This window comes from Xenorhabdus sp. NBAII XenSa04, from assembly GCF_963866145.1.
GTDB classification, from domain to species: domain Bacteria; phylum Pseudomonadota; class Gammaproteobacteria; order Enterobacterales; family Enterobacteriaceae; genus Xenorhabdus; species Xenorhabdus indica.
On sequence record NZ_CAWMEB010000312.1, the window covers coordinates 1 to 42,650 of the forward strand.

62 protein-coding genes and 2 pseudogenes are annotated in these 42,650 nt (G+C 43.1%); 54 read left to right on the plus strand and 10 right to left on the minus strand.

Annotated features, from left to right (window positions below; translation table 11 throughout):
- The first annotated feature begins 39 nt into the window (after nucleotides 1-39).
- The 28 genes from AAC147_RS20125 to AAC147_RS11065 all read left to right on the plus strand — a co-directional run bounded on the left by AAC147_RS20125 (nucleotide 40) and on the right by AAC147_RS11065 (nucleotide 19,715).
- Nucleotides 40-126: a hypothetical protein gene (locus AAC147_RS20125; protein WP_081988997.1), complete on the plus strand. Its 87-nt coding sequence runs from the start codon at nucleotides 40-42 to the stop codon at nucleotides 124-126.
- 42 nt (nucleotides 127-168) lie between these two features.
- Nucleotides 169-435 (plus strand): DUF4752 family protein, encoded by a 267-nt coding sequence (locus tag AAC147_RS10935; protein WP_047681018.1) that lies wholly within the window; start codon nucleotides 169-171, stop codon nucleotides 433-435.
- 342 nt (nucleotides 436-777) lie between these two features.
- On the plus strand, nucleotides 778-1,380 hold the full coding sequence (locus tag AAC147_RS10940; RefSeq protein WP_047680896.1) for a Rha family transcriptional regulator: 603 nt from the start codon (nucleotides 778-780) through the stop codon (nucleotides 1,378-1,380).
- Nucleotides 1,377-1,598 carry a hypothetical protein gene (locus tag AAC147_RS10945; protein ID WP_047680898.1) on the plus strand — a complete coding sequence of 74 codons (222 nt, stop codon included), beginning with the start codon at nucleotides 1,377-1,379 and terminating at the stop codon, nucleotides 1,596-1,598. Before AAC147_RS10940 ends, AAC147_RS10945 begins: the two co-directional genes overlap by 4 nt.
- A gap of 88 nt (nucleotides 1,599-1,686) precedes the next feature.
- Nucleotides 1,687-1,947, plus strand: a complete 261-nt coding sequence (locus AAC147_RS10950; protein ID WP_156115347.1) for a hypothetical protein — start codon at nucleotides 1,687-1,689, stop codon at nucleotides 1,945-1,947.
- Between the two features lie 174 nt (nucleotides 1,948-2,121).
- Nucleotides 2,122-2,262: a hypothetical protein gene (locus tag AAC147_RS10955; protein WP_156115348.1), complete on the plus strand. Its 141-nt coding sequence runs from the start codon at nucleotides 2,122-2,124 to the stop codon at nucleotides 2,260-2,262.
- A gap of 90 nt (nucleotides 2,263-2,352) precedes the next feature.
- Nucleotides 2,353-2,532: a hypothetical protein gene (locus AAC147_RS10960; RefSeq protein WP_047680908.1), complete on the plus strand. Its 180-nt coding sequence runs from the start codon at nucleotides 2,353-2,355 to the stop codon at nucleotides 2,530-2,532.
- Nucleotides 2,533-2,541: 9 nt separating this feature from the next.
- Complete coding sequence (locus AAC147_RS10965) at nucleotides 2,542-3,174, plus strand: terminase small subunit (RefSeq protein ID WP_072032504.1); 633 nt, start codon at nucleotides 2,542-2,544, stop codon at nucleotides 3,172-3,174.
- 198 nt (nucleotides 3,175-3,372) lie between these two features.
- On the plus strand, nucleotides 3,373-4,812 hold the full coding sequence (terL, locus tag AAC147_RS10970; RefSeq protein ID WP_052189480.1) for a phage terminase large subunit: 1,440 nt from the start codon (nucleotides 3,373-3,375) through the stop codon (nucleotides 4,810-4,812).
- Nucleotides 4,813-4,820: 8 nt separating this feature from the next.
- Nucleotides 4,821-6,386, plus strand: a complete 1,566-nt coding sequence (locus AAC147_RS10975; protein WP_052189481.1) for a phage portal protein — start codon at nucleotides 4,821-4,823, stop codon at nucleotides 6,384-6,386.
- Entirely contained in the window at nucleotides 6,370-7,074 is a 705-nt protein-coding gene (locus AAC147_RS10980) for a phage head morphogenesis protein (protein ID WP_047680912.1), read from the plus strand. The genes AAC147_RS10975 and AAC147_RS10980 overlap by 17 nt, the downstream gene beginning before the upstream one ends.
- A gap of 3 nt (nucleotides 7,075-7,077) precedes the next feature.
- Nucleotides 7,078-8,340, plus strand: a complete 1,263-nt coding sequence (locus AAC147_RS10985; RefSeq protein ID WP_047680915.1) for a DUF2213 domain-containing protein — start codon at nucleotides 7,078-7,080, stop codon at nucleotides 8,338-8,340.
- Between the two features lie 9 nt (nucleotides 8,341-8,349).
- The gene (locus tag AAC147_RS10990; protein ID WP_047680918.1) at nucleotides 8,350-8,838 is read left to right on the plus strand and encodes a structural cement protein Gp24; all 489 of its coding nucleotides are present in this window, start codon (nucleotides 8,350-8,352) and stop codon (nucleotides 8,836-8,838) included.
- A gap of 77 nt (nucleotides 8,839-8,915) precedes the next feature.
- Nucleotides 8,916-9,929, plus strand: coding sequence for a major capsid family protein (locus AAC147_RS10995; RefSeq protein WP_047680923.1), 1,014 nt, complete (start codon nucleotides 8,916-8,918; stop codon nucleotides 9,927-9,929).
- 48 nt (nucleotides 9,930-9,977) lie between these two features.
- A complete protein-coding gene (locus AAC147_RS11000; RefSeq protein ID WP_156115349.1) occupies nucleotides 9,978-10,349 on the plus strand; it encodes a hypothetical protein in 372 nt (123 codons plus the stop codon).
- Nucleotides 10,349-10,762: a DUF4054 domain-containing protein gene (locus AAC147_RS11005; RefSeq protein ID WP_047680929.1), complete on the plus strand. Its 414-nt coding sequence runs from the start codon at nucleotides 10,349-10,351 to the stop codon at nucleotides 10,760-10,762. Before AAC147_RS11000 ends, AAC147_RS11005 begins: the two co-directional genes overlap by 1 nt.
- 3 nt (nucleotides 10,763-10,765) lie before the next feature.
- Nucleotides 10,766-11,236 carry a hypothetical protein gene (locus AAC147_RS11010; protein WP_052189483.1) on the plus strand — a complete coding sequence of 157 codons (471 nt, stop codon included), beginning with the start codon at nucleotides 10,766-10,768 and terminating at the stop codon, nucleotides 11,234-11,236.
- Nucleotides 11,233-11,613, plus strand: coding sequence for a hypothetical protein (locus AAC147_RS11015; protein ID WP_197056371.1), 381 nt, complete (start codon nucleotides 11,233-11,235; stop codon nucleotides 11,611-11,613). Before AAC147_RS11010 ends, AAC147_RS11015 begins: the two co-directional genes overlap by 4 nt.
- Nucleotides 11,601-12,086, plus strand: a complete 486-nt coding sequence (locus tag AAC147_RS11020; RefSeq protein WP_047680931.1) for a phage neck terminator protein — start codon at nucleotides 11,601-11,603, stop codon at nucleotides 12,084-12,086. The genes AAC147_RS11015 and AAC147_RS11020 overlap by 13 nt, the downstream gene beginning before the upstream one ends.
- Nucleotides 12,087-12,095: 9 nt before the next feature.
- Nucleotides 12,096-13,553 carry a DUF3383 domain-containing protein gene (locus AAC147_RS11025; RefSeq protein WP_047680933.1) on the plus strand — a complete coding sequence of 486 codons (1,458 nt, stop codon included), beginning with the start codon at nucleotides 12,096-12,098 and terminating at the stop codon, nucleotides 13,551-13,553.
- Nucleotides 13,554-13,565: 12 nt separating this feature from the next.
- Nucleotides 13,566-14,015, plus strand: coding sequence for a phage tail fiber protein (locus AAC147_RS11030; protein ID WP_052189486.1), 450 nt, complete (start codon nucleotides 13,566-13,568; stop codon nucleotides 14,013-14,015).
- Nucleotides 14,015-14,428, plus strand: a complete 414-nt coding sequence (locus AAC147_RS11035) for a hypothetical protein (RefSeq protein ID WP_047680937.1) — start codon at nucleotides 14,015-14,017, stop codon at nucleotides 14,426-14,428. The genes AAC147_RS11030 and AAC147_RS11035 overlap by 1 nt, the downstream gene beginning before the upstream one ends.
- Before the next feature lie 29 nt (nucleotides 14,429-14,457).
- The gene (locus tag AAC147_RS11040) at nucleotides 14,458-14,634 is read left to right on the plus strand and encodes a hypothetical protein (protein ID WP_197056372.1); all 177 of its coding nucleotides are present in this window, start codon (nucleotides 14,458-14,460) and stop codon (nucleotides 14,632-14,634) included.
- Between the two features lie 58 nt (nucleotides 14,635-14,692).
- Nucleotides 14,693-15,169 (plus strand): hypothetical protein, encoded by a 477-nt coding sequence (locus AAC147_RS11045; RefSeq protein WP_047680940.1) that lies wholly within the window; start codon nucleotides 14,693-14,695, stop codon nucleotides 15,167-15,169.
- A gap of 484 nt (nucleotides 15,170-15,653) precedes the next feature.
- Nucleotides 15,654-18,182 carry a lytic transglycosylase domain-containing protein gene (locus AAC147_RS11050; protein WP_052189488.1) on the plus strand — a complete coding sequence of 843 codons (2,529 nt, stop codon included), beginning with the start codon at nucleotides 15,654-15,656 and terminating at the stop codon, nucleotides 18,180-18,182.
- Between the two features lie 219 nt (nucleotides 18,183-18,401).
- A complete protein-coding gene (locus AAC147_RS11055; RefSeq protein WP_047680946.1) occupies nucleotides 18,402-18,689 on the plus strand; it encodes a type II toxin-antitoxin system HigB family toxin in 288 nt (95 codons plus the stop codon).
- The gene (locus AAC147_RS11060; protein ID WP_072032505.1) at nucleotides 18,686-19,261 is read left to right on the plus strand and encodes a helix-turn-helix domain-containing protein; all 576 of its coding nucleotides are present in this window, start codon (nucleotides 18,686-18,688) and stop codon (nucleotides 19,259-19,261) included. The genes AAC147_RS11055 and AAC147_RS11060 overlap by 4 nt, the downstream gene beginning before the upstream one ends.
- Nucleotides 19,245-19,715: a protein-export chaperone SecB gene (locus AAC147_RS11065; RefSeq protein ID WP_047680948.1), complete on the plus strand. Its 471-nt coding sequence runs from the start codon at nucleotides 19,245-19,247 to the stop codon at nucleotides 19,713-19,715. Before AAC147_RS11060 ends, AAC147_RS11065 begins: the two co-directional genes overlap by 17 nt.
- Before the next feature lie 106 nt (nucleotides 19,716-19,821).
- Here the strand turns inward: AAC147_RS11065 and AAC147_RS11070 are convergent, their stop codons facing one another.
- The gene (locus AAC147_RS11070) at nucleotides 19,822-20,277 is read right to left on the minus strand and encodes a hypothetical protein (protein WP_047680951.1); all 456 of its coding nucleotides are present in this window, start codon (nucleotides 20,275-20,277) and stop codon (nucleotides 19,822-19,824) included.
- A gap of 123 nt (nucleotides 20,278-20,400) precedes the next feature.
- On the opposite strand from AAC147_RS11070, the gene AAC147_RS11075 reads away from it, so the two are divergent.
- The 18 genes and pseudogenes from AAC147_RS11075 to AAC147_RS11155 form a co-directional block, all read left to right on the plus strand.
- Nucleotides 20,401-21,078, plus strand: a complete 678-nt coding sequence (locus tag AAC147_RS11075) for a lysozyme inhibitor LprI family protein (RefSeq protein ID WP_231571393.1) — start codon at nucleotides 20,401-20,403, stop codon at nucleotides 21,076-21,078.
- A 44-nt stretch (nucleotides 21,079-21,122) separates the two neighbouring features.
- Nucleotides 21,123-21,320 (plus strand): hypothetical protein, encoded by a 198-nt coding sequence (locus AAC147_RS11080; RefSeq protein WP_047680954.1) that lies wholly within the window; start codon nucleotides 21,123-21,125, stop codon nucleotides 21,318-21,320.
- 4 nt (nucleotides 21,321-21,324) lie between these two features.
- Nucleotides 21,325-21,507 carry a hypothetical protein gene (locus tag AAC147_RS11085; protein ID WP_047680957.1) on the plus strand — a complete coding sequence of 61 codons (183 nt, stop codon included), beginning with the start codon at nucleotides 21,325-21,327 and terminating at the stop codon, nucleotides 21,505-21,507.
- A 138-nt stretch (nucleotides 21,508-21,645) separates the two neighbouring features.
- Nucleotides 21,646-21,957 (plus strand): toxin HigB-2, encoded by a 312-nt coding sequence (locus AAC147_RS11090; RefSeq protein WP_047680959.1) that lies wholly within the window; start codon nucleotides 21,646-21,648, stop codon nucleotides 21,955-21,957.
- 2 nt (nucleotides 21,958-21,959) lie between these two features.
- Nucleotides 21,960-22,250 carry a helix-turn-helix domain-containing protein gene (locus AAC147_RS11095; RefSeq protein WP_047680962.1) on the plus strand — a complete coding sequence of 97 codons (291 nt, stop codon included), beginning with the start codon at nucleotides 21,960-21,962 and terminating at the stop codon, nucleotides 22,248-22,250.
- A gap of 123 nt (nucleotides 22,251-22,373) precedes the next feature.
- Entirely contained in the window at nucleotides 22,374-22,622 is a 249-nt protein-coding gene (locus tag AAC147_RS11100) for a type II toxin-antitoxin system RelB/DinJ family antitoxin (RefSeq protein ID WP_047680964.1), read from the plus strand.
- 436 nt (nucleotides 22,623-23,058) lie between these two features.
- Nucleotides 23,059-23,409 (plus strand): hypothetical protein, encoded by a 351-nt coding sequence (locus AAC147_RS11105; protein ID WP_047680967.1) that lies wholly within the window; start codon nucleotides 23,059-23,061, stop codon nucleotides 23,407-23,409.
- An 18-nt stretch (nucleotides 23,410-23,427) separates the two neighbouring features.
- Nucleotides 23,428-24,147 carry a hypothetical protein gene (locus AAC147_RS11110; protein WP_047680969.1) on the plus strand — a complete coding sequence of 240 codons (720 nt, stop codon included), beginning with the start codon at nucleotides 23,428-23,430 and terminating at the stop codon, nucleotides 24,145-24,147.
- Between the two features lie 120 nt (nucleotides 24,148-24,267).
- Nucleotides 24,268-25,020 carry a phage baseplate protein gene (locus tag AAC147_RS11115; RefSeq protein ID WP_072032506.1) on the plus strand — a complete coding sequence of 251 codons (753 nt, stop codon included), beginning with the start codon at nucleotides 24,268-24,270 and terminating at the stop codon, nucleotides 25,018-25,020.
- Complete coding sequence (locus tag AAC147_RS11120) at nucleotides 25,020-25,292, plus strand: phage baseplate plug family protein (RefSeq protein ID WP_047680971.1); 273 nt, start codon at nucleotides 25,020-25,022, stop codon at nucleotides 25,290-25,292. Before AAC147_RS11115 ends, AAC147_RS11120 begins: the two co-directional genes overlap by 1 nt.
- Nucleotides 25,282-26,172 carry a baseplate hub protein gene (locus AAC147_RS11125; RefSeq protein WP_047680974.1) on the plus strand — a complete coding sequence of 297 codons (891 nt, stop codon included), beginning with the start codon at nucleotides 25,282-25,284 and terminating at the stop codon, nucleotides 26,170-26,172. The genes AAC147_RS11120 and AAC147_RS11125 overlap by 11 nt, the downstream gene beginning before the upstream one ends.
- A complete protein-coding gene (locus AAC147_RS11130; protein ID WP_047680977.1) occupies nucleotides 26,153-26,842 on the plus strand; it encodes a hypothetical protein in 690 nt (229 codons plus the stop codon). The genes AAC147_RS11125 and AAC147_RS11130 overlap by 20 nt, the downstream gene beginning before the upstream one ends.
- 3 nt (nucleotides 26,843-26,845) lie before the next feature.
- Entirely contained in the window at nucleotides 26,846-27,199 is a 354-nt protein-coding gene (locus AAC147_RS11135) for a hypothetical protein (protein WP_047680980.1), read from the plus strand.
- Nucleotides 27,196-28,389: a baseplate J/gp47 family protein gene (locus tag AAC147_RS11140; RefSeq protein ID WP_047680982.1), complete on the plus strand. Its 1,194-nt coding sequence runs from the start codon at nucleotides 27,196-27,198 to the stop codon at nucleotides 28,387-28,389. Before AAC147_RS11135 ends, AAC147_RS11140 begins: the two co-directional genes overlap by 4 nt.
- Nucleotides 28,386-29,018: a DUF2612 domain-containing protein gene (locus AAC147_RS11145; protein WP_047680985.1), complete on the plus strand. Its 633-nt coding sequence runs from the start codon at nucleotides 28,386-28,388 to the stop codon at nucleotides 29,016-29,018. Before AAC147_RS11140 ends, AAC147_RS11145 begins: the two co-directional genes overlap by 4 nt.
- A gap of 7 nt (nucleotides 29,019-29,025) precedes the next feature.
- On the plus strand, nucleotides 29,026-30,162 hold the full coding sequence (locus AAC147_RS11150) for a hypothetical protein (RefSeq protein WP_052189490.1): 1,137 nt from the start codon (nucleotides 29,026-29,028) through the stop codon (nucleotides 30,160-30,162).
- The gene (locus tag AAC147_RS20130; protein ID WP_445286331.1) at nucleotides 30,140-30,301 is read left to right on the plus strand and encodes a hypothetical protein; all 162 of its coding nucleotides are present in this window, start codon (nucleotides 30,140-30,142) and stop codon (nucleotides 30,299-30,301) included. The genes AAC147_RS11150 and AAC147_RS20130 overlap by 23 nt, the downstream gene beginning before the upstream one ends.
- A gap of 38 nt (nucleotides 30,302-30,339) precedes the next feature.
- Nucleotides 30,340-30,726, plus strand: a pseudogene (locus AAC147_RS11155) (tail fiber assembly protein); the annotation flags it as partial.
- 54 nt (nucleotides 30,727-30,780) lie between these two features.
- Here the strand turns inward: AAC147_RS11155 and AAC147_RS11160 are convergent.
- Both AAC147_RS11160 and AAC147_RS11165 read right to left on the minus strand, forming a co-directional pair.
- Complete coding sequence (locus tag AAC147_RS11160) at nucleotides 30,781-30,909, minus strand: hypothetical protein (protein WP_255347643.1); 129 nt, start codon at nucleotides 30,907-30,909, stop codon at nucleotides 30,781-30,783.
- Nucleotides 30,910-30,949: 40 nt separating this feature from the next.
- The gene (locus tag AAC147_RS11165; RefSeq protein ID WP_052189494.1) at nucleotides 30,950-31,189 is read right to left on the minus strand and encodes a hypothetical protein; all 240 of its coding nucleotides are present in this window, start codon (nucleotides 31,187-31,189) and stop codon (nucleotides 30,950-30,952) included.
- A 618-nt stretch (nucleotides 31,190-31,807) separates the two neighbouring features.
- Here AAC147_RS11165 and AAC147_RS11170 point away from each other — a divergent pair.
- Nucleotides 31,808-32,308 carry a hypothetical protein gene (locus AAC147_RS11170; RefSeq protein WP_047680988.1) on the plus strand — a complete coding sequence of 167 codons (501 nt, stop codon included), beginning with the start codon at nucleotides 31,808-31,810 and terminating at the stop codon, nucleotides 32,306-32,308.
- A 246-nt stretch (nucleotides 32,309-32,554) separates the two neighbouring features.
- Here AAC147_RS11170 and AAC147_RS11175 read toward each other — a convergent pair whose 3' ends face one another.
- From AAC147_RS11175 to AAC147_RS11195, 5 genes are all read right to left on the minus strand, one after another.
- Nucleotides 32,555-33,052, minus strand: a complete 498-nt coding sequence (locus AAC147_RS11175; protein ID WP_231571396.1) for a Panacea domain-containing protein — start codon at nucleotides 33,050-33,052, stop codon at nucleotides 32,555-32,557.
- Between the two features lie 629 nt (nucleotides 33,053-33,681).
- On the minus strand, nucleotides 33,682-33,879 hold the full coding sequence (locus AAC147_RS11180) for a type II toxin-antitoxin system HicA family toxin (RefSeq protein ID WP_047680994.1): 198 nt from the start codon (nucleotides 33,877-33,879) through the stop codon (nucleotides 33,682-33,684).
- Complete coding sequence (locus tag AAC147_RS11185; protein ID WP_047680996.1) at nucleotides 33,879-34,121, minus strand: DUF1902 domain-containing protein; 243 nt, start codon at nucleotides 34,119-34,121, stop codon at nucleotides 33,879-33,881. Before AAC147_RS11185 ends, AAC147_RS11180 begins: the two co-directional genes overlap by 1 nt.
- Nucleotides 34,122-34,168: 47 nt before the next feature.
- Nucleotides 34,169-34,474 (minus strand): ORF6N domain-containing protein, encoded by a 306-nt coding sequence (locus AAC147_RS11190; RefSeq protein ID WP_052189497.1) that lies wholly within the window; start codon nucleotides 34,472-34,474, stop codon nucleotides 34,169-34,171.
- A gap of 364 nt (nucleotides 34,475-34,838) precedes the next feature.
- Entirely contained in the window at nucleotides 34,839-35,126 is a 288-nt protein-coding gene (locus AAC147_RS11195; protein ID WP_156115350.1) for a Rha family transcriptional regulator, read from the minus strand.
- A gap of 460 nt (nucleotides 35,127-35,586) precedes the next feature.
- On the opposite strand from AAC147_RS11195, the gene AAC147_RS11200 reads away from it, so the two are divergent.
- Nucleotides 35,587-35,769 carry a hypothetical protein gene (locus AAC147_RS11200; RefSeq protein ID WP_231571398.1) on the plus strand — a complete coding sequence of 61 codons (183 nt, stop codon included), beginning with the start codon at nucleotides 35,587-35,589 and terminating at the stop codon, nucleotides 35,767-35,769.
- A 351-nt stretch (nucleotides 35,770-36,120) separates the two neighbouring features.
- Nucleotides 36,121-36,340: pseudogene (locus tag AAC147_RS11205) on the plus strand (phage integrase central domain-containing protein); the annotation flags it as partial.
- On the opposite strand, the gene AAC147_RS11210 reads toward AAC147_RS11205, so the two are convergent.
- The gene (locus AAC147_RS11210; RefSeq protein WP_047680998.1) at nucleotides 36,337-36,873 is read right to left on the minus strand and encodes a hypothetical protein; all 537 of its coding nucleotides are present in this window, start codon (nucleotides 36,871-36,873) and stop codon (nucleotides 36,337-36,339) included. The pseudogene AAC147_RS11205 and the gene AAC147_RS11210 sit on opposite strands and share 4 nt — an antisense overlap.
- A gap of 202 nt (nucleotides 36,874-37,075) precedes the next feature.
- The gene (locus AAC147_RS11215) at nucleotides 37,076-37,552 is read right to left on the minus strand and encodes a hypothetical protein (RefSeq protein WP_047681000.1); all 477 of its coding nucleotides are present in this window, start codon (nucleotides 37,550-37,552) and stop codon (nucleotides 37,076-37,078) included.
- 192 nt (nucleotides 37,553-37,744) lie between these two features.
- Here AAC147_RS11215 and AAC147_RS11220 point away from each other — a divergent pair, with 192 nt between their 5' ends.
- From AAC147_RS11220 to AAC147_RS11240, 5 genes are all read left to right on the plus strand, one after another.
- Nucleotides 37,745-38,722 (plus strand): glycosyltransferase family 9 protein, encoded by a 978-nt coding sequence (locus AAC147_RS11220; protein WP_047681003.1) that lies wholly within the window; start codon nucleotides 37,745-37,747, stop codon nucleotides 38,720-38,722.
- A 197-nt stretch (nucleotides 38,723-38,919) separates the two neighbouring features.
- Nucleotides 38,920-39,285, plus strand: a complete 366-nt coding sequence (locus tag AAC147_RS11225; protein WP_047681006.1) for a YkgJ family cysteine cluster protein — start codon at nucleotides 38,920-38,922, stop codon at nucleotides 39,283-39,285.
- A gap of 158 nt (nucleotides 39,286-39,443) precedes the next feature.
- Nucleotides 39,444-40,703: an S-methyl-5-thioribose kinase gene (mtnK, locus tag AAC147_RS11230; RefSeq protein WP_047681009.1), complete on the plus strand. Its 1,260-nt coding sequence runs from the start codon at nucleotides 39,444-39,446 to the stop codon at nucleotides 40,701-40,703.
- A 15-nt stretch (nucleotides 40,704-40,718) separates the two neighbouring features.
- Nucleotides 40,719-41,822 (plus strand): S-methyl-5-thioribose-1-phosphate isomerase, encoded by a 1,104-nt coding sequence (mtnA, locus tag AAC147_RS11235; RefSeq protein ID WP_047681012.1) that lies wholly within the window; start codon nucleotides 40,719-40,721, stop codon nucleotides 41,820-41,822.
- A 12-nt stretch (nucleotides 41,823-41,834) separates the two neighbouring features.
- On the plus strand, nucleotides 41,835-42,506 hold the full coding sequence (locus AAC147_RS11240) for an L-fuculose-phosphate aldolase (RefSeq protein WP_047681015.1): 672 nt from the start codon (nucleotides 41,835-41,837) through the stop codon (nucleotides 42,504-42,506).
- Nucleotides 42,507-42,650: the final 144 nt, after the last annotated feature.

Sequence of the window (42,650 nt, forward strand, 5' to 3'; positions counted from 1 at the left end):
GTCCCGTGTCTGAAACCACTCCCTCCGGCGGCGTGGTCAATGACACCACCGTCGAACTCACTGGAGAAACTGGATCAGATGTTCTCGATATCCGAGAAGGCATCATCAACGACCGGGCAAAACTGAGATATTTGCAGGATTATGTTAGGGCTGAGTGTAGAGGGAATAATGAGTGAGGCAATCATTAACTGCATGACCGGTGGCCTAATGATTATTGGCTACCTATACATTTTGATTAGAGCTTGGAAATGGGTTTTTGAATCACTCTTCACGGCGCGTGTCAAACTCCGCAAAGAAGAGAAAAAACAGAAGGCTGTTAACGAGCTGTACGATGCATTTGAACTTGACCGGATACAGGATGGTCGCACCATGAAAATAGCTACGAAAGGTGGTTTAGTGATTATGATGTATCGGCAACAATCAGATGGAAAATAATGCGGGATTACACCCCAGAGCAAATAATTCTGGGGGTGCAGGATTATATAAAGACTGAATGCCAATGAGCCTCTGAATAAGCAGGGGCTTTTTTATTCCTCTGTCCATTCCCTGAGTGGCTACAGGAATAACCCATGCTGCCACCCGTTCCCATCGCGTACCCAGCGCACACGGGCTGGTGGCATTTTTTATATCTGAATTTCGCCGCTTCTCGCTCGAAGCACAAACACCAAAGAACCTTTCAGGATAAGCCTTGAGGAATACCGGTAGTGGTCTGGTTAACCCTCTTTGGGCTGGTCATTCCTGGAGCGCAAGGTTTATCACTAAAAGGAACTAAACCCTATGCAATTAATAACAACAAAGAAAACAAACTTGCCTGTAACAGAAGCACCCACCATGACCAGTCTGGAAATGGTGGATTACATCAACGCTGACCGTAAGGCTAAAGCTGAGGCGGAAGGATTAACATTCCCCTGCAAGAAATACCGGAAGTTGCAACACAAGGATTTTCTTAAGAAAGTTCCCAAGGTGTTGGGTGAAGAGCAATCAGCGAAATTTTTCGCCGATTACACGGATGATAAAGGCAGAACCCAGCCATGCTACCGATTCCCCAAACGTGAAGCTTGTCTGATGGCAATGAGTTACAGTTATGAACTACAAGCTCAAGTATTCGATCACATGACGGAACTGGAAGGCAGTAAGGATATTAACTTGCTCGATTTCTCAGGATTGACAGACCTCACCATCCAACAAATGCAAGATAGGGTGGCCCATGCTGAGAAGTTCTCTTTTGCTGAGCATGGGCAGAAAGGCAGTAGCCTGATGACGCTGCGCAAGAGAGAAAAGAAGGCAATCAAGAAAGCCGAGCAACTGGTGAAAGACCTTATCCAGTTCAAGTTGTGTGATTTAGGGGATTTCCCTGATGAAGAGGGAGAACCCGCATGACCCCTGAACAATTCATCGAGAAGAACGTACAGGCCGAGTTAATCAAGCTCGGCTTTTCTTCATCTATCGCAGGGATGGCGAGTGACCGGGCGAAAGAGCATTACCGCCGTTCAGCCTCAGTCAGCCGGAAAGGTAAGTTGTTTGATGATTGTCTGAGTATCGCCAAGGCATGGGCGAGTAAGTATTCGGCAGAGAAACCCAAAGGTAAGAGAACCTAGTGATGAAATATATATATATGCAATCATTCTGGATGCAATTATCGCGTCCTTTTTGTTTATTGGCGTCACACAGAATACCGAGGGTTTTGTGAATGTTGGTTATTTCGCTGGTTGGCTCTTTGGTGTGCTTAAGTTCTTAGGGTATTTATTTGGCAGGGATTCACTGGTTAAAGATTACAAACACATTCCTACCCCTTTTCGGTGTTACGACATGCTGACTGATACTGCATTTGTCATTTTTGTTGTGTATCAGGGATGGTTCGTCCTGGGTGCTATCTATGCAATAGGGGCTATGGCAAAAGCCGAGTTCCAGAGTGAACAAGAAAAACGATTGAAAGAGCAAAAGTAACCTAAAACGGGTGCTTGATAGAGTTTTGTGTAAGTTTTTGACGGGTGTGGTTAATCAAATCACCGGCGTTTAACCATAAATTCAATTCACGTCTAGTCGTTTATTCTGAATGAGGTAAATATGAAAAAAGTCCTTATCGAAACTCAAAAGGCAGGTGACTACTCAGTAATCACAATGGCTATTGGAAGCGTAGTTGCCATTTATAAGCGCGCAGGCAATACATCATGTTTGAAAGTAAGTGGTCGCGGTAATGTCCGTCAGGTTAAGGCATTGCTTCGTGAATTTGTGCGCAGTGCCGATCCTGCGCTGATTTAATCGAGACACGGCAGACTATCAGCGGAAGTGTTTATCAAAATACAAACCGAGCCAGTTGTTTGTTCTGAATTCAACTACAGAGAGGTAAATATGCCTGAGCACCAGATACCACTGGGACTGCGTCCGATCAGACCTGTGCCTGATATTGCTCCTAAAGAAGAAGCTAAGGCTAAGATGTTGCTGGATATCGTCAAACTCAAGCGATACTACGGACTCAATCACGAAGAATTAGAGCAGGTCATGAAGATGGCTTGCGAGTTATCGAAGTAAGGGAAGGAAATGGCACAAAAGAAAAACCAGCTCACAAAAGAGCAGAAGGTTCTCTTTGATGTCTTAACGAAACTTCAGCAGAAATTCGTGTTAGGTATCTTGAAGGGACTGAATCAAACAGATGCCTACAAACAGGCAGGAGGAAAGGCCAAAACAAATGAATCAGCCAGAGCAACTTCTTCTGAAATCTTAACAAATCCTAACGTTAAGACTTTTCTCGATGCTATGAACCAACAAGCCGTTTCTGAGGCTGTTATGAGCCGCCAGGAAGCCTTAGAGCGTCTTTCTGCAATGGGTCGTGTTTCCCTCCATGATATCGCTGAGTTCCGTAACAGTCAGATAGGTGAAGACGACGAGGGCAGGCCAGTATTCCAAGCCACATGGCAATTTAAAGATTCAGCGTTGCAGAATCCGGCAGCACTTAGCGCCATTTCCGAACTGACCACTGGTAAGGACGGCATTAAATTAAAACTCCATGACCCGAAAGCGGCTATTAAACAACTGTCTGAATTAATGGGATGGGAATCGGCTAAAAAAGTTGATTTAAGTTCTACTGACGGAACCATGACACCGAACAATATCGACCTCAGTCATCTGAGTTTTGAGCAATTGATGGAACTGAGAAAAAATCGTGAAAAGTAGCCCTATTTAACATAATGGTACTTATGCGAATCGCCGATTTTCAACTCAAGCAAAATGTCACCTCAAGCGGGTAAAATCCTTACTCTTCTGCCTGATTTTAGGGTGATTATTTGTGACTGATTTGTTAACAAAATCCCGAAAATCATTTCGAGGTGATTTTGGTGTGAAACGCTTATTTTCCTCACTTTCGGTGCTGACATGGATATTGATAATGCAATGTTGGATGAGGCTATCGAGAGAGAGATAGCGCGACGTAGTTTGCATGAGTTCATCCAATACATAAATCCTGAGTATATTACCAGTGATTTCTCTCGACAGGTTTGTGCGGCATTGGACGAATTTCTACTCGATATGGTGGCAGGTGAGCGCCCGATCCTTATATTGGGCGCACCACCTCAGCACGGGAAGTCAGACATTGTTTCACGTTATCTGCCTGCCTACTTTTTCGGGAAGTACCCAGATAAACGTGTGGCTGGGTTGTCATACGGTAAAGAATTAGCTTCGGACATGAACAGTGATGTTCAACGTATTATGATGACCGAGGAATATCACGATCTATTCCCACATGCATTACTAGGTAATAGGCCCAAGAGCGGGATAGATGCAAAGCGCAATCTGAACGGCTTTGATATTCCAGATCACAAGGGAAGTTACATCGGCCAGGGTGTAGGCGGTCCATTAACGGGCAAGAAAGTAGATTTAGGCATTATTGACGACCCTATCAAGAACTCAAAAGAAGCCCTGAGTGCAACCACCAAGAATGCGATCTGGAACTGGTACGTTTCTACATTCAAGACCCGACTGTCAAAAAACAGCGGTGAGATTATCATGGCGACACGTTGGGCGACGGATGATTTGTCCGGCAAGGTAATTAAGATCAGTCAGAAAGCGAAGGTGTTGGCTTTTCCTGCTATCAATGAGCAAGGGGAGGCACTAGTACCAGAGCTGCATCCCATCGAAAAACTGTTAGATACTAAAGCCATTCTGGGCGATTACTTCTGGTCAGCGATGTACCAGCAATCACCAAAGCCCTCTGGTGGCACGATCTTTAAAGAAGACTGGGTGAACTATTACCTACCGAAAGACTTACCAGATAAATTCGACAAGGTGATCCATAGCTGGGATATGACTTTTAAGGATGGCGAGGGCACTGACTATGTGGTCGGTCAAGTGTGGGGTAAAAAAGGGGCAAACTCTTATTTATTGCATCAAACACGTGCACGTATGACATTTACTGAAACCCTGAAAGCAGTTAAGAAAATGGCTAAAGATTTTCCTGATGGTCGCCGTAAGCTGGTGGAAGACAAAGCCAATGGCCCTGCGGTTATTAACACCCTGCAAAATACGATATCAGGGCTGATCCCCGTCGAGCCGGACGGTAGTAAAGTCGCCCGCGCTCATGCGGTCACTGCTGAGTGGGAAGCGGGCAATATTTACCTGCCTCATCCAGATACGGCACCCTGGGTAGTGGATGCGGTGAATGAAATCACTACATTCCCAGTGGGGGCGCATGATGATGTGGTGGATTGTATGACGCAGGCGTTACGCGACCTGTATCAAAAGAGACGCGGGATCAGCATGAATCAGAATATTATTAATCAGGCGATACGCAATTCACGTCACGCTACTCGTTGGTAAAAATTACTATGGCAAGAAATAAAAAGCGTCAGGCTGCAAAGCCACGGCGAGGATTGGCTTTGTCTGAATCCCTTTTGGAAAAATTAGATGATAGGCAATACATCCCGACCTATGAAGAAGTCAAAGATATTTATGGCCCGGCAAAAACACTAGGCACCCCCAAAGAAGTCACGCTAGCAATGGATGCCTCATTAAGTTCTACTGGAGCCTATACTCTGATCCAGCACGCATGGGAGCACGGTCAAGGTTATGCTCTGGGGCCGTCATTTATGGGCTATGCCGCTTTATCCTCGCTCACGCAGAACGGCCTGATCCGAGCCTGTATTGAAACCGTGGTTGATGATATGACACGGGAGTGGATAGGCATCAAAGCGGTGGATATTGACAGCCAAGGTGACAGTACCGAAGACAAAAAAGCGATTGAAGACGCCCTGATTAATTTTAGAGTCAAAGATATTTTTCACAAGGCGGCTGAATATAACGGTTATTTCGGCGGCTGCTTAATATTCATTGATACGGGCGCTACAGATAATCAATTACTGATGCCACTGGATATCTCAGAAAAATCGGCAGAACTGAAAAATTTCAAACGCTTTGTGCTGGTGGAACCTATCAATATCTTTCCGGGCAGATATGAAAGCACTGACCCACTGAGTCCACGCTATTTTAGCCCTGATACATGGTGGATACTGGGTAAAGAAGTTCACGGTTCCCGTCTAATACGCATTTGTGGTAATGAAGTCCCGATTCTACTGAAACCTTCATACAATTTTATGGGGATGCCACAGGCGCAGTTGCTGTATGACTACGTGATCCACTTTCAGGACAGTCGGACATCAGCCGCGCGGTTACTGGAGAAATTCTCTCTAACTGCATTTAAAACCAATATGGAAGATATCTTAACCAATCCAAATGCAACCAGATCATTAGATGGGCGGCTGGCTTATTTGGCTTCCATTCGCTCAAACGATGGCATTTTGGCGATTGATAAGGATATGGAGGATATTGTCAAGTTAGAGACTCCGCTCTCTGGTGTGACTGATATCGTCCGTCAAATGTTGGAATTAATTGTGGTGATTAACAGAACTCCAGCCGTGAAGTCATTAGGTATATCCCCTAGCGGATTCAATGCGACCGGGGACAGTGATATCCGTAACTACAACGACCACGTTAAGAGTCAGCAGGAAAAAATCTTCCGCGCAGGATTGCAAAAGGCGCTTGACATTATCCAAATTGTCACACTGGGTCGACTGGTTCAGTCCGTCACATTCGATTTTGTTGATTTGAATAAGGATGACGCCAAGGCAGCGGCAGAAACACAGAAGATTAAGACTGATCGGGATGTTTCATTGATTGATACAGGGGTTATCTCAGAGAAAGAGGTCAGGCAACGCTTGTCCGCTGATCCTGATGGTGATTATTTCGGCATTGATGTTGATGATGTTCCAGAGGTTAATTATGGGGAAGAAACGGAAAGCCAAAACGGGCAAGTCTACACGCCCCAACGCTGGGCTGGAGAGGGAGTACTACCGCCGAATGCAGGGGTTGATACAGGAAATGGCGGACTCGGTTGATTACTGGATATCGGCAGAATACAAACGCCAGCAGCCTAACATTGTCAGTGATGCTTCCCCGGCTAAGGAGTTGAACCAAAAGTTGTTCTCGGTTATGGGAAGATGGAGAATGAAGTTCAACCAAATAGCAGACTCTATTGCGGTATGGTTTGTTAACCGAGCTAATACCTATGCGTCAACTTCGGTGAAAAACAAACTAAAAGCAGACAGTATCACCGTCAATATGCGGCTCACTCCTGCTGTACAAAACGTGCTAGATAGCTTGTACGAGCAGCAAGTCAGTCTGATTAAGTCCATTCCTGAGCTATATCTGACACAAGTTCAAACACTGGTACAACAGAGCGTAGTCAATGGGCGAGATATTGGATTCCTGAAAGAAGAGCTAAAGAAACGTTATAGCCTGACTGAAAACCGCGCTAAAACGATTGCCCGTGACCAGAACGCTAAAGCCACTAATGCTATCGCGCGGGAACGTTGCAAATCATCGGGGATCGCTGAGGGAATTTGGATACACCGTGCGGGTGGCAGTAAATCCTACCGTGAATCACATATCAAGATGAACGGTCAGCGTTTCACACTCAGTGAGGGCTGTTATGACCCGCATGTGCAGCGGCATATTCACCCCGGAGAGCTGATTAACTGCAAGTGTGATTTTCGCCCTGTTATTCCTCCAATAGGAAGTTCTTAACTTATGCCTAAAGAAACAAATTCGGTCGTCTTTGACGAGGGAAGCCGGCGACGCATTGATGAAAACGGCTACCTTCACGTCTCACGGACGCACCTCACCAAAGAGCAGGTCGTACCGTATATCGGGCGAGAGATTCCGGGTTGGGAGAATCTGGAATTAGAGCCAGATCGACTTTATTACGGCTATCGCCCCGCCGGAGAGTTGGAAAAAGCTAAATCTGCCTTTAACGGCGTTCCTCTGCTCTATATCCATAAACAGGATAGTGCCGGACAGCCATTAAAAGAATTACGAATAGGTTCTATCGGTACAACTCCAGTCTGGGATTCACCCTATCTGGATAACGCATTGACCGTAACTGACCAGATGGCAATTAATGCTATTCAGGATGGTTCGTTAAAGGAACTCAGTTGTGGCTATTTTTTTGAGCCTGATTTCACATCGGGTGAGTTTGACAGTGTCCCATATGATTTCGTCATGAGAAATATCCGAGGGAATCATGTTGCACTGGTTAAAGAAGGTCGGGCAGGTCCCGATGTGTACGTACATGACGGATTACCGTCTCAATTACAGGAACATGTAATGTCGCCAGAAAACACAGCACCGAATAGTGCAGAAAATAACAGCGTTATCACACAGGATAACCCGAATGCGGCTCAGTCAGCTGAAAACCAGAAGCCGACTGAGTTTGTGATAGATAATGATGCCGTCAAAGAGAAAATGACGAGCTTAGGGTTAGCTACAGATGACGAAGCCGTAGTACAGACTTTTATTAGCGGTATGCAGTTTGCCCATGAACTAGCAGAGGGCGATTCAGCCTCTACGCCCGTTGGGGATAACGGAGAGGTAAAAGAAGTCCCTAAGACGGTGAATAATAACCCAACAGGAGAAAACACAGGTGATAACAAGAAGGAGTCGCCAGCCATGGATCGGGAGCCAGTAATCACGATGGACGCTAACACCATCCGTCAGCAGGCTATTGAACAGACCAAGGGGCACTTCCGGGCACTCAATGAAGCCGGGCAAAAAGTCCGCTCGCTGGTGGGTGAACTGGACATTATGGCTTTTGACAGCGCCGAAGCGATTTATGCGCACGCACTGAAAAACAAAGGCTATGACCCCAATAAATACGACAAAGCCGCGTATAAAGGCATGGTGGATATACTGGCAGCGCAAAAGCCTTCTGCATTCACACAGAATCTGGTTATGGATGCCGCGCCAAGTAGTCTAGAAGGTCCATTTGCGGGCTTGAAAAACATCAAAGTTTAAGAGGTTATTATGGCATTACAAAAACAGGTCGGACTGTACTACGCTCCGGCAGTTCCCGGTGACAGAGCCACACAAAACCCCGTAATTTACACGCAGGGAAACCCACGAGCGGAAGGCGATATCACTGTCGGTCATTTTGTCTTTGCAGGCACAGATCCGTTTAGGCAAGTGAAAGCCTCCACAACAGGTAAAGATGCACCGATTGGCTTTGTTGAACGCATACTGGCGTACTACAACTACAACCTGATATCACCGGGAACAATGACGATCCCCGATCAAACTGACGTCACGATAGCGGTTCGTGGTGATTACTGGTGTGCACCAACAAATCAGAATGCAGCTACTGGTCAAACCGTGTTTGCATCCACGACTGATGGCAGCATTCAGACAGCCGATGCTAAAGCAACGATTGAAGGGCACGTTAAAACAGACTGGGTTGTCAAATACTACGATGCTGATAGTAACCTAGCCATCATATCTAACTGGCACGCCGCCTAATTACCGACTGATATATTCACGCATGACGACACTCTGCAATAATGGGTGGACTCTGTTATGCGTGTACGGAGAACAGAATGAGTAAACTTTCTTTTGAGCAGGCCAAAAAATACGGCTTTGTTTTCAATGGTGCCCGCGAGTGGATCACCCGTGATAATATGCCGCGATTGATTCAGGATGCGGCGTTAGTCACCTCACCAAACTCTACCGTCCCGGCTGAATTGCTGGCCTATGTAGACCCAACAGTTATTGAAATACTCACTGCGCCACGTAATGCGCGTGAATTGTATAGTGAAGAGAAACGCGGAGACTGGACAACGCCATACATGAAGTGGCGGGCGAATGAAGTTTCAGGTTGGACAGTGGCATACTCGGATTTTGGAAATTCCGGCAAGGCCGGTACAAATAATGAGTGGCACACTCGCGAACAATATCGCTACCAGACTGTCATTCAGTATGGTGATTTAGAAGCAGATATGGCATCTGGGGCGAAAATTAATTTAGCCGCAGATAAACAGCGTGCTGCTGCGACAACCATCGACATTGATAGTAATAAATTTTATTTGTTGGGGGTGGCTGGTCGTGAGATTTACGGTGCGCTAAATGATCCAAACTTACCCCCCGCAATAACCGCCGCTCCTTCGGGAGAAAAAGGTTCAACTAAGTGGGTTGATAAAAATACCCGGCAAAAGTACCAAGACGTGCTGAATCTGTTTGCTCGCCTGGTTAATCAGACTCAGGGATTAGTCTCTGAACGTGATGAGTTGATTCTAGCCATAACGCCAACATTGCGCGTACAGCTTGGGGATGCAACTGATTTCAATGTATCGGTCATGAAAATGCTGTTGACATATTTCAGTAACCTCAAGTTTGTGAACTTACCACAACTGGGCGGAGCGAGTGGTGAAACTATGCAGATGATCGCCCCCAAAGTAGCAGGCATGGAAACAGGGTTGCTAGGATTTGGAGAGAAAATGCGTGCAGGACGTATTGTGCCTGAGTTGTCTTCATTTTCGCAGAAATTCACTGCCACTACTTACGGCGCAGTGATCCGAATCCCTGCCGCTGTAGCTCAAATGACAGGCATGTAACCCATACACAACAATCAAAATTTATGGCCTCTCAGGAGGTCATTTTTTATGTCGGAGAAAAGTAGTATGTCAAAAGGAAAAACCGTCAGCGTTCGCCTGAATCACCCGCACGGAATCGAATTTCCCATGCCGGACAGCTCCAGCGTCGTGTTGAAAGGAAACGCTTTTCATTTGTTTGGACAGGAAAAAGGCAAACTTCCCATTGGTCTCTATGGAGAAACGACGGTCGATGCAGATAAATGGGATTACATCCTGAAAACCTATGGCGAGATGGAAATTTTCAGAAATAACCTCTGTATCTGGGATGAGAAAGAGACGAGTGCCAACGATAAAGCCCGCGAGAAAAAAGAGCTTCGCCACGGTCGTGAACCAGTTGATACCAGCAAAACCACTACAGAACCTGCGAAGGAGAACGCCTGATGGCCGTCGTCACATTCGACAGTGGCGAGTTCCTGAAATTGTATCCTCGATTTACCGGCATCCTGACGGACGGGCAATTACAACAGGCGTTTGATGTAGCCTGCCTGCTGCTGGACAACTCCGACAATTCGATTATTCCCTATGAGCCCAATGGCATACAGGAACGCAAGACACTGTTGCACTTACTGACCTGCCATATTGCGACAGTAACATTATGGGGAAACAACGATAGGGCGGGGCCAGCAGCCAGCGCAACAGAGGGGTCAGTCAGTGTCTCGTTTGCTGTACCAGACGTAGCCAATGCCTCATGGTTTAAAATAACGCCATGCGGGCAAATGTACTGGCAGGCAACCCGCAAATATGTTGTAGGTGGACGCTATTCAGCAGTGAAACATTATCACCCGTGGGGGTAGATCATGGCTATCAAAGGTGGGGATAAGCTCAGAGCAGCACTGGAAAGGATCGCCAGCACACCAACCATTCAAGTACAGGCAGGGGTACTGGCAGGTGCGACCAACGAAGATACAGGCGAGCCAATCGCGCCCTATGCCGCCGCGAATGAATTCGGCACGAAAAATATTCCACCTCGTCCGTTTATGAGAACTACCATCGCCAATAAATCAGGGGAATGGGGGCGGCTCATTGGTGCTCAGCTTCGGGGGCGATTACAAGATGAAGGTGGTGTTGAGGCAACATTTAACACGTTAGGTATGGTGATGGCAGCGGATATTAAAGATAGCATTGAACAATCATTGCCGCCCCCGAATGCCCCAGCAACTATTGCTGCAAAAACCCGTAAGGGACGCGCATCACCTGGTCAAACGCTGGTGGATTCCGGCAGTATGCAACGGGCAATTGATTATGAAGTGATCAAGGGAGAGAAATGATTAACGTTAAAAATATCGCCAATAGCCTCATCACCACCGTTAACCCGAATATCAGCGCTGTTCTATTGACAAATGATGGCTATACGACAACCGATGCCGGTAAGCAGATCCCCAAATATTCTGAGCATGAAATCACCGTCCAGCTACAGAGCCTCAGTACACAGGATTTAGAACATCTGGGCGTCATCAATCAGCAGGGTCAATTCATCTATGCCTATGCCAGAGGACAGATTTCAGCAATCCGGAGAACGAAGCAGAAAGGCTCAGACCGGATGAAATTTGCCGCTTACGGGGAAGATGAGATATCCGAATGGAATGTCACCAAAGTGATTGAGTCTTATCCGACATGGGTTAAGGTGCTGCTATGGCGACAATAACAGTTACTCACGCTGATTTATTCATTGAGGTTAGAAAATATCTCATTGAATTATTTCAGTGCGACGTTACTCAGGGATATCAAAATGATGTTCCTGCTCTTGAAAACGGCGTTGTAATGCATGTTCTGTTTGAACGAGACATTGATTACATCGCTAATTATTACCATCACGAATCGTCAGAGATTACGGCGCAACGTTCTGTAGAGCTGACGATGCAGTTAGATTTTTACGGTGATGAGGCTGATTCACGCGCGCGGGTGGTGGCGAACCTGTGGCAGTCGAGTTATACCACGGCTCGATTCAAGAAATGTCAGCCACTCTACAGTGAGCAACCACGCAAAATGGTTTTGGTGAACGAAGCCAACCAGTATGAAAACCGTGTGATGCTTGAAGTGAAACTGCAATATAACCCTGAAATCACCTATTCAGTGGACAGCACTGATTCATTCTCTCTCGATCTCAACTCTATTTAAGGAATATCCATGAATACTATTCCGGCGAGTGACATTGTCAGCGTTTTGCCCGGCGTCGTTGGCACGGGCGGAAATCCTCTGGCATTGAACGCTATTTTTATTACCAAAAGCACACCTAGTGCTATGTTAGATGCGAAGGCATTCGGCAGCGCCGAACAGGTCTCAGAAATCTTCGGAACGAAGTCTAAAGAATACGAAGCGGCACAGGTCTACTTTTCGGGTTTTGTCGGCTCAACAACCAGACCCGAAACGCTGTATATTGCGTCAATGGTGACAACCAATCAGGCTGCAAAGCTGGTGGGTAGCAAAGTACCCGTCAGGGATTTTAACCATATACCGCAGGGATTGGAGTTAGATATTGACGGTAAGCGTCAGGTAGTCACTATCACGCCCGCCGACATTAAATCTTATTCCGCATTGGCCGAGGCTGTGTCTGTGTCACTGACTAAAGCTGGCATATGCAAATATGATGTTACCAGCCGTACATTTGCCATTGAAGGCGCGAAAAAAGGTACGGGCGGCACTATCAGTTTCGGTTCTGGTGATTTGGCTGAATACATGGGGCTGACAGAGGAAGCGGGCGCACAGAAAAACGAGGGTATCAATGCCGATACTATTGATGAGCTGATGCCGCGTATTACCAAATCAGTAACTAATTTTGTTTCCATTATGGCAATTGGCGATGATTTTAGTACAGACGAGAAAATAGCCATTTCTAAATGGGTGACATTGCAAAATGACCGTTATGTGCATGTGCTGTATTCCATCGGTGATTTGGTAGCGCTGGAGACAATTTCTAGCGCCATTCTCGAATCTGATATCGGTGGAACGTGCCTGATGTACGGCGACCACACTCACGGTGCATTTGCCTGTACCTATGCGGCGTCATTGAATTTCAATGAGCTGAACGGTCGAGCAACATTTGCATTCCGCCGTCAGGAGGGTTTAAAGCCCACCGTGACTGATAAGGCGCTGGCGGATGAATTGCTACGGTTGAGATTCAACTTCTACGGCGCTTACGGTACGGCAAACGACCGGTTTATATTCGTTAATCAGGGTTCTATTTCCGGCAAATTCAAGTGGTTGGATAGTTACGTCAATCAGGTATTCCTGAACAGTCAATTGCAACTGGCATTAATGACCATGCTCACCAGTTTCAAATCCATTCCCTATAACGAAACCGGAAAAGCTATCCACCGTGCCGCCCTTAAAGATCCTATAGACCAAATGTTACGGTTCGGCGGCATCCAACGCGGCGTCGTCTTGTCTGAGCAACAGAAAAAACAGATTAACGTCGAGGCAGGCTTTGATGCGGCGGCTCAGATTCAGGCTGAAGGGTGGTGTGTATCGATTGATAATACTCCTGCACAGACTCGCGGATTACGCAAATCCATGCCACTGAAATTCTGGTATGCAGACGGTGGCAGCGTCCAGAAAGTCGAGCTTCCATCAATTAACGTCCAGTAAGGAGCAAATATTATGACAATGGGGCATAACCCAAACACGATTACCTCAGCGAATGCCGTACTCATGCTGAGATGCAAAGGAGTGTACGACGATTACGTCCAAATTCAGGGCTTTCAGGCAGATAATGCATGGGAGTTTGGTAAGGTCACGCTAGGCGAAACTCGTATTGGGGTGGACGGGAAGCAATCTGTCGGCTACGTCCCCCACGAAACGCAGTGGACGTTATATCTAGAGGCGAATAGTCCCTCTACTCAAGTGCTAGAGAACATCCGAAAAGACTTTAACAGCAATAAGGAAACGCGATTTATTGATATTGTGGTGGAAATTCCCTCCATCAAAAAACGCTACTCCGGTACGGGTGGATTAATCAGTATGACAGGTGGTGCGAGCGGCAAAAAACTACTGGACGGAACCAGCTACGAATTCAACATGATCACTAACGGCGCAGAGGAAATCGCATAATGTCTAACCTGAAATCCAAAACAATCACTATCGAGTCAGGCCGTGATGCTGGCAAAATGTTTGTTATCACTGAAATGCCTATTGTTAAGGCGGACGACTGGGCGATGAGAGCGTTATTCACGATCGCCAATGGTGGTGTTGATATTGGCGATCTCCGTCCATCAATGGGAATGATGGCAATAGCACAGGTTGCCATTAAGGCGTTATCCAACATTCGAGCAGAGGATGGCATTCCACTGTTAAATGAACTGCTCGACTGTGTACAAATCGTTCCGTCTGGTGGCAATGCCCGCGCTATCGAGTTCAATTCTGATATCAGGGACGTTAAGACCATGTTCCTACTGCGAAAGGAGGCGCTGGCTATCCACATTGATTTTTTAACTCAAGGCGCTGGCTTAGACTCGAAAAACTGAGAGCTGGCCTGCCGCTAAGAGATGGCGTGATGGCAGAACCTAATAACGTTTCCAGTATTGTGTATCAGGTCGTGACATCTGGATATGCCTCCTACCACGAACTCTCGACGATATACGGACTGGAAGCTGCGCTGAACCTGATTGAAATAAACCAAGTCAGCGAATATAACAAGCGGTTGATAGAGGAGTTAAGTAAATCTGACTAACTTGACTCTCTCAGGGTGGCTATAATTAAATCAAACTCATCATTACGTGAGGTGACGAATGTTAAAGCCAATAGCTATTGCTTTATTGTTGTTCCCGTGTGCGTTACTGGCAGATAGCGGCATCTATACCGATGATGCGGGCAAGCTCGATATTTACGACGGTAACTATTTTTGCGAGATGTACCCCGCGCATATCTTCAATGACCCGAAAAACCTCAGAAACTTTCCGTCCGGGTATTTCCCGAAAGTGATGATGAATATAAGTACGGATGGGAACAGTAAATATATTGGCGTCGACCTCTATCCTGCTATGCCTATGGGTGCTAGGCCGTCGGGTTCATGGGGTTACTTTAGCGCCAGTTTGGGTACGGGTTCGCGCAGCAAGACAGAAGTTTCCTATCGGGCCATCCGGGATAATAGCAACTTTACTTACCTGATTGGCACTCAGAACGCCGGGATAATCGCTGCGTTAAGTAGTAGCGATGCGTTTAGCCCGGTAAATGCAGTGCTTGGTCGGTGTAATCGGATAAATTAAACAATTGGAGAAAAACAATGAATTTGAAGAATTATCGTATGACTCACAAGAAGCGGCAATAAAAGTTCTGGCAGATCTACTGAGAATCAAGTACCAACAGACATTTGATTTGCCCGATAACACGGCTAGATACCTAGGTCACAGTGTAAGAAAAGCATTTGCGGCCTTGGAAAGTGAAGAGCCTACATATGATTCAGACGAAGATTAAGCCTTATTAAGTCCTTGCCAACTTATTCCATTAGACTCAGTAACTAAAACAGCAGGTTTTGAGTTAACTGTTTTGCCTATATCATAAACTAAGCCTCTTACTTCTTGTCGAGTTTTTGAGTTAGAGCGGAAATAGTACTCTGCTGGTGGAAGTTCATATTTACCACCGTTATCAGCAGTAATAAAACCTCGCCTGACGTGGTGAAAAGCAGGCTTAATTACTAATAACGGGGTCGCTTGAGCGCCCTTTTTTTATATCTCAATAAAAGGAGACTCAGTGGCCACTCTCGTTGATACCTTACTTGTTGCGCTCAAGCTGGACATGTCCGGCTTTGCAAACGATGCGAATAAAGCGATTAAAGCGCTTGATGATCTGGATCAGAAAGCTGACGGTGCATCTACGGCTGTCGTAAAATGGTCTGATGGAACCGATAAAGCCGCGGGCAGCACCAGAAATTTAAACCAGTCTAATCAATCCCTAACTAAATCGACTGAAGCTGTCGGCAAAACCACTAAAAGCACTTCCAATGTTGTGCTGAGTTTTTCTGATAATATCACCGACGTGACGGATAAAACGCAGGACTGGGAAAAGACGATTAACGGTGCGGTTAAAGCATTAGCTGGCCTGTTCACGACGATTTTTGTTTCCAGTGGATTAGCAAAACTGGTTAGCGAGATATCCAGCTCAAACGATCAGCTCCACTTCCTCAGTAAAAACCTTGGCATGAACGCGGACACCATCAAGAAATGGCAGAATGTAGCCGAGATGTCAGGTGGCAGTGCTGACGGCATGGCGGCCACGATGTCCAGCCTCAATAAATCACTGTGGGATTTAGTGACTGTGGGTGATGCGTCTATATTGCCATTTTTCAATGCGCTAGGTGTTGGGGTGGTGGATTCCTACGGGAAGATCAGGAAGCTGGACGATATTCTGTTAGATATGGCTGACAGCATGTCTCAGATGGAGCGCCCGCAAGCCTATAACATCGGCAAGAGCATGGGATTGGATGACGGAACCATCAATACCCTGCTAGAAGGTCGTGAAGCCATTCAGAAGCGACTGGATGCACAAAAGAATATCGTCATTTCCACCAAGGAAGAGCTGGAACTAAATCGCCAACTCAGGGAACAAAATTCGGTACTCAGCCAGCAATGGGAGGGGCTGAAAACCATTATTGCTAATTATCTCACTCCCAGATTACTCAAGCTGTCTACGATGGTGAGTGGGTTTTTGGATTATCTGAATAAGCATCGCGATACAACAATCACGCTCTTTCAGGGGATAGCGACCGTTATCGGCTTATCTTTAATTCCTGTAGTCGGTCGGGCAGCTTTAGCAATGCTGGGGTTATTTGCGCCGTTAATAACCGGAACGGGGCTAATTCTCGCTTTTGTTGCTGCTCTGTGGCTACTGCATGACGATTACAAGGGCTGGAAGGAAGGCAAGGATTCATTCTTTGACTGGGGCACGATGCACAAGTCATTCGTATGGATTATGGAGCAGCTAGAGAAGCTGGAAAAATGGTTCAAAGGCACAACCATTGGTAAGTGGTTTACTGATACTAACGGTGAATTGGATAATTTTAAGCTGGCTCTCGGTGGATTTGCCTTATTCTTTGGTGGGCCGTGGTTAGCAAGCATCCTGACGACGTTAAGTTTAGCCGGACTGGGATTAATCCGGTTCTTTGGTCTTCCCGGCTTGCTGGTCGGCGGCGCTCTTGCAGCGTTCTTTTATTTCAAAAACAAGATTGATGATTTTGACTGGGATAAACTGGGAGATAATTTAGGCAAGATGGCAGTGGAAGGGATTAAGAGAACCCAGGCAGCCAAAAATGTGATTGAAGCCGAAAACCCAAAAGATAAAACAAGAGCCGCTCTAGCTGGATTCGGTGATTTGATTCCGGGTGGGGGAATGGCTCAATTAGCTGTGGCTACCGATATTCCCGGTAAAATCTCAGAAACCATATCAAAGAATACGGATAAGCAAGGAAATATCAGTTGGTCAGGTGTGGCAAAAGATGTCCTTAGCTCAGCCTCCAAAACTTTTGATGCTGCATTGATAAAAAGCAAGGAAAGATCTGCATCCAAAACCCATGTTCACTCTAAAAACGCCAATGACCTTAAAGGTCAGGCCGCCCTCAATGCCATGAGAGGGTATTTTATAGAGCTGGAGAAAAAATATAAGCTGCCCGCGGGGATATTGTATGGTGTGGCTATGACTGAATCTTCGGGTAATCGATTTGAGGTTTCCAATAAAGGAGCAAAAGGCCCATTTCAGTTCATGCCACCAACCGCCGCCGAATATGGATTGAAAGGTAATGATGTTTTTGACTGGTATAAATCAGGCGATGCCGCAGCTAGATACTTGAGCTGGTTACTTAAACAAACAGGCAGCACAGATGGCATGTTAGCAGCCTATAACGGAGGGATAGGGAATCTAAAGGAAAAAGGAATAGCAAATATGCCAGCCCAGACGCGTGAATATGTTCCGAAGGTCAAAAAATACAGGGAGAAAGAGCTACAGGATCGGAAGGCGCAAGGTATTGCACAATCAATCTCTGACTTCCAAGCAAGGATGAATCAGCCGCTTATCCCTAATATGGACATGAACGCCCCTCATGAGTTCCTTGCTCAAACCGACAGAATACGTAACATGCCTATGGCGGGTGCAACTAATAATGTCAAAGTTGACCTTAACGGAGATATTAACGTAACCACTACAGCTAATACGGTAACTGGAACTGTAACAGATGCAGGAGAAGCGGCTAGATTGAGCCTTTCTCAGATTATGACATCGATGAGTTGATGGCTGGTGGAAAGTTAAGCTGCGTTAAAGTTTTATCATCCTCACAATTTGGATAATTTCTGATCATACTTTAACTAAAGTAATGTAGGGTATTGCAAGCATTCAAGGTAAGTTGTCACGATTAGACATGCAATAATGCGATAACTGACTGGTTAAATTAACACCGTTCCCATTTTGGGAATTAAGGTGTAGAATCTTGCAAAGGAAACTTCTCAGCCGATGAAAATTATGGGGAAAAAGGAAATAGTTTCTTTTTGGAAAAAGCATAATCAGACAAAGGGAGCACTTAATGCTTGGATAGCTGAGGTAGAATCAGCAAGCTGGAGCAGCCCGCAAGATATAAAAAACAGATTTTCTACTGCGAGCTTTTTGCCTGATAACAGAGTGGTGTTCAACATAAAGGGGAATGATTATCGCCTCGCTGTTCAAATCAGATACATTAATGGGATAGTGAAAATTGAACATATTGGAACTCATGCCGAATATGATAAGTGGAGGCTAAAATGACTGAGTTTAAGCCGCGAATCATAAAAAGTGATGAAGATTATGACCTTGCAATGATTAGACTGACAGAGTTAATGGACTTAAACCCTGAGGAAAACACTCCTGATTCAGATGAGTTAGAGCTACTGGCTCTGCTTATAGAACGTTATGAGTCAGTGCATTATCCAACAGAAAAACCATCCCCTCTAGATGCTGTGTTATTTAGAATGGATCAAGCAGGGTTAACGCGCAAAGATATGGAGCAATATCTTGGTTCAGCGTCAAAGGTATCAGAAGTGTTGAGCGGTAAAAGAAAGCTGAGCATGGCAATGATTCAGAAGTTGCACTATGGGCTTGGTATACCTCTGGATGTTTTAATCCAAAAGCCTGACGATATAGAGTGGAAGGACGAAAATGAGACACTAGAAGCGCTTACGTTGGTAGAGGGGAGAATACGCCTACACAACAACGTGGTAGCAAAGGCAGTCTCTTCCGTCAAGCCAATGAAATTTAAGAAAAAAGGCATTACTAATAGGCAATTTACCGACATGGAAGAGATGGGTACAAAGGAGACTATGTATGCCTTCGCATCTTGAGGAAGCACAAAAGAAATTAAAGATAGTTAATGTATTATTTCGTAACGGTTATTTCTCTATCAATCCTGATATAAACGCCTCTTTTATGGATCAAAGACTCTCAGAAATGAAAGTGAAAAAACAGGACTACCGAGGTGATATATCAGTACAAGAGTTATCTACAGATGGCAATAAAAACCACGCTTATGTGTTTGACGTGGAAGTTGGTATTCGTGTCGTAGAAATTAAGGAAGGCAAAGAAGATATCGATGAGAAAGATACGGTATATATGATAACTGCTGAATTTGAGGTTCTCTATGCATCTAAAGAAAAACTTACCAAAGAAGAGATAAAGGCTTTTTCAAAAAACAATGTAACCTATCACATTTGGCCTTACTGGAGGGAATACGTTCAGTCTGCTTGCTCCAGAATGGGAACTCAACCATTACATATACCAATGTTTAAACCAGAGTAATATACAGTCTCTGCAACCCGTCCCGTGAAATGAACCCCCGAAAGTTGGACACACAACAATTAGGGGTTTTATGCTTCAATGAGCTAAGCAGGAATACCTGCTTAGCTTAAGATTTTTTAACAAGCTCAGCAGATTCAAAGGTAGAGAAACCGCCGCTGCCACAGACACGGGAAGTTAGTTTTATTTTGGCATCCTGCTTAATCAAGGAGCTTATATAGCCACGCGCAAAGTTAGGGATGTCTTTATAGATTGGTGAAATATCATAGGTTACATAATCACCTTTACTGTCTTTAACCTTGAATTTTTCAATCGTTCTTTCGTCTGGCAAAGTAGAGATAATAGTAACTCTATCTGTAAATGGATCGGAGCATCCTATCCAAGCACTCACACCATCAATTGGTTTAGGGGCATAATAGATGCCATATATTTCACCATTCCGAATATCCATATAGAAATTATTACCAGCATCCGTCATCGACTCATATTTTTTATTCCCTGTTGCCAGAGAAGGTAATGCCATTACAGTGGCAATTATAAGGAGTACGGCTTTGATTAATCTCATTACATTGCACCTCAAAGTAGTTGATATTATGTGTACAGCATAACACTAATTTGTTTAGCCTGTGTTTTATTTGAGCATTGTGGTTATACTTGGAGCAAATTAATCATTGTGTGAGGTTCAAGGATGCTAAAGAAAGTTGCCGCCGCCTTATTTTTTGTATCTGCCGTTGCTAACTCTGCAAGTTTTGATTGTTCTAAGGCAGTTAGTAAAGTTGAGAAGTTGATTTGCTCTACCCCGGCTTTATCTCAGGCTGACGATGCTTTGTATGTGGATTATCTTCAAGCAAAGCTGATCACGGGTAATACTGACGATTTTAAGGCTCTAGCTAAGCAAAACTGGAAACTGCGCGAAAAAAACTGTGATACCGAAGAATGCCTACTGAATTGGTATAAGCGATCTACAGAATTGTATAGACAAATTGCAGCAAAAGATAACAAGGGAGGCGTTCAATCAAATACATCATCTATAGCGAAGAAAAAATTAGATGATAAAGAATCACAACAAAAATCCCAAAATACACTAGATGATTTCTTTAGGGATAATCCATCACTGGACGGTTTTTATGTAAAACGAGCTATAAAAATGCAAGCTAGTGGAGCTGCTGCAATGGATTCTTTTACCTTGACAGATTCATCAAAAAGTAAATTGAAGATAGCTAAAGAACAAATGGATTCTAATGGTTATGAGTATGCAAAACTTGCTGTTAGGCAACTCAAGGAGCTGTGTTCTATGGGAATGGCAACAATGCACAGCTTAAAAGATGCTGATTGTGCGACAATAATTTCATATGTAGAAAAATAGTTCATGGCGGTAAAATATTAAATATCAATAATGGAGTATAAAACATGCGTATATTGTGGCTTGCTGTTTTTTTTTGTTCAGTTTTTGGTATTGCTGCGGGATTATTGCCAGCACTAACTATGGCTGAAAGCGCCCCACAAGAAGCTGCGGGGGCGGCCATTGCAGTAGCATGTGCCGTAGTACCTTACTGTATTGCTCGCGCAGTAAGTATGTTAAGTGGAAATTCAAAAAAGGACGACTAAAGCTATGACAGGTGGTTTTGATTTGCCTGAATTTTGGATTACTGCTGCTTTAATTGGTCTTATTCCAGCGGCGTTAGCTAACTCCAAAGGTCGGAATTTTTTCGCATGGTGGGTATACGGAACTCTTCTTTTTGTCATTGCTTTGATTCATGCTTTTGTATTGGACAAGGCAGCTAAAAAGAAGTGACAGGATTGGTGCACGACAGCCATCGTACAATAGCCCTATGGGCTTCTTTTTCTTCAATTCCTCCCATATGTACGCCATTGACTTATAGCATAAGGATGCTATCATTATTCTATATATACACCAATGGCGCACTGAAACATGATATTTATCGAGACATCTATCTTTACCGAAGACTGTAAAGAATTGCTAAACGATGATGAATACCGTGAATTTCAGCAGTACCTTGCCGATAACCCAACTTCTGGTGATGTAATCCAGCACACAGGCGGGTTACGCAAAGTTCGTTGGTCTTCTGGCGGTAAAGGTAAGCGCGGTGGTGTACGTGTTATTTATTATTACAAGGTTGATGTTTCCCATATCAGATTGTTACTGATTTATAAGAAAGGCATCAAAGATGACCTTAGTGAATCAGAGAAGAAGATCCTGAGAGCATTAAATGAGGGGTGGTAACAATGGATAGCAAATTATTTTCCAGACTCACTGAAAGTATGGCGCAAATGAATGAGATTATTGATGGCGAGCGTGTGCCTTCTCGTGAAACCCTTGTTGAGGCGGTGAAAGTAAAAAGTATTCGCCAGGCAACAGGATTAAGCCAATCAGGATTTGCTAAGTTAATTTCTGTTAATGTTGGAACCCTCCGTAATTGGGAGCAAGGAAGAAGAGAACCGACAGGCCCAGCAAAAGCTTTGTTGAAAGCGATAGAAAAAGATCCTGTCAATGTTCTGAAAGCGTTATCTATGTAAGTGGATCCTTACGGGCTTTTTTGTTGGCCATTAGTTGGGTTTACAAAAGTTTCGTAAAACCTCATTGCGATGTAGTCTTTTTGTGACTACAATTAGGTTAATATATAACCGGAGGATTGACTAATGACCACTGAAACTTATGTCCGTGCACGTATTGATGCAGAGACTAAAGAGCGTGCCAGCGCCGCATTGGAAGCGATGGGGTTATCTGTGTCTGATGCTATCCGCTTGCTGATGTTACGTATAGCGGATGAGCAGCGATTGCCTTTTGATATCAAAGTGCCGAACGCAACTACTCAGAAAGCAATGGAAGAACTGGAAGCAGGAAAGGGAAAGCGATTCGATAGCGTATCTGGCAACCAAAGTAATTGAAGGTGAGTTTTTAGGTAAAGAGGCCTTGCCTGCGCCTCAGCAAGTTGATTTGTCATCTGAACTGAGCAACGTTAATGCCCTGTATAAAAACATAATGCACCTCAAAGATACGTGGGACACCCTCAACCCGCATTTATCTGTTTTAACACCAGATATAGCGCACGCGTTTAATGGAGCATTCAGCAACGTAAGTGGTCCAGTGTTAGCTCTGAAGAGCAGCCTTGAAAGAAAATCAGCTTGCTGAACTAAATTTAAGCCACGGAGGGCTGAAAATTGAAACAGTTTGATACATTTTAATCATCAACGAAACAATAGCAATATAGCTAATGCTATTGATTTGATGGCAAGATGCCCCTATGATTACCCTAAGGTAATTTATCAATGAGATAAATGCTAATCACCTATTTACTTTAATTTCATAACGTTAGGGGGCTATATGAGAACTGAACATACCAGATCTGTACAGACTATTAGCCACTTGACAGAAGTTATTGATTCTTTCAAGGACAAGAACACGGATAAGCTTTTTAACGTCCTTCGCCTCAGTGTAAGGCAGGATGTTAATAGACAATTATTTATAGTGACTATTAAGGATGATAATAAGAGTGATGATTTCTATGTTGTGCCATTTGCTGAGTTAATTGTCAGAAGGGAGAAAGTTAAATATCTCGTTGCTCCTGAAAAACAATATCCAGAATTTGATGGTAATATTAATTCCATCATGAAACATATCGAGTCTATTATTAAAAATTTCATTGATAATTACAAAATAACGACTACCCATTAAATTCTCATAGGGATAGTGATGGCTCCTAATCTTATCAGTTCGTATTCGAAGGACTTGAGCAAAAAGCCAAGTTACGTCTCAAAGAGTGTTATTGATGAATACCATCATTTATCATTAGAAGATGATGATCTGCTTAAAATAATAGAGTACGCCCTTGTTGGGAGTGAATATCATTTCTATTCAGATATAATCTATATGGGTTGCACTACTCCTGGTTTCTATTCTGAACATGCTGAGCATTTAAGGGGGTACAAATATTGCACTGACCAAATCATTGATGAGCTACTCTCTCTTGATATGCACGAACCACTAGAAGATATTTTGATTGGTCGAATCGCGTATAATGATTTTAATTTTGTTGATCATGGTCTAGCCAAGACCGGCAAGCAAATTAAAGGTATCTATATAGATACAGATTTTCAAGGAGCAGGAATAGCCAGTTCTATATATGGAAGCCTCTTGTCGAAACATGAGCATATTGTATGCGACAATATTCAGAGCCTATCAGGCGGTTCTTTATGGGCTAGCAAACTCATTAAGCTGGGCGAAGTTCGTATCTATGATGTTGTTAAAAAGACATTTTCAGATATATTAACTCCTCACGGCATTGGTATGAATGGCGTCATTCCGTGGAGCGCCATCGACCTACCCTTTAGTGAATTATCTAAATGGGGGAAAAGACCCCTCTCAAACGAGTCATGCCATCATATTGTTAACATCATAAGTAAAGACAGATAGCATAACTAACCCGCTTCGGCGGGTTTTTTCATATCCAAATCCTAGCCGCCGCGCGCGGGTTTTTCACTTCTAACGCCGCTTAATTGCGGTTTTTTTTACATCCAAAAAACGAGGTGTCCTATGTTCGGAATGCCAGAATTACCCAAAATGCCCGATATTCCCAACTGGAAGGGGATCCCTAACGCCGCGATAGACGCAGGAATTAGTCTGGGCGGTGCTGCATTGATTAATACGCTATTCGGTAATTATTGGGGAATATTCAATCAATTTGGTATCCCCCTTTTGCTGGCGGATAACGTCATCTCACTGCAATACCAGAATCAGTATCGAGTGGTGAGCGTTCCGATAGAGAACGGCTCATTCGCCAGCTATAACAAAACCGGAGAGCCTTACAAAGTTACAGTTCAATTGAGTAAGGGGTCAGGTGGCACACTGGAGCGAGGTGCCTTTCTGTCTCAGCTTGAGATTCTGGCGAAAAGCACACTGAAATTCCATGTTGTCACACCGGAATTCGTCTACACCAATGCCGCCATTGCGGGCTATGACCTTGCAAGGGAAGCCAAAGACGGGGCCACACTGATTAAGGTGAATGTCCATCTGGAAGAGGTCAGGGAAGTAAAAATCAAATATGACAAAGAAGAAGTGAAAAACCCCGATGACGCCAAGAAAAAGGACACAGGTGATCAGACACAGAAGGTGGAATCGCAAGTAAGCAGTAGCGTTAATGAAGCCGCGGGCAAGGAAAAAACAACACTAAAGAATACTGGAGATTTTATTGAGAAAATCGGTGGTGCACTCGAAAAAGCCATTGATAGCAGTAAACAGCTCTTAAACATGGGGCAGCAGCAAATCAGTGGCGGAGGATTTTTTTAATGCTTGTTGAAATCGCCATTTTACCCATCCCAAACCAAACGACATCATTCACGATTGACTCGGATTTAATCGACCTGACCCTTGAGAGCCGACTGGAGGCTATTTTCGCCACCGTACAGAAGAACGGTGAGTATCTGGTGTGTAACCGTGTATGTAAAAATCTTTCGTATATCTGCCAATGGCTGGTTTTCGTGGATATTGAAGGGAATGCTGATCCTGAATACTCAGGCCTCGGTTCCCGCTATAAACTGGTATGGAACGATGAAATTTAACCGAAAAGTAATCAAAATCACGCTCACCCTTTCCGGGAAAGACGAATCTTTCACTTCCGATAACCAAAATAAGCTCTCAGCCAGCGGCCTTCGGATCAACGCAGAAATCAATTACGGCAATGGCGCAATTACGCCTCATGCCCGAATTAAAGCCTATGGTCTGCCGATAGAGACGATGGAGAAGCTGCTTCGCATTAAGTGGAATGTGTTACGAGCACTGCAAAATACCGTGACCATTGAAGCGGGTGAGGAAGGCGAAGAGTTATCGCAAGTCTTTAAAGGTGGTATCACCTATGCTTACCCGGATTTTGGTGATGCGCCGAATGCGTCACTGGTGATTGAGTCACAGACTGCCGTGCTGGATAAAATGGCTGGGGCTAATGCCGAGAGTTACAAGGGTGAGTACGATGTTGCCGCTATGATAGCGACTATCTGTAAACGTATGGGCTACACCTTTGAGTCAAATGATGTCAGCGTCAAGCTATCCAACCCGAATCTGAACGGAACTGAAATCGATAAAATCCGCCAGTTGGCCTATGCCGCAGATCTGGATTTGTACATTGAAAATAAAAACATTGCCGTGACTTACAAAGATGCCCCCCGGCGAAACTTAAAAATTCCGGCTATCTCACCGGAAGCCGGACTTATTGGCTACCCTATACCCACCATAATCGGCATTGAGTTTAAGTGTTTCTATGATCCGCTGGTGCGGTTCGGCGGCATCGTGCGTATTGCTGACAGCCTTATCAAGATTTGTAACGGTGACTGGCTGGTTTACGGTGTTCGTATTGTCTTGGAAACTGAGCAGGAATCCGCACAGTGGGTAATGGAAGTATCAGCCAGCCGGAGAGGAGATAGTTATGTCGCCATCAAAAAATGAACGGGTATCATTATATGACCCACAAACTACCGCAGGTGGAGCGCTCAGCCAGGAAGCGATTATCTGGTCACTGATCGGTAGGATAGGCACAGTGACTATTTGCCGGATAGAGAACGTACATGGTGGAGGTGTTGGCCCTGTGGGGTATGTCGATATTCTACCCCTGGTGCAACAGGTCGATGGGGCAGGCAATATCTACCAAAATGCCACGGTCTACAATGTGCCGTATTTCCGCTATCAGGGTGGCAAGAACGCGGTCATTCTTGACCCAAAGGTCGGTGATTTGGGCTTTTGCTTTACAGCCAGCCGGGATATTTCCAAAGTCAAACGGGTAAAAGGGGCAGCACCACCGGACAGTAAGCGTAAATATGATATGTCAGACAGTCTCTACATTGGTGGTCTGCTCAATGGCACGCCGTCCCAGTTTATTCATTTTCTGGATAATGGGATGAATATTGTCTCGACAGGTGCGGTGAACATTAAAGCCACAAAGATAGTACTGGATGCCCCTGTGAAGACAACCAGTACCATTAAGTCCAAGGGTGATATCACTGACAACGCAGCCACTAACAGCCAATCTATGGCAGGTATGCGTGAGCTATATAACCGCCATACTCACCCAGAGCACGGACAAGGTGCGAATACCAGCCCACCTAACCAGAAGGCTTAAATTATGCGGACATTATTTTTAATGCCTGCCACATGGGATTTAACTCTCGATGCGGCGGGTAATATCGCTATGGCCTCAGATCAGTACGCCAGAGCGCAGTCAGTGGCCAATGCCTGTCGGGTATTTGTGAAAGATCTGTATTACTCACAAAGTGATGGCATCCCCTACCTGGAAGAAATTCTGGGTAAGAACCGATATTCACTGGCAATGTATCGTAAGTACTTGGAGGATGCAGCCAGATCAGTAGAGGGCGTGATATCAGCAACGGCGGAACTGAGTACGGCAAATGACCGAGTAGTCAAGGGGCGGATTATTTTTACAGATATCGACGGATTTCAGGGGGTAATAGAACTATGATCCCAAAATTACAAATCACGTCACAGGGAATATTGACACCTCCAACCCAAGACGTGATAGATGGCTGGTGGCGCGTGCTCAAGGGATGTTTTGGGGATAATCTCAATACTGATATGAGGACCCCGCAAGGTCAGTTAGTTACCACTCTTACTGCTATTATTACCGACGAACGTAACTCCTTCATCAACCTTTTGAACAGCTTCGATCCTCGTTATGCAGATGGCATGATGCAGGATGCGTTGGGGTATATTTACTTTTTGCGACGCAAACAAGCGACCAAATCCGTAGCAGAGATAACGATTAACGGGCTGGCAGGTACAGTTATCCCCGCAAGCTTTCAGGTTTCAGATAATGCCGGGAGAACATGGAGCACACGGGCTGAGGTGACGATAGGTGATGACGGTTTAGTTGCGGTGCATGTTCACTGCGATATTACGGGGCGAATTGGGGCTTCTGCTGAGTCTATTAATCGTGTTGTTAAAAACATCACTGGGGTGGATTCAGTTATTAATAAACATGCAGCCATCGTGGGTAAGGATGTGGAGTCGCGGCAGGAATTTGAATTAAGGCGTCAACAGTCGGTGGCGGTCAATGCCAAAAATACTAATGCGGCTACGCGGGGTGCGGTTGCTAATATTAAGGATGTTATCGACTGCTATGTTATCGATAATCCCTCTGATAACACTATTCACGTAGGTGTGACGAATTACCCGTTAATTCGAAATTCAATAGCAGTTTCCGTGGTAGGCGGGGATGACAATGAGATTGCCAGGCGGATTTTGATTAAGGCAGGCACGGGCTGCTCTTTTGTGGGAAATACCCTAGTGAAATATCAGGACACTGAGAACTTTGCTTATATGCCGCCAACTTATGACATTAAATTTATCCGGCCACACCATACTCCGGTAGAGTTTATTATCACCTTTGAAGATAAACTGAAATTAACTCATCAAGACAAGGAAGCGACCCGAAATGCGGTAATGAAGGAATTTAGCACAGGCAGGGGAAAGGGGCGGATCGCCAAGAAACTGCTTGCCAGTGATTATATCTGCGTTGTAGCGCAAGCAACTACTGAGCGACTGATTTCAATCCAGATAGCAAGGAAAGGTGAAATAGCCGCAAATTATCTGGAGTTTGGTATTGATGAGTTTCCGGTGTTGTCAGTGGATGACATAAGGATAGCGTCATGATTGAGATAAAAGACACTTTCCTTAGCCAATACGCTAACAGCCCCACTATTTGTACCATCCTTAACGAGTTTAATGACGCCATCGACCCCAGAGTCAGCACGGATGAATTTTACCATCTGGCGGTCAACGTGCTCACAGCACAAGGTTTCGGACTGGATATATGGGGACGGATTGTTGGCATCAGCAGGGATTTATCCATACCCGATCCGGCTATGGGTTATTTTGGGTTCAAAGAGACGGAAAGGTATACGCCATTTGACCAATCCCCATTTTATAGTGATGGAACATCTGATTCGTCTTACAAGATGGATGACTCGACTTACAGGGATGTGATTTTCATGAAGGCATACTCGAATATCTTGTATGCGACCGCCCCGAATATTAATCGGTTCCTGAAGAGCTGTATTTTCAATGGGCGGGCGTATTACCTCATCACAGGACATATGACAGCCCGGTATGTCTTTGAATACCGATTATCTGAATTAGAAAAGAATCTGATTTACCACCAACATATCTTACCGCGTCCGTCAGGAGTTCAGATTTCGGTTGTGGAACTTCCGGCAGGCGAATTTTTCGGTTTTTACGGCACAGGATTTCAACCCTTCGATCAGGGCGCTTTTGCACAATAGGTGAATAATGAAAAACCCAAACTTAATACCCAAGCCCTTCGCGCAGAGCGAGCAGAAAAATGATATTCCCGCAAATCACAAATCAGACCAACCCAGTCAGAAAGCAACATGGGATACAGGCTTCCCGCAAATTACCATGATGCCCGTAACGGCGGGCGGATTGCCACCCAGCGGACGAGATTTTAACGGTATTTTGAATCAGATTTCGGACAATATCGTGCACTTATCCAAAGGTGGGAAGTTTAAGTATTCCCAAGAGTATGCTGACTTAATTGGTGGCTATCCCAAAGGGGCGATATTGCAATCCGATGATGAAACCAGAGAGTTTCAGAGTCTGGCGGATAACAACAAAATTAATTTTAACAAAGAACCATCTGAGAAAATTAATGCTGCATGGAAACAGGTGAGCACGACTCAAATTCTGGATGAGTTAAACAAAAAGCTCAATCGCTCTGATGTGGTGCAATCAGTCGGCAGCAGTAAAACGCAGGTGATGAGTCAGAATGCGGTTACCGATGCCCTGAACACCAAACAAGACAAAGGGGATTACGCAACCAATCCTGCGTTGAACGAGGTAAGGAAACAAGCCAACACCGCCAATCAAAATGCAGTTAATGCCAACGACAACGCCAACCGCCGCCTCGACAAAGCGCAGAACGGGGCGGATATCCCGGATAAGGGGGCGTTTGTGGACAATCTGGGGTTACGGGATACGGTCAAGCAGGCACAAAACGCCTTTCCAAGAACAGGCGGCGTCATCAATGGAAATGTTGATGTGACGGGGTATTTATCAAGTACTGCGGTATATGAAGCGGGTGGAATCCGGGTTTACAGCCCGATTAATAAGCCGACACCTGATGACATTGGTGCTTACCCCAAAACAGGCGGCGTCATCAATGGAAATGTTGATGTGACAGGCAATGTGTCAGGAAACGGTATTTATGAAGCGGGTGGAGTCCGGGTTTATAGTCCGAATAATCCACCGACCGAGGCGTTGTTAGAAACAAATGGATGGTATCGGGACACCGTGAACGGGGTCATTATTCAGTGGGGCAATGGAATATACAGTGATGGTCAATTAGTTAAATTTCCCCGCCCCTTTTCCCCGATCAGTGTGTTCGGTGACGATAAGTGCGAACCCTAATGATACACCTCACGTGGAAATAGCCCTCAGCTATCCCGTCTCACTCAATGAGTTTATAGTGGGGAGTATTGTTTCCGTAGGAGACCGATTTCTGACGAATGTTTCCTTGCATTGTTCGTGGATGGCGATTGGCTATTGAGGTGAAAGAGGTACGTTTATAGTGCAAAAAATAACGCATTCTACCCCATTGATTGGCAGCAATTGTATATTGATGCGGGAACGTGGCCGGATGACGGGGTTGAGGTCAGTGATAAGATTTATCGCAAATTCATGGCGCCACCTGCGGGGAAAAGGTGCATAGCGGGTGATGACGGATTACCTGTATGGGGAGATATTCCCCCGCCGACACCGGAGGAACGACAGCAACAGGCCGAATCAAAGAAGCGTTATCGCATGTCACAGGCGGCAAATACCATTGCCCCGTTACAGGACGCCGTTGACCTCGACATGGCCACGAAGGAAGAAAAAGCGGCTCTTGTCGCCTGGAAAAAATATCGTGTCCTGCTCAACCGGGTAGACTGTTCCACTGCCCCCGATATCGCATGGCCGGAACCGCCGAAGTGAGGATGGGTGGCGTGACAAAAAAGCCCTCGCGTGGAGGGCTTCATTATATTTAAATCAAGCTGCTTTTGAAGTTACATCAAGGCCTTTATCCAACTGGCGGTTTAGATGCTTAATTTTATTTAAACATGATTCCATTTTATCAAGCAGATCAAAAATTCTTTTAAAATCATATTTTTGAGTCATATCAACTCCTTTAATGGGTGATTAATTTACTCGGTTTAATTTAAATATAAGGTTTTTCATCTAATGCCGATATTGCGCCACACAATGCATCACAATCATCAGCATCAATAGCTTTAGCCAAAGCATCAGCTAAATCTATATATTGATTTAGCTCTTCCAGAACATTTTTGTCAATTTTAAGAAGATCTGCGGCCATGATTGAAATATCACGGTATAGTTTCAATTCGGATACCGTGTCAGAAAAGGTCGGATTATTACGCTGCAATTCTGGTTGTGTCACACAGCTAATAAATGCCAATATTGCAATGGTTTGATTTTACTTTAATTATTTAGATATCAGCCTTATATTATATTAATAAATCAATCTAATTTCACAATAATAATTAATTATAATTATATAAATTCCTTATAGAATACTGGGACTATTAGAGTTATATTTATAATTCTATATAGTGAGAATATCATTTATTGCTTGTTCTGTTTATTTACAGGGCACCATACTAAATCACTTCTGCTAATATGTGATCGGATGTTTCTTAATCTGTGACATGGAAAGAGAGCTAATTTATAGGAGTGTGATAAAGAATATATTTCAAATTGAAAAAAATACCCATTATTACATACTTATAAATGTAATTTTCCCCAACTTGTATAATCCCCCACACAAATCTAATCAATTTATTCAATCATCATCACTCATTAATATATTCGGTCTGTCTAGCAGCAGGAGTATATTGAACTACCTCAGTAACCTGTGGATTTTTGAGTAACGTTTATCGGAGGGGGTTATTTATACTAAAGCGGACAGGTGAATAACCTACATGATATAGCAGTTATCATTTCAGTACTCTATTAATGATGAAGTAATAATTAAGTGATTTCATTAAAAGGGGGGAGTATGAAAATATTATCTAACGCCATTTTCGTCATGTTAACTTGTTTACTGGCATCCCTTGCTTTCGCGTTTGAAGAAAACACCAATACAGAAAAACAAAAGATTCTTTCTGCTGAATATAATGTGGAATTAAAGAATTCCTCTTTTTCTGAAAATAGCCTCACGATGACTAAAAGAAGCACTGAATGCATGTATGACAGTGGCGCAGATCAGATAAGTATTGCGCCCGGTAACCAGCAAAGTGTCTACTTACAGGACAACGATAATTTATTTAGTGGCTGTGCATTTGGAACTAAGCGGGTGGAATGGGATGTTTCTAGTGGTCTTATGAGTTGCACTTTGTATTTTGAGCATGGATACGATTCAGGTTGGTATACTGTGATTGAAGGGTGCCCGGATATTGTTAAGAGCGCAGTTTGTAATGAAGATGCCAACTGTAATCAAATTAGAGTCTACGGAAGTGAACCGAATATAGATATAAATGTAGAATTCCTTGTCCGGTGAATCTAGTGACTTCCGTATCTATGCAAAAAATGAAGTTTTCCCATCTTAATTCAGCACGCTTCCGTTTGAAACGGAGGCGTGAAAGTGAACTCAGGGATTCCTTAGTTTAAGGAGTCCTTAATCTCAGGGGTTCCTCACTTTGGTAATAGCTCTTTGATGATAGGCACCATTTAATGGAGAACAAATGTTGCTTCGCACCTGTAAGCAACATTATGGTTCCCTTTTTAACAGGTGCAAAGTTAATTGTCATACTAATCCGCTAATAACTCGATCTAGTTCGTTTTGTTCTCGCATCCTGTTTGCAAGCTGTATCGCAACCTCATTTGATTTTCCAAGGGCAAGGAAAACGTTTCTTGGGTCGATCGGGTATGAGCCACCGTGAGGATCGATCCACTCAGGGCAATGCGAGTGTGTGTAGTCCCTTATCTGCCATTTTGTCATATGACCGTATTCTGAATAAACGCCATTCAGAACAGCAAGCTCAGCATCTGTTAACTCGTCATATTCATCGCGCTCAACTGATGGTAGCTTTGTTTCCAGTTCATAATTACTAGCGCCAGCAATCCACCTTCCCCAGCCCTCATCTGAACCTTGGCTAGAGCCATTCATTAAATCGAGTGAATATGAAAGCACAGGTCCGTGAGGCATAGATACCATACGGTCACCGCTGATTGACTCCCCGTATTTCCTCATATGCTCCCTGTCAGACAGATACATGAGCTTCATGAGTTTCAGGTATGCCATGCGCCCGCCACCTTTCGATAGCAGGTACGCAGCCATTTGGGCTACTTTTATTTCGCAAAACATAGAAACCTCCAATGAATCCGTGTTATCAAATTGATAACTCTCACCGGGGAGTATATCTTAAGGCGTGAATATTCTCTATTATTTCTGTCTTTTTTGAGACATTTTACAACTAATTTTCTTTACAAAATGCACATAATAAATTGTTTTATAAAGGAAAAATAAATATGTTGCAAATGTCTTTTTTTTGTGATTTTAGGCGAAAACCCTGAAAGTTAAATAGGATAATCCTCCTTTTTTGACTCATTGAAAAATAATCAGACGGCATATTTGCAGTCTGGTCGTAATTTAGACACCGATAATATTGAGATGTCCCAAACGGTCAAAGTGACGGCCTCGGAAAAATCAATGACTTAATCAACCGTTGCGGAAATCCCTACGGTTGATTTATGGTACTGGGCAAAAGCAATAAATCTACGTATTTTCAATAGGTTACTTGGACACAGGTGCTGGATAATGACAGCAAAGCCCGAATTTGGGCTTAGATCAGGCTTAACTAACGAGGTCATATTCCGCAGGTCAAAAAAAAGCCCCGTGATGGGGCTTATTCTTGGGTAGAGTGACAATTATCAAATTTTCTCTTTAATACCCGCCTGTCGTAGAATTGCATTGGCGGTATGTCTGGAAACTATAGTGTATGGCACGCTGAATGCTTTGTTGGTTATATCGCTACGCCATATTTCATGACTACCTTTGCCTTGCCTGACAAAGTAACAGCCATGTGCCAGTAAAATAACTTTGAGTTGTGGATATAAACCCGATCCCATTAGAGTACCACCCTTGAATCAGATGATTGCTCTTGGACAAACTTAAGGCGAATGACCTCAGACTGGTCGCCCAGACCGTTAATCTCATAAAGCTCAGGTGCTATTTCCCAAACTTTCTCTATCAATTCATCATAAGTTTTGGCTTCTGTAACCAATCCAAGCTCATCACACTCAGCAATCCACATGTCATCATGGATAACATTGACAACAAAAGACTCAAGTCTTGTGATAACTACGCCCATGCTGTAATCCCTCCGCGTTCTGAGTTAATGATTATCTTATTCCAATCTTAGCACTCGTTGATTATAAAATCACCGATCTCTGTAAAAAGAGTGACTTGATTTGTGTGTTTATTAACCAAGTCAATGTTATTGACTTGGTTAATAAATGCTCGAAAATCATCACCTTTAAGGGTGAATACATGAACACCCTCAATAAAACGACTGCGATGGTTAGCAATATTGGAGCGAACGTTTGTCGCCTCTGTGCCATACCCAGCCGCCAATGTTTCCGTGGTAACAACGCGGACGCCTTGCCATTCGATTACTGGGAGTTCATTTGAGTCGATAGTTACTAATTCGTTTTTCTTACTCATGTCTCGTCTCTCAGTGTGCAGTTGATGATGCCGGTTCGGCGGTAAAGAATTTAGATCCGTCGATAAATATGCTGTCGATAAGATCACGTATCCATTATAGTTTATTGGGTAGATAGGTGTTCTAAGGTTATTCATTGAGACAACATCAAATCCAAGATTAAATATTTATTTATCAAAAACATAAAAATTATTTGCGATAAAAAAGATAAAATTGAGACAACATAAAATAGGCTTGGTTGTCTCAATTTTTAGATATTAATCATTATAAAACAATATATTAAGTCGGTTGAGACAACCGAGGCAACTGAGACAACACCGTTTGCTTAACTTATATATAAAGAGAAAAGAAATTATGAAAATGAGTTTAGTGTTCTTGGCACAAAAATGTACGCTGTGACTGACGACGAATTTCGTCGGTAGTGATAAGAATTTCAGTGTGGCGGCGGTCGAGTAAGAACTCAGATACGTACCCGCGATTGTCGATAACTGCTATTACACCTTTAACCAAGTTAACTTGTTGATTTTTATTATGATCGAAATTCCGATCATCTTTTTTGATGTAGTAAAGCTGCTCCAACATGTTCCAAATATCAACATGGATATGTGATATCGTTTTATTTGTCAGTTCCGCTATCTCACGGCTGCTCATCATTGCCCACTTAACAACATCAATTAGGGTACTCAGTTCTCAGACGAGCTTTTTTGGAATTTTCCAAATAAGTCTCGTAGTCCTCATGCTTAGTAAAGTGAGAGGCCTTCCAAATCAGTGACTTCTTAATCTAAGGAATCCCTACAGTTAATTTCACACTTCCGTTTCAAACGGAAGCGTGCTGAATTAAAGGTGAGATATCCCATCTTGGGTATTGTGATTTCCTCTATACCTTTATCTATATACATGCGGGATTTTCCCGTATGTAACTCAGAAACTGAATATGTATTACGTTCTCAGTGATTTAACTAACTGATTATTATCATGATTGAAAAAAACAATCATCTATAGACGGTGGAATATGGCACGAAGAAAGCAGAAGAACGCACCCGCTACCATCGCCACGGTCACAGGTAAGATCACCGTAGCCCCGAAGCGCATCAAGTGACAGACAGGTAAAGTAATGGCCGTCGCTAATATGCAGGTACAAAGCGAGAAGCGCAGTGATTATCCGTTACGTGTCGTGGGCTTTGATGAAGTAGCACTATCGGTCATGCTATTGCGCAAAGGTCAGGAGATCACGGTTACGGGGAAAGCTTCTTACTGGCAGGGCTATCAGTTGGCGATCTCTTCTATCGTTCCATAGGTGACGACGAATTTCGTCGCAACCTCTTAACAAGGTTGGTACTTTAAACGTACTGACCTCGTTTTATTGAGTGTGGGGATACCAGATCACGGGCCAAAAACATATCAGCTATACAATAAAGCTGGTGAGATGCCTTAGCATAATGTAAGTTGTATAGAAATTTGTATAGATTTAAAAATATAAAAAATATTATTATTTAAAATAAATTAATTAATAATCAAGTTCTATTCATGCATGGGAAATCAACTTCTCTCATGATCTATGAGAGTCAATTAATTCCAAGAAAATCAATATAATTACTGCTTGCCTCATCTCTTGAAGTCTCGCGGCATCTTCCTAAATCTCTACAATTTTTCAAAAGATGTTTTTCCTTATATAGGCGGCAAACCTATTGCCGAAATAACACCAATGGAACTTATGGCTGTTTTATCAAGACTGAATGATCGGGGGAGCAACCGAAAAGCTCAGAAAAGTACGTCAACGCTGTGGGGAGGTATGGCGATATGCAGTAGTAACAGGGGGAGCCGAATATAATTCCGCACCTGAATTTGTGATGCATTTCAGTGATTATTGGCTAAGACCAAACCACCGGAAATTTCGTTCCATTTCCTTTAACTCCTCTTCTTGTGGCTTGATTATCCAGTAACGACCAGTAGTAACAAATTCCATTACATCAATATGATGTATTGGAGCTTTAACAGGCAAACTCGTTAAATAAGCCAAAGCTCTAGCAAAGCCTGTTTTCCCGGTATAACACGCAACCAACCGGATACTCCGTATGCAATATATCGAGATTAGCGGCTTTATGCTTTCTGCAAGATCACTTGGTGATAAAGAATGAGCTTGAGGTAGCCTTTCCCTACAAGGAAAGCCAGTCACCTCGGTGCCAGATAAAGGGCGATCCACAGAATGCCCTTGAAAAAGGGCTTTGTTTGGATCCCCGTGCCCAAAGATATTGAGTCTAGGGCCTGGTTGCCGTTTTGGTATATCTAAAAAGTAATGGTATTGCCCATCATGACTGATCACAAGTTTAACACTACCCTTTACTGCTTCCTGTAAGGATAGCCTGTAAATGTCTTTGAAATAATGTCGATACCAGCCCATACATCCTATCCTCACCAAGGAGATAATTATTATGATACTGATACACCCAAAGATAAGGAATAGCCAGTTTAATTAGGTGATATTTTCTGATGTATTCAAATATTGAGTTGTAAATGCTAAGTTGACAACTGATAGAAAACAAAAAGTCCCGCTAGTGCAAAGCCTTTTTAATTCGAAAAGCAACGTGACATAGTTATCATTTTTATTTAGTTAATTCAGAGAGTACAGCCGTAGCAAGGCTAGTATTCACAAATAGAATATCAACACATTTACCGATCACAACCTCAACACCTTTCTCTTTAACTAATTGTAAAATTTCTTTTTTTTCAGCATTCGGAAGATTTGCTCTGTTGATTATCGTTTCAATCTTTTCAAGGGTGTTTTTATGGATCTTTATGGTAATTTCATCATCAATTGTATCCATATTGACGTATTCAACGCCGGCAGCAGTAAGAGCCATTGCATCAGGGTTAAAACCATAGCTACCATCATCAAAATGAATAGCATCATGATTAACTAAGCCAATTTTTATTAGATAGTTTATATCGTCAGCTAATTGATCCCATCCAAAAGCCTCTCCAAGGAATTGAAGTTTTTCCTTACTGATAGGCTGCATTAAATGATCCTGGTCATTCATTGCGCGAATGATCATATGTTGTCTCTCTTTCAACATAGTCATTAGGTTTTCCTCATTTCGTACTGGAAGTAGCTAAAATTATAGCCAACCTTCTAGCATTGAGGAATTAAAAGCAAAAACATGTTCATATGTCTTTACAAATAACACATAGGCAAAATATTGTTTGAACGATTTTTTACATAATACATTGAACTATTAAAGAAATGTTCTATTCTTAAAAGCAGTATCTGCCATTTGAAAAAAATTTTTCTTTTATCATTCAACATGAAAATAGCTATATTACGCAGAAATGGGTTTGGCGATCTTATCTGTACCCAGCCATTAATAAAATCTTTACAGAAAAAATACCCCAATGCAGAGATTAGTCTGTTTATAGAACAAGGTAATGATGAACTTACTAAGTATATATGCCCTGATATAAGCATCAATGTCCTTCCTCAAGGAAACAAATATCTTTCTATAGTAAAAACCGCACTAAAATTCCGCAAGAAGAATTTCGATATTGCTATCTCCGCCAAACCAAGTCCAATGAAACTCAATAATTTATTTTTATGGTTATTGGGAGCAAAAAAGCGCTATGCTGTTGTTACAGATCAAAAATGGCATTCTAAATTAGTTAACTATCCAGTCAATCAAGAAATCATAAAAGGTTACCATCAGGCTTTAAAGATATTACGTACATTTTCACCCAATGTGCAATCTTTATCATTTGATTTATTCCCTGAAATAACGTTGCATAATACATCAACTTCGATTTTCTCAGAAGAACCATTAATTTTATTTTCTGTCTCCAACAATAGAAAACATAGCTTAATTAATAATGAAAAACTTAATTTAATTGCTGGTAAAATTTCAGAAAAATATCCTACTGCAAGATTTATTATTTCAGCATTTCCCAATGATATGTATTTAGCTGAAGATTTAACCTCACGTATAGGTGATAATAGTCAGATTGTTATGTGTAATTCTTTAAACTCTTTTCTGGCATTATTAAATAATATGACCTTGATTGTAGTTGGCGATGGAGGTATTTGCCATTTATCAGCAGCATTAAAGAAAAAAATTGTTGCTCTTTATGGTGTTACCAAGCCTGAAAATTGGTCACCACTTGCATCAGAAGATATGTGTATTACCTTGTACGATCCAGAGAATGTCAATAATATTGCTCTAGCTAAAATTACTGATGCTATTTTTTCTTTACTTGAAAAATAAATTTCTCTTGATATCCCCTATTCTCTAAAAAAATAATCTATTCTCAAAGAGGCAATCTTTCCATATGCCCTATGAATTTCAAAGTACAACCAACAAAGCTATAGCTTTAAAGACTCAGGATATATAAAAATGAACTCTTGAGATCAGAGCTATTTTACCTAAGTGAATATCTTAAAAATTAGATAGAGACATCTGGTATGAGTCAAGTGTTAAATTCTCAATCTTTGAATAATCCTTGCATTAGCTGCGGCGCTTGTTGTGCATATTTTCGTGTTTCGTTTTATTGGGCAGAAACAGAAGATGGAGGAGGGTCCGTTCCCATCTCTGCCACTGAAAAACTGAACAACTTTATGTGCTGTATGAAAGGCACGAATGAGTTATATCCTCGCTGTATAAAATTACAAGGGGAAATTGGCTACTCAGTTTCCTGTTCCATTTATGATAAAAGACCTTCTCCTTGTAAGGAATTTTCTCACGCATGGGAAACGGGTGATTACAATGAAGCCTGTGATCGCACCAGAGCTGCTTATGGCCTTCCCCCTCTGCCAGAGCCAAAAACCTGATGACTTTCGCCGTCGTAAGCTATATTCGTTATTTCCATCACAGACACTTTACGTTTGTATACTTATTGTTAACAAATGTGAAAATCCATTACCGCAGAATATGTTATCACTGTACAGCTTATGAACTTCCCTTCATGAAATTATCAGGATGAAAAATAATGTCTGCTTATGTTCCTACTGAATATATCCCACAAACTTGTGAATCCTTACCACATTATCTTGCGAAAAATTTACCAACAACAATCTCACTCGGCGGATTGCCTGAAACATGGCAAATAAAGGAAGTGGGTGATGGGAATCTCAACTTAGTTTTCATTGTTTCTGGCGCTAAAAAAACGGTTGTTGTCAAACAAGCCTTACCTTATATGCGGGCAGCAGGAGAATCATGGCAACTTTCTCTTGATCGTACCTATTTTGAATATCATAACCTGCTAGAAATCAATAAATTTGTCAGCCAGTATGTCCCCGAGGTGTATTTTTACGATGAAGAAATGTCTTTATTTGTGATGGAGTATTTAGATCAGCATATTATCTTGCGTAAGCAGTTGATCGCTGGTCAGAGACTCCCTTATCTTGCAGAAGATATTGGAATTTTTCTTGCTGATACTCTATTCCATACCTCTGATATCGGAATGGACAGTAAAGAAAAAAAAGAGCTGGTAAGCCGTTTTGCCAATAATCACGAACTTTGTAAGATCACCGAAGATCTGATTTTTACAGAGCCATATTTTAATGCCGAAAGAAACAACTGGACTTCTCCACAACTTGATAGTGACGTCCACGCTGTTTGGCAAGATCAGGCAATGATCCAAACTGTGATGCAGTATAAATACAAATTCATGACTGAAGCCCAAGCCTTACTACACGGTGATCTCCACTCTGGCTCCATTATGGTAACGCCGGATTCCACAAAAGTAATAGACCCAGAATTCAGTTTCATGGGACCAATGGCATTTGATATCGGCAACTATATCGGTAATCTGTTTATAGCTTATTTTGCCCAACCTGCTTTACGAGACAATAAAAAGCAATGTACTGATTATCAGTCGTGGCTTCTAACACAGATTGAAACAACATGGGCAATATTTGTACGTCGTTTTCGTCAACTATGGAATGAAAAGAGTGTCGGAGAAGCCTATCCTATCAAAATTTACCAGCAGGGAGCTTTCAGCTCACTATTTCTTAAAGCAGCACAAGATAATTTTTTCTCCAATTTATTTGAAGAAATTCTGGTCTATGCCGGGCTTGAAATTAATCGCCGTATTATTGGCTTTGCCTGTGTCGCTGATTTCAAACAGATTGAAGATCCAACACTACGCGCCACTTGTGAAAAACACGCCTTGAAACTGGCACACGAGTTAATTGTCAACAAGCATAAACACCAAGATTTTTCACTAATTAAACGTTATATCATATAGGCTTAAGAGATTTAGATGAAAATTAATGGCATTCATTATCGATCTGTTTGGCTTGCTGGCGACGGATATACCGTCGAAATTTTCGATCAGACCAAACTACCTTTTGAGTTACAAATCATTCAATTAAGCACTATGCAGGATGCTGCAACAGCGATTAAAGATATGTGGGTACGTGGCGCCCCTTTAATTGGTGCTGTTGCCGCTTATGGTATGGCACTGGCAATGCATCAGGACAGCAGCAATGAGAACTTGCGGTTGGCTTATGACACGCTAGTCAAGGCCCGACCAACTGCTATTAATTTAAAATGGGCTTTGGATCGTTCATATCAAGTACTGGAAAATACATTTCCTCTACAGCGTAAAGGGACTGCTTATCGTATTGCCAACGAAATTGCTGATGAAGATGTCGAACTATGCCGTAAGATTGGTGAAAATGGCCTAAAAATCATACAAGGGATCGCTGCGAATAAACCAGCAGGTGAAGTCGTAAATATATTGACTCACTGCAACGCGGGATGGCTGGCAACAGTGGATTGGGGTACTGCATTATCACCCATTTATATGGCACATGATGTAGGTATTAAAGTTCATGTTTGGGTTGATGAAACTCGTCCTCGCAATCAGGGGGGATTGACGGCTTTTGAATTAGGTTCACACGGTGTTCCACATACTTTAATCGCTGATAATGCAGGAGGTCACTTGATGCAACATGGGAAAGTGGATCTTTGTATTGTTGGTACAGACAGGACAACCGCTAGAGGGGATGTTTGCAATAAGATTGGTACTTATCTTAAAGCTCTGGCAGCCAAAGCAAATCAAGTGCCATTTTATGTTGCTTTACCATCACCGACACTGGATTTTACGGTTTGGGATGGCGTAAAAGAGATCCCTATTGAACAACGTTCAGGTGAAGAGCAATCACATGTCTATGGACTCACTTCGCAAGGAAAACGCAATTGGGTCAATACCGTTCCGCAAGGAACACTTTGTAGAAATTATGCTTTTGATGTCACACCAGCAGAATTAGTTACCGGATTAATTACAGAACGCGGGATCTGTGATGCTAGTGCAGCAGGATTGCGCATGCTTTTCCCCGATTTATACCAACAGTATTCGTAATGGCTATTTTTTATGGTAAATAGAGAACATATCTGCCAGTCAATCATTGAAACTTGTCTTAAGATGAATGCACTGGATTTAAATCAAGGAACATCAGGAAATATCAGTACTCGCTATCAGGATGGTTTTCTGATCACTCCCAGTGGTGTCCCTTATGAGCAATTGACCCCAGATCAGATTGTCTATATCAAGCATGACGGGGAAGCTGAACCGGATAAAGTACCATCAAGTGAATGGTATTTTCATCTCTCCTGCTATCAGGCACGCCCTGAGTTGAATGCCGTTGTGCACAACCATGCTGTCAATGCAACGGCAGTTTCCATACTCAATCATTCCATCCCTGCTATTCATTATATGGTGGCGGTGACAGGGGCAGACCATGTTCCCTGTATTCCCTATTCAACCTTTGGGACTCCTGAACTGGCAAAGAGCGTCAAAGAAGGAATTAGGCACAGTAAAGCACTGTTAATGCAACATCACGGCATGCTCGCGATGGAAGCCAATCTGGAAAAAGCGCTATGGCTGGCGAATGAAGTGGAAATACTGGCGAAACTTTATTTAAAAATTCTGCCTGTTGTTGGAAATAATATTGGAAATGTTACAAAAAATATTCCGATACTTCCTTCCGAAGAGATGCAACAAATTTTGACAAAATTTAAAAGTTACGGATTAAAAACTCAGTAACAAAGTGAAAAAGCAGCATTTTCTGATCTTATTGAGGGACTATGTTGTTTTTACAAAACCTAATTAAAAACCAAACATGGATTTTGTTTGTATATCACTCAATAACTGGATTATAAGGAGCTGGATGAAGTGGTGGGCGATACC

Coding starts and splice junctions, on each gene's coding strand:
- AAC147_RS11095 (WP_047680962.1), top strand. CDS start 21,960: ATGGATAGCAAATTATTTTCCAGACTCACTGAAAGTATGGCGCAAATG.
- AAC147_RS11195 (WP_156115350.1), bottom strand. CDS start 35,126: ATGATGAGCAGCCGTGAGATAGCGGAACTGACAAATAAAACGATATCA.
- AAC147_RS11160 (WP_255347643.1), bottom strand. CDS start 30,909: ATGACTCAAAAATATGATTTTAAAAGAATTTTTGATCTGCTTGATAAA.
- AAC147_RS11120 (WP_047680971.1), top strand. CDS start 25,020: ATGCTTGTTGAAATCGCCATTTTACCCATCCCAAACCAAACGACATCA.
- AAC147_RS11115 (WP_072032506.1), top strand. CDS start 24,268: ATGTTCGGAATGCCAGAATTACCCAAAATGCCCGATATTCCCAACTGG.
- AAC147_RS11135 (WP_047680980.1), top strand. CDS start 26,846: ATGCGGACATTATTTTTAATGCCTGCCACATGGGATTTAACTCTCGAT.
- AAC147_RS11225 (WP_047681006.1), top strand. CDS start 38,920: ATGAGTCAAGTGTTAAATTCTCAATCTTTGAATAATCCTTGCATTAGC.
- AAC147_RS11215 (WP_047681000.1), bottom strand. CDS start 37,552: ATGACTATGTTGAAAGAGAGACAACATATGATCATTCGCGCAATGAAT.
- AAC147_RS11200 (WP_231571398.1), top strand. CDS start 35,587: ATGGCCGTCGCTAATATGCAGGTACAAAGCGAGAAGCGCAGTGATTAT.
- AAC147_RS11060 (WP_072032505.1), top strand. CDS start 18,686: ATGACTGAGTTTAAGCCGCGAATCATAAAAAGTGATGAAGATTATGAC.
- AAC147_RS11005 (WP_047680929.1), top strand. CDS start 10,349: ATGGCCGTCGTCACATTCGACAGTGGCGAGTTCCTGAAATTGTATCCT.
- AAC147_RS11030 (WP_052189486.1), top strand. CDS start 13,566: ATGACAATGGGGCATAACCCAAACACGATTACCTCAGCGAATGCCGTA.
- AAC147_RS11130 (WP_047680977.1), top strand. CDS start 26,153: ATGTCGCCATCAAAAAATGAACGGGTATCATTATATGACCCACAAACT.
- AAC147_RS10995 (WP_047680923.1), top strand. CDS start 8,916: ATGAGTAAACTTTCTTTTGAGCAGGCCAAAAAATACGGCTTTGTTTTC.
- AAC147_RS11190 (WP_052189497.1), bottom strand. CDS start 34,474: ATGAGTAAGAAAAACGAATTAGTAACTATCGACTCAAATGAACTCCCA.
- AAC147_RS11070 (WP_047680951.1), bottom strand. CDS start 20,277: ATGAGATTAATCAAAGCCGTACTCCTTATAATTGCCACTGTAATGGCA.
- AAC147_RS11170 (WP_047680988.1), top strand. CDS start 31,808: ATGAAAATATTATCTAACGCCATTTTCGTCATGTTAACTTGTTTACTG.
- AAC147_RS11015 (WP_197056371.1), top strand. CDS start 11,233: ATGATTAACGTTAAAAATATCGCCAATAGCCTCATCACCACCGTTAAC.
- AAC147_RS11140 (WP_047680982.1), top strand. CDS start 27,196: ATGATCCCAAAATTACAAATCACGTCACAGGGAATATTGACACCTCCA.
- mtnA (WP_047681012.1), top strand. CDS start 40,719: ATGAAAATTAATGGCATTCATTATCGATCTGTTTGGCTTGCTGGCGAC.
- AAC147_RS11055 (WP_047680946.1), top strand. CDS start 18,402: ATGAAAATTATGGGGAAAAAGGAAATAGTTTCTTTTTGGAAAAAGCAT.
- AAC147_RS11035 (WP_047680937.1), top strand. CDS start 14,015: ATGTCTAACCTGAAATCCAAAACAATCACTATCGAGTCAGGCCGTGAT.
- AAC147_RS11080 (WP_047680954.1), top strand. CDS start 21,123: ATGCGTATATTGTGGCTTGCTGTTTTTTTTTGTTCAGTTTTTGGTATT.
- AAC147_RS11000 (WP_156115349.1), top strand. CDS start 9,978: ATGTCGGAGAAAAGTAGTATGTCAAAAGGAAAAACCGTCAGCGTTCGC.
- AAC147_RS11180 (WP_047680994.1), bottom strand. CDS start 33,879: ATGGGATCGGGTTTATATCCACAACTCAAAGTTATTTTACTGGCACAT.
- AAC147_RS11110 (WP_047680969.1), top strand. CDS start 23,428: ATGGCTCCTAATCTTATCAGTTCGTATTCGAAGGACTTGAGCAAAAAG.
- AAC147_RS11125 (WP_047680974.1), top strand. CDS start 25,282: ATGAAATTTAACCGAAAAGTAATCAAAATCACGCTCACCCTTTCCGGG.
- AAC147_RS10980 (WP_047680912.1), top strand. CDS start 6,370: ATGGCGGACTCGGTTGATTACTGGATATCGGCAGAATACAAACGCCAG.
- AAC147_RS11040 (WP_197056372.1), top strand. CDS start 14,458: ATGGCAGAACCTAATAACGTTTCCAGTATTGTGTATCAGGTCGTGACA.
- AAC147_RS10990 (WP_047680918.1), top strand. CDS start 8,350: ATGGCATTACAAAAACAGGTCGGACTGTACTACGCTCCGGCAGTTCCC.
- AAC147_RS11210 (WP_047680998.1), bottom strand. CDS start 36,873: ATGGGCTGGTATCGACATTATTTCAAAGACATTTACAGGCTATCCTTA.
- AAC147_RS11010 (WP_052189483.1), top strand. CDS start 10,766: ATGGCTATCAAAGGTGGGGATAAGCTCAGAGCAGCACTGGAAAGGATC.
- AAC147_RS11175 (WP_231571396.1), bottom strand. CDS start 33,052: ATGGCATACCTGAAACTCATGAAGCTCATGTATCTGTCTGACAGGGAG.
- AAC147_RS10965 (WP_072032504.1), top strand. CDS start 2,542: ATGGCACAAAAGAAAAACCAGCTCACAAAAGAGCAGAAGGTTCTCTTT.
- AAC147_RS11100 (WP_047680964.1), top strand. CDS start 22,374: ATGACCACTGAAACTTATGTCCGTGCACGTATTGATGCAGAGACTAAA.
- AAC147_RS10935 (WP_047681018.1), top strand. CDS start 169: ATGAGTGAGGCAATCATTAACTGCATGACCGGTGGCCTAATGATTATT.
- AAC147_RS10945 (WP_047680898.1), top strand. CDS start 1,377: ATGACCCCTGAACAATTCATCGAGAAGAACGTACAGGCCGAGTTAATC.
- AAC147_RS11025 (WP_047680933.1), top strand. CDS start 12,096: ATGAATACTATTCCGGCGAGTGACATTGTCAGCGTTTTGCCCGGCGTC.
- AAC147_RS11085 (WP_047680957.1), top strand. CDS start 21,325: ATGACAGGTGGTTTTGATTTGCCTGAATTTTGGATTACTGCTGCTTTA.
- AAC147_RS11145 (WP_047680985.1), top strand. CDS start 28,386: ATGATTGAGATAAAAGACACTTTCCTTAGCCAATACGCTAACAGCCCC.
- AAC147_RS11240 (WP_047681015.1), top strand. CDS start 41,835: ATGGTAAATAGAGAACATATCTGCCAGTCAATCATTGAAACTTGTCTT.
- AAC147_RS11045 (WP_047680940.1), top strand. CDS start 14,693: ATGTTAAAGCCAATAGCTATTGCTTTATTGTTGTTCCCGTGTGCGTTA.
- AAC147_RS10975 (WP_052189481.1), top strand. CDS start 4,821: ATGGCAAGAAATAAAAAGCGTCAGGCTGCAAAGCCACGGCGAGGATTG.
- AAC147_RS11090 (WP_047680959.1), top strand. CDS start 21,646: ATGATATTTATCGAGACATCTATCTTTACCGAAGACTGTAAAGAATTG.
- AAC147_RS11105 (WP_047680967.1), top strand. CDS start 23,059: ATGAGAACTGAACATACCAGATCTGTACAGACTATTAGCCACTTGACA.
- mtnK (WP_047681009.1), top strand. CDS start 39,444: ATGTCTGCTTATGTTCCTACTGAATATATCCCACAAACTTGTGAATCC.
- AAC147_RS11075 (WP_231571393.1), top strand. CDS start 20,401: ATGCTAAAGAAAGTTGCCGCCGCCTTATTTTTTGTATCTGCCGTTGCT.
- AAC147_RS11150 (WP_052189490.1), top strand. CDS start 29,026: ATGAAAAACCCAAACTTAATACCCAAGCCCTTCGCGCAGAGCGAGCAG.
- terL (WP_052189480.1), top strand. CDS start 3,373: ATGGATATTGATAATGCAATGTTGGATGAGGCTATCGAGAGAGAGATA.
- AAC147_RS11065 (WP_047680948.1), top strand. CDS start 19,245: ATGCCTTCGCATCTTGAGGAAGCACAAAAGAAATTAAAGATAGTTAAT.
- AAC147_RS10955 (WP_156115348.1), top strand. CDS start 2,122: ATGGCTATTGGAAGCGTAGTTGCCATTTATAAGCGCGCAGGCAATACA.
- AAC147_RS11185 (WP_047680996.1), bottom strand. CDS start 34,121: ATGGGCGTAGTTATCACAAGACTTGAGTCTTTTGTTGTCAATGTTATC.
- AAC147_RS10940 (WP_047680896.1), top strand. CDS start 778: ATGCAATTAATAACAACAAAGAAAACAAACTTGCCTGTAACAGAAGCA.
- AAC147_RS10960 (WP_047680908.1), top strand. CDS start 2,353: ATGCCTGAGCACCAGATACCACTGGGACTGCGTCCGATCAGACCTGTG.
- AAC147_RS10985 (WP_047680915.1), top strand. CDS start 7,078: ATGCCTAAAGAAACAAATTCGGTCGTCTTTGACGAGGGAAGCCGGCGA.
- AAC147_RS11020 (WP_047680931.1), top strand. CDS start 11,601: ATGGCGACAATAACAGTTACTCACGCTGATTTATTCATTGAGGTTAGA.
- AAC147_RS20125 (WP_081988997.1), top strand. CDS start 40: ATGACACCACCGTCGAACTCACTGGAGAAACTGGATCAGATGTTCTCG.